Origin of the sequence: Intrasporangium sp. (assembly GCF_035280925.1) — a bacterium.
Lineage (GTDB): Bacteria > Actinomycetota > Actinomycetes > Actinomycetales > Dermatophilaceae > Intrasporangium.
Genome location: NZ_DATEEY010000064.1, coordinates 1 through 46,949, shown reverse-complemented (window position 1 = coordinate 46,949; position 46,949 = coordinate 1). Strand labels below are relative to the sequence as shown.

General features: G+C 70.7%; 42 protein-coding genes and 1 pseudogene. 24 read left to right on the top strand and 19 right to left on the bottom strand.

Translation table 11 applies throughout. From position 1 onward, the window contains the following. Positions 1 to 337 precede the first annotated feature (337 nt). Positions 338 to 1,513 (bottom strand): citrate synthase, encoded by a 1,176-nt coding sequence (locus VJN29_RS06850; protein WP_324142871.1) that lies wholly within the window; start codon positions 1,511 to 1,513, stop codon positions 338 to 340. Between the two features lie 133 nt (positions 1,514 to 1,646). On the opposite strand from VJN29_RS06850, the gene VJN29_RS06845 reads away from it, so the two are divergent. Further along, positions 1,647 to 2,780 (top strand): citrate/2-methylcitrate synthase, encoded by a 1,134-nt coding sequence (locus VJN29_RS06845; protein WP_324142870.1) that lies wholly within the window; start codon positions 1,647 to 1,649, stop codon positions 2,778 to 2,780. Positions 2,781 to 2,868: 88 nt separating this feature from the next. Here VJN29_RS06845 and VJN29_RS06840 read toward each other — a convergent pair whose 3' ends face one another. Further along, entirely contained in the window at positions 2,869 to 3,702 is an 834-nt protein-coding gene (locus VJN29_RS06840) for a M57 family metalloprotease (RefSeq protein ID WP_324142869.1), read from the bottom strand. A gap of 256 nt (positions 3,703 to 3,958) precedes the next feature. Between VJN29_RS06840 and VJN29_RS06835 the strand changes: the two genes are divergently transcribed. Beyond that, positions 3,959 to 4,168 (top strand): dodecin, encoded by a 210-nt coding sequence (locus VJN29_RS06835; protein ID WP_324142868.1) that lies wholly within the window; start codon positions 3,959 to 3,961, stop codon positions 4,166 to 4,168. Positions 4,169 to 4,192: 24 nt separating this feature from the next. On the opposite strand, the gene VJN29_RS06830 is transcribed toward VJN29_RS06835, so the two are convergent. From VJN29_RS06830 to VJN29_RS06815, 4 genes are all read right to left on the bottom strand, one after another. Then, entirely contained in the window at positions 4,193 to 5,437 is a 1,245-nt protein-coding gene (locus VJN29_RS06830; RefSeq protein ID WP_324142867.1) for an ABC transporter permease, read from the bottom strand. After that, complete coding sequence (locus tag VJN29_RS06825) at positions 5,434 to 6,345, bottom strand: ATP-binding cassette domain-containing protein (RefSeq protein ID WP_324142866.1); 912 nt, start codon at positions 6,343 to 6,345, stop codon at positions 5,434 to 5,436. The genes VJN29_RS06830 and VJN29_RS06825 overlap by 4 nt, the downstream gene beginning before the upstream one ends. A 50-nt stretch (positions 6,346 to 6,395) precedes the next feature. Then, complete coding sequence (locus tag VJN29_RS06820; RefSeq protein ID WP_324142865.1) at positions 6,396 to 9,857, bottom strand: TM0106 family RecB-like putative nuclease; 3,462 nt, start codon at positions 9,855 to 9,857, stop codon at positions 6,396 to 6,398. A 117-nt stretch (positions 9,858 to 9,974) separates the two neighbouring features. After that, on the bottom strand, positions 9,975 to 10,430 hold the full coding sequence (locus VJN29_RS06815) for a YbhB/YbcL family Raf kinase inhibitor-like protein (protein WP_324142864.1): 456 nt from the start codon (positions 10,428 to 10,430) through the stop codon (positions 9,975 to 9,977). Between the two features lie 120 nt (positions 10,431 to 10,550). On the opposite strand from VJN29_RS06815, the gene VJN29_RS06810 reads away from it, so the two are divergent. Beyond that, positions 10,551 to 11,678 (top strand): Xaa-Pro peptidase family protein, encoded by a 1,128-nt coding sequence (locus tag VJN29_RS06810; protein ID WP_324142863.1) that lies wholly within the window; start codon positions 10,551 to 10,553, stop codon positions 11,676 to 11,678. Between the two features lie 389 nt (positions 11,679 to 12,067). Here VJN29_RS06810 and VJN29_RS06805 read toward each other — a convergent pair whose 3' ends face one another. The 3 genes from VJN29_RS06805 to VJN29_RS06795 form a co-directional block, all read right to left on the bottom strand. Beyond that, on the bottom strand, positions 12,068 to 13,042 hold the full coding sequence (locus tag VJN29_RS06805) for a hypothetical protein (RefSeq protein ID WP_324142862.1): 975 nt from the start codon (positions 13,040 to 13,042) through the stop codon (positions 12,068 to 12,070). A gap of 152 nt (positions 13,043 to 13,194) precedes the next feature. After that, positions 13,195 to 14,601 (bottom strand): FAD-dependent oxidoreductase, encoded by a 1,407-nt coding sequence (locus tag VJN29_RS06800; RefSeq protein WP_324142861.1) that lies wholly within the window; start codon positions 14,599 to 14,601, stop codon positions 13,195 to 13,197. Between the two features lie 116 nt (positions 14,602 to 14,717). Continuing rightward, positions 14,718 to 15,599 (bottom strand): S1 family peptidase, encoded by an 882-nt coding sequence (locus tag VJN29_RS06795; RefSeq protein ID WP_324142860.1) that lies wholly within the window; start codon positions 15,597 to 15,599, stop codon positions 14,718 to 14,720. Between the two features lie 224 nt (positions 15,600 to 15,823). On the opposite strand from VJN29_RS06795, the gene fbaA reads away from it, so the two are divergent. The 13 genes from fbaA to VJN29_RS06730 all read left to right on the top strand — a co-directional run bounded on the left by fbaA (position 15,824) and on the right by VJN29_RS06730 (position 28,201). Next, positions 15,824 to 16,852 (top strand): class II fructose-bisphosphate aldolase, encoded by a 1,029-nt coding sequence (gene fbaA, locus VJN29_RS06790; protein ID WP_324142859.1) that lies wholly within the window; start codon positions 15,824 to 15,826, stop codon positions 16,850 to 16,852. A 40-nt stretch (positions 16,853 to 16,892) separates the two neighbouring features. Next, a complete protein-coding gene (locus VJN29_RS06785) occupies positions 16,893 to 17,300 on the top strand; it encodes a DUF3151 domain-containing protein (RefSeq protein ID WP_324142858.1) in 408 nt (135 codons plus the stop codon). A 90-nt stretch (positions 17,301 to 17,390) separates the two neighbouring features. Further along, positions 17,391 to 17,801 (top strand): TIGR03618 family F420-dependent PPOX class oxidoreductase, encoded by a 411-nt coding sequence (locus tag VJN29_RS06780; RefSeq protein WP_324142857.1) that lies wholly within the window; start codon positions 17,391 to 17,393, stop codon positions 17,799 to 17,801. A 144-nt stretch (positions 17,802 to 17,945) separates the two neighbouring features. Continuing rightward, the gene (locus VJN29_RS06775; protein ID WP_324142856.1) at positions 17,946 to 18,707 is read left to right on the top strand and encodes a DeoR/GlpR family DNA-binding transcription regulator; all 762 of its coding nucleotides are present in this window, start codon (positions 17,946 to 17,948) and stop codon (positions 18,705 to 18,707) included. Continuing rightward, the gene (gene pfkB, locus VJN29_RS06770) at positions 18,704 to 19,651 is read left to right on the top strand and encodes a 1-phosphofructokinase (RefSeq protein WP_324142855.1); all 948 of its coding nucleotides are present in this window, start codon (positions 18,704 to 18,706) and stop codon (positions 19,649 to 19,651) included. The genes VJN29_RS06775 and pfkB overlap by 4 nt, the downstream gene beginning before the upstream one ends. Positions 19,652 to 19,670: 19 nt before the next feature. Beyond that, positions 19,671 to 21,776, top strand: coding sequence for a fructose-specific PTS transporter subunit EIIC (locus tag VJN29_RS06765; protein ID WP_324142854.1), 2,106 nt, complete (start codon positions 19,671 to 19,673; stop codon positions 21,774 to 21,776). A 42-nt stretch (positions 21,777 to 21,818) separates the two neighbouring features. Further along, a complete protein-coding gene (locus VJN29_RS06760) occupies positions 21,819 to 22,088 on the top strand; it encodes an HPr family phosphocarrier protein (RefSeq protein WP_324142853.1) in 270 nt (89 codons plus the stop codon). Between the two features lie 5 nt (positions 22,089 to 22,093). Then, entirely contained in the window at positions 22,094 to 23,788 is a 1,695-nt protein-coding gene (gene ptsP / locus VJN29_RS06755; protein WP_324142852.1) for a phosphoenolpyruvate--protein phosphotransferase, read from the top strand. Between the two features lie 30 nt (positions 23,789 to 23,818). Further along, on the top strand, positions 23,819 to 24,706 hold the full coding sequence (ppk2, locus tag VJN29_RS06750; RefSeq protein ID WP_324142851.1) for a polyphosphate kinase 2: 888 nt from the start codon (positions 23,819 to 23,821) through the stop codon (positions 24,704 to 24,706). 147 nt (positions 24,707 to 24,853) lie between these two features. Continuing rightward, positions 24,854 to 25,075, top strand: coding sequence for a heavy-metal-associated domain-containing protein (locus VJN29_RS06745; protein ID WP_324142850.1), 222 nt, complete (start codon positions 24,854 to 24,856; stop codon positions 25,073 to 25,075). Between the two features lies 1 nt (position 25,076). Then, a complete protein-coding gene (locus VJN29_RS06740) occupies positions 25,077 to 27,053 on the top strand; it encodes a cation-translocating P-type ATPase (RefSeq protein ID WP_324142849.1) in 1,977 nt (658 codons plus the stop codon). Then, positions 27,050 to 27,742, top strand: a complete 693-nt coding sequence (locus tag VJN29_RS06735) for a Crp/Fnr family transcriptional regulator (RefSeq protein WP_324142848.1) — start codon at positions 27,050 to 27,052, stop codon at positions 27,740 to 27,742. The genes VJN29_RS06740 and VJN29_RS06735 overlap by 4 nt, the downstream gene beginning before the upstream one ends. Positions 27,743 to 27,805: 63 nt before the next feature. Beyond that, positions 27,806 to 28,201: a VOC family protein gene (locus VJN29_RS06730; RefSeq protein WP_324142847.1), complete on the top strand. Its 396-nt coding sequence runs from the start codon at positions 27,806 to 27,808 to the stop codon at positions 28,199 to 28,201. Positions 28,202 to 28,208: 7 nt separating this feature from the next. Here VJN29_RS06730 and VJN29_RS06725 read toward each other — a convergent pair whose 3' ends face one another. Beyond that, entirely contained in the window at positions 28,209 to 28,601 is a 393-nt protein-coding gene (locus tag VJN29_RS06725; protein ID WP_324142846.1) for a cupin domain-containing protein, read from the bottom strand. Positions 28,602 to 28,834: 233 nt separating this feature from the next. Between VJN29_RS06725 and VJN29_RS06720 the strand changes: the two genes are divergently transcribed. Next, positions 28,835 to 29,995, top strand: a complete 1,161-nt coding sequence (locus tag VJN29_RS06720) for a YbhN family protein (RefSeq protein WP_324142845.1) — start codon at positions 28,835 to 28,837, stop codon at positions 29,993 to 29,995. Here the strand turns inward: VJN29_RS06720 and VJN29_RS06715 are convergent. From VJN29_RS06715 to VJN29_RS06705, 3 genes are all read right to left on the bottom strand, one after another. Beyond that, positions 29,973 to 30,389: a VOC family protein gene (locus VJN29_RS06715; RefSeq protein ID WP_324142844.1), complete on the bottom strand. Its 417-nt coding sequence runs from the start codon at positions 30,387 to 30,389 to the stop codon at positions 29,973 to 29,975. The genes VJN29_RS06720 and VJN29_RS06715 overlap by 23 nt on opposite strands. A gap of 10 nt (positions 30,390 to 30,399) precedes the next feature. Then, the gene (locus VJN29_RS06710) at positions 30,400 to 30,774 is read right to left on the bottom strand and encodes a helix-turn-helix transcriptional regulator (protein WP_324142872.1); all 375 of its coding nucleotides are present in this window, start codon (positions 30,772 to 30,774) and stop codon (positions 30,400 to 30,402) included. Between the two features lie 72 nt (positions 30,775 to 30,846). Further along, positions 30,847 to 31,074, bottom strand: coding sequence for a PLDc N-terminal domain-containing protein (locus tag VJN29_RS06705; protein ID WP_324142843.1), 228 nt, complete (start codon positions 31,072 to 31,074; stop codon positions 30,847 to 30,849). Between the two features lie 90 nt (positions 31,075 to 31,164). Here VJN29_RS06705 and VJN29_RS06700 point away from each other — a divergent pair, with 90 nt between their 5' ends. Further along, positions 31,165 to 31,968: an alpha/beta hydrolase gene (locus VJN29_RS06700; protein WP_324142842.1), complete on the top strand. Its 804-nt coding sequence runs from the start codon at positions 31,165 to 31,167 to the stop codon at positions 31,966 to 31,968. On the opposite strand, the gene VJN29_RS06695 is transcribed toward VJN29_RS06700, so the two are convergent. Next, entirely contained in the window at positions 31,949 to 32,866 is a 918-nt protein-coding gene (locus VJN29_RS06695; RefSeq protein ID WP_324142841.1) for a diacylglycerol/lipid kinase family protein, read from the bottom strand. The two genes, VJN29_RS06700 and VJN29_RS06695, sit on opposite strands and share 20 nt — an antisense overlap. 368 nt (positions 32,867 to 33,234) lie before the next feature. After that, positions 33,235 to 34,752, bottom strand: coding sequence for a M28 family metallopeptidase (locus VJN29_RS06690; protein WP_324142840.1), 1,518 nt, complete (start codon positions 34,750 to 34,752; stop codon positions 33,235 to 33,237). A 326-nt stretch (positions 34,753 to 35,078) separates the two neighbouring features. On the opposite strand from VJN29_RS06690, the gene VJN29_RS06685 reads away from it, so the two are divergent. After that, the gene (locus VJN29_RS06685; RefSeq protein ID WP_324142839.1) at positions 35,079 to 36,398 is read left to right on the top strand and encodes an adenylosuccinate synthase; all 1,320 of its coding nucleotides are present in this window, start codon (positions 35,079 to 35,081) and stop codon (positions 36,396 to 36,398) included. An 89-nt stretch (positions 36,399 to 36,487) separates the two neighbouring features. Next, positions 36,488 to 38,305, top strand: a complete 1,818-nt coding sequence (gene lysS, locus VJN29_RS06680; RefSeq protein WP_324142838.1) for a lysine--tRNA ligase — start codon at positions 36,488 to 36,490, stop codon at positions 38,303 to 38,305. A 294-nt stretch (positions 38,306 to 38,599) separates the two neighbouring features. Here the strand turns inward: lysS and VJN29_RS06675 are convergent, their stop codons facing one another. Continuing rightward, a complete protein-coding gene (locus tag VJN29_RS06675; RefSeq protein WP_324142837.1) occupies positions 38,600 to 40,888 on the bottom strand; it encodes a HelD family protein in 2,289 nt (762 codons plus the stop codon). 60 nt (positions 40,889 to 40,948) lie between these two features. Between VJN29_RS06675 and VJN29_RS06670 the strand changes: the two genes are divergently transcribed. After that, positions 40,949 to 41,605: a GNAT family protein gene (locus VJN29_RS06670; protein ID WP_324142836.1), complete on the top strand. Its 657-nt coding sequence runs from the start codon at positions 40,949 to 40,951 to the stop codon at positions 41,603 to 41,605. Here VJN29_RS06670 and VJN29_RS06665 read toward each other — a convergent pair. Beyond that, complete coding sequence (locus tag VJN29_RS06665) at positions 41,585 to 41,878, bottom strand: hypothetical protein (RefSeq protein WP_324142835.1); 294 nt, start codon at positions 41,876 to 41,878, stop codon at positions 41,585 to 41,587. The two genes, VJN29_RS06670 and VJN29_RS06665, sit on opposite strands and share 21 nt — an antisense overlap. A gap of 51 nt (positions 41,879 to 41,929) precedes the next feature. On the opposite strand from VJN29_RS06665, the gene purD reads away from it, so the two are divergent. The 3 genes and pseudogenes from purD to VJN29_RS06655 all read left to right on the top strand — a co-directional run bounded on the left by purD (position 41,930) and on the right by VJN29_RS06655 (position 44,517). After that, positions 41,930 to 43,204, top strand: a complete 1,275-nt coding sequence (gene purD / locus VJN29_RS06660) for a phosphoribosylamine--glycine ligase (RefSeq protein WP_324142834.1) — start codon at positions 41,930 to 41,932, stop codon at positions 43,202 to 43,204. A gap of 217 nt (positions 43,205 to 43,421) precedes the next feature. Next, positions 43,422 to 43,541: pseudogene (locus VJN29_RS20325) on the top strand (LuxR C-terminal-related transcriptional regulator); the annotation flags it as partial. 49 nt (positions 43,542 to 43,590) lie between these two features. Beyond that, a complete protein-coding gene (locus tag VJN29_RS06655) occupies positions 43,591 to 44,517 on the top strand; it encodes a phosphoribosylaminoimidazolesuccinocarboxamide synthase (RefSeq protein ID WP_414654328.1) in 927 nt (308 codons plus the stop codon). 133 nt (positions 44,518 to 44,650) lie between these two features. On the opposite strand, the gene VJN29_RS06650 is transcribed toward VJN29_RS06655, so the two are convergent. After that, positions 44,651 to 45,643 carry a DUF559 domain-containing protein gene (locus tag VJN29_RS06650; protein ID WP_324142832.1) on the bottom strand — a complete coding sequence of 331 codons (993 nt, stop codon included), beginning with the start codon at positions 45,641 to 45,643 and terminating at the stop codon, positions 44,651 to 44,653. Positions 45,644 to 45,873: 230 nt separating this feature from the next. After that, a partial coding sequence (locus VJN29_RS06645) for an acyltransferase (RefSeq protein WP_324142831.1) occupies positions 45,874 to 46,949 on the bottom strand: 1,076 nt, incomplete at its 5' end.

Genomic DNA, 46,949 nt, shown 5'->3' with positions numbered 1-46,949 from the left:
CCGCTGCCGCCATCGCGATGCACGCGTGGGTGCGCCGCCACGTCTTCGGCCAGCTGCCGTAGCGCCCCATCGCAGCTGCAACCCCCCAGCCTCAGTCGAGTGTGCAGTAGACGCCGGCTCAGCTTCAGTCGAGTGTGCACTGGACGCCTGCTCAGCCTCAGTCGAGTGATCCTCAGTCGAGTGTGCAGTGAACGTCATTCCTGACGGGACGATTGACGGGAGGAGGTGCGGCTTCACCGTCGGCATGTGGTGGGACGCGGGTGCGGCCAGTCATTCCTCCCGGGCGGAGCAGCGGGAAGTGCACACTCGACGAAAAGAGGGGTTTGGCGCGGGTGCGTCAGCCGGTGGCCTCTCGGCCGCGCCAGCGCAGCGGCGTCTCCGCGTCCTCCTCGAGGACGTGCGCGGTGAGCCCATGGGAGCGGGCGACCTGGAAGACGACTTCGCCGGCCGCGGCCGGCAGGCCGAGCGCGCGCACGACTGCCGCGCTCGCGAGGTCGATGTTGGGCCGCTGGCCCGAGTGGGCGGCGACGACCTCGGACAGCTCCTCGACCCGGCGACGCAGCCGAGCTGTGCCGCGGCGCCGCCAGAGAGTGGCCAGGACGAGCTCGGCGCGCGGGTCGCCGTCGGGGTAGAGGAAGTGGCCGAACCCGGGCACCCCGCCGTGGCTGCGCATCGCCGCCGCCACGGCCTCGGCGCCACGCCGGTCGTCGTCGAGCAGCGCTCGCGCCGCGATGGGGGCCGCGCCGTGGAGCGGTCCGGACATCACGGCGAAGCCGGCGCAGAGGCAGTCGTGGATCCCGGCCCGCGTCGACGCCGCGACCCTGGCCGCGATCGTCGATGCCGTGAGGCCGTGGTCGAGCAGCGTCGTGAGCAGCACCCTCATCAGCTCGCCGTCGGCGCGGCTGGCCGGCGCCCGGAGCAGGGCGGCCACCAGCAGGTTCGGCACCTCCTCGCGGACCCCGAGTCCCGCCGCTGCCTCGTTGAAGGCCACCAGCGCCTGTCGGACGGAGGCGGCGACGAGCTGTCGGGTTCGGTCCGGGTCCGTGTCGACGGTGAGGGGATCCGCCGCGGCGAGGAGCTGCATGGCGACAGGCAGGCGCCGCTCGAGCGGCAGAGACGGCAGTATGCCGCTGAGCTGGGTCCCAGGGTCGCGCGGGGTCCCGCTCGGGGCGGAGGTCGAACCGAGCACGAGGGCGGCGGCCTCGTCGAAGGACAGCCCGTCGACGACCTCGGCGAGTGGGACGCCGCGATACAGGAGGTCGCCGTCGAGCTGACTGCTGACCGAGGTGGCGACGCTCCGAAAACGCAGGAGCGGCTGGGCTTCGCCCGAGGCGCGGGTCGTCGAGGCCAACGCGTCGATCTCCGCGCGGTCGAAGAGGCTCTCCTGCTGGCCCGGCCGGCGCTCGCTGTGGATCAGGCCGCGGCTGACGTAGGCGTAGAGGGTTGCCCGCTTGACGCCGAGTCGTTGCGCGGCCTCGCTCGTCGTGATCCAGCGGCTGCCGCCCTCGCTCACCGGTCTCCCTTTGATGTGGCCTCGATCAACATGGACTCGATCAACATGGACTCGATCAACATTGACGCTGTTGATCAATATCGTTCACGCTGGCACAGGCGACCGCCAGAGTCAACATCGCAAGGAGCACGACATGAGCGACACCATCACCGTCCCCCGCGGGCTCGCCGGCGTCGAGGTCACCGACACGGAGATCGGCGACGTGCTGGGCGAAGAGGGGTTCTACCACTACCGCGGCCTGTCCGCCGTCGATCTCGCGACCACGCGGAGCTTCGAGGAGGTTTGGCACCTGCTCGCGGTCGGCCACCTGCCGACCGATGCCGAGATCGAGTCCTTCCTGCGCCGAGTGGGGCCGCTGCGGGTGCTTCCCGCGGTGGTGTCCGACGTCCTTCCCGCGATCTGCGCGGCGACGTCTGAGCCCCTCCAGGTCCTTCGGACGGCCCTCTCGCTGTGGGGATCCGCGAGCGGTCAGGCGCCGCTGTATGACTCACCTGAAGACGAGCGCCTCCAGTCGGCCCTTGCGGTCGCTTCGGTCACCCCGACGATCGTCGCTGCTGCGCACCGGCTCCAGAAGGGCCTCGAGCCCCTGGACCCGGATCCAGCACTCGGTCTCGCCGAGGACTACCTGCGCATGGTGACCGGCCGGGTCCCGGAGCCGCGCGATGCCCGCGCGGTCGAGAGCTACCTCGTCTCGACGATGGACCACGGATTCAACGCCTCGACCTTCACGGCTCGCGTCGTGGCATCGACCGGGGCGGACCTCGCTGCCTGCGTCGTCGCCGCCCTCGGGTCCTTCTCCGGGCCGAAGCACGGCGGCGCACCCAGTCGCGCGCTGGAGGCCCTCGACGAGATCGGCTCGGCGGATCGCGCGGAGGGGTACGTCAGGGACCACCTGCTCCGGGGCGAGCGGATCATGGGCTTCGGTCATGCGGTCTACCGGACCCGCGACCCCCGGTCCGAGATGCTCCGCGGCATCGCCCAGCGCTACGACCATCCCCTCGTCGACCTCGCGGTGCAGGTCGAGGAGATCTTCGAACGCACCCTGGCCGAGCTCAAGCCGGGTCGCGAGCTCCACGCGAATGTCGAGTTCTACGCCGGAGTGGTGATGAAGGTGGCTGGGCTCGAGCCCGCCATGTTCACCCCGACCTTCTGTGTTGCCCGGATGGTCGGCTGGACGGCGAACATCCTCGAACAGGCCCGGGACACGAAGATCATCCGCCCGTCGGCCCGCTACGTCGGTCCCAGCCCGGCGCTGGCGGCCACGTAGGCGCGAGAGCTGGCTCAGCGGCATACGGCCGAGATGACACGAGCCCGCCCCCCGATGAAGGGGACGGGCCCGCGAAGCTGCGGGAGCGTCAGCTGCCGTAGAGGGCGCGGGCGCCGGCGACGTCGCTCGACGTCATGGACAGGTCGTCGGACGAGCCGTTGCACTGGGGGTAGTGCATGATCGAGGCCGAGTCGTAGGGCGTCAGCGGCCGCCAGTTGTTGTCCTCGAAGCAGGTGCCGGCCTCGGGCCGGGTGTGTTCGTGGCGGAAGCCGAGCGTGTGGCCGAGCTCGTGACCCATGATGTTGGCCGGTGTCCACGAGCCCGCGCTCCAGATCGAGTCGTCGACGAGGACGTTGCGGGAGCGCTTGGGCGAGCTCGGGAAGAAGGCACGGGCGATGTACTGGGTCGTCTGGACCGGCTCGACCGAGAAGACGACGTTCTTGTTGCGGGTGTTGCAGCTGCCGTCCTGACTGGGGGCGTAGACGTAGTCGATGGCCGAGGACGCGTTCTCCCAGAGGGCCGTCCCACCCTGCATCGCTGCGACGACGTCACCGTGCCGCGAGCCGAACTTGGTGCTCACGCAGTAGGTCATGTTGCCGACCTGGGCCTGGGACCACGTGTCGTCGCGGCCCTGGACGGTGTTGACGATGAGGCCGTCGTCGATGGTGTGTCTCGGTGTGGCGAGCATGTCATCGTAGAACTGGCGCAGCTCACCGGAGCTGTCCATCGCCTCGTCGCCGTTGACGACGTAGACCTGGCCGTCGTGGTACGTCGAGTCCGCGAACTGCTGGAAGGTCGGGACGGCGCCGGTGTCGTCGGCGAGGGGCACGGCGGCGGCGGAGGTGACCGTGCCGGTCACGGCGAAGGCGACCGCGACGGCCATGGTCAGGCTGGTGAGGGTCCGAGACGAGGTGACGCGCATGGTGTGGACTCCTGGGATTGGGGTCCGCCCGCCTGGTGGGGAGCGGCAGGCAGAACGCTAGGAGCGCAGCGTGCGCAACTTCGTCCGGCGTTTCCCCGGGAATGGTAAGGAACCTCCCCATTCCGGTCAGGAAACCGCAAATCCGGCGTTGGAATGCTGACAAAAGGGAAGGTCGCTGGCGTTGACCGACGCGGCCGTCGCCGCCGACGATGGAGTCCCGACGACGAGGTCGGCGACGATGTGGAGAGGAACCATCATGGCAGCGCACACGTATGGCATCAGTGAGATCGTCGGAACGTCGGAGTCATCGCTGGACGATGCCATCGCCGGGGCGATCGCCCGGGCCAACAGGACGGTGCGCGGCCTGGACTGGTTCGAGGTCGTCAACATCCGGGGCCACCTCGAGGAGGGTCGGATCGGGCACTACCAGGTGACGGTCAAGGTGGGCTTCCGCATCGAGGAGTGAACGCTCGGGGCGCGCCGGTCCCGCTCACTCCTCAGTGGCGAGGGCCTGCCGCCAGGAGAGCCGTCCGCGGGTCTGCATGAGCGACCGTCGGTAGACCTTCTCGCCGAGAATGACGGTTGCGGCGGCGAAGGCAACGGTGATCGCGAGGGCGACGACGGGCTCCCACCACAGCGCGTCGCCGCGGAGGACGCGGGTCGGCATCGAGATGACCGACGCGATCGGCACGAACGAGGCGATGCGTTCGGCCGTGCCCTCGAGGCTGAGGCTGGCGAAGTAGACCAGCATCAGCACTGTCGTCACCGGTGCCGTGGTCGCCTGCAGGTCCTCCGTCCGGGACGCGAGGGCCCCACCGACCGCGAAGATGCAGGCGAGGGCGACGAAGCCCACGGCAAAGAAGGCGATGAACCACCCGACGGCGCCGGAGAGCGCCCCGAGCATGTGGGAGTACTCGGAGAACGACACGGCGACGATACCGACGGCGGTGAAGAGCACGAGCTGTGCGAGCGCGATCGCGGAGTTGCCGATGACCTTGCCGGCGAGCAGCTGCCGCAAGGGAATTGCGGTGGCGATGATCTCGACGAGTCGGGACTGCTTCTCCTCGATGACGCTCGAGGCGATCATCTGTCCGAACATCACGGCGCTGAGGAAGAAGAGCAGCGCGAAGGCGAATCCCATCCCGTACGCGAAGCCAGTCGATCCCGCCTCGCTGTCGACCTCGCTCGCCAGGGTGGCACCCCGCATGAGGTCCTCAACGGTCGTCCCGGCCGCTGCGGCGTTGGCTGCAAGCGCCGCCCGGCTGACGGCTCCAGCCAGCGCCTGTCGCAGCTGGACGTCCGGTTCATCGATGGTCGTCAGCGTCCACTGGTCCCCGCTCCGGTGGAGATACGCGTCGGCTCCTTCGTCGGCCAGCGTCTGTCGCGCCACGGCGTCGTCGCTCACGGTCACCGCCTCGACCCGGACCTTGTCGTCGACCTCGGTGGCCAGGCCGTCGGCAGCCGTGACGACCGAAGCGGCCTGAGAGCTCGCGACGAGAACCCGGTGCGTCGTCGTGGAGTTGCCCTGCATGATCGACCACAGTGCGAAACCCGCGATGAGGACGATCGTCAGCAGAGTGGAGACGACGAAGGCGCGGTTGGTCAGTCGCACGACGATCTCGCGGGTTGCGACGAGCCGCCAGGCCGAGCGGGTCGGCTCAGGGGAGGGTGTCGTATGCCGCTGGGCCGCCTCGCGGGTCGGGGTGGCCGTGCGCTGGCGCTGGGAGGTCGTCATGCTGTCACCTCGCGGTAGATCTCGGCCAGTGTCGGCCGTTCGATGGCGAACTCCACGACCCCGCCTCGCTCCGCGGCAAGGGCGAGGAGCCGGCGTTCCGAGCCGGGCTCGACCACCTCGACGAGTGCTGTCGTCCCGTCCACCTCGACGGTGTCGATGCCGGGCACGCCGCGGACCCACCCGGCGTCGCCGGTGAGGACGAGTCGGTGCCGGAGCGCCTCCTGGCCCTGGAGCTCGTGGGGCGTGCCTGCTGCGACGACCTTGCCCTGGCTGAGGATGACGAGACGTTCGCAGAGGCGCTCGACGAGCTCGAGCTGGTGCGACGAGAAGAGGACGGGGACGCCCCGCGCGGTGTGCTCCCGCAGCAGCTCGGCCATGGTGTCGACGGCCCTGGGGTCGAGGCCGCTGAAGGGCTCGTCGAGGATGAGGGCCTGGGGGCGCCCCATGAGCGCTGCGATGATCTGGACGCGTTGTTGGTTGCCGAGCGAGAGCTTCTCGACGTGGTCCCTGGCGCGGTCGGCGAGGCCGAGTCGCTCGAGGTGCTCGGTGATCGATGTCCTCGCCTCGGCTGTCGACAACCCCTTGAGCCGGCCGAGGTAGACGAGCTGGTCGAGGACCGGCTGCTTGGGGTAGAGGCCGCGCTCCTCGGGCATGTAGCCGAAGCCGCGTCGGTCCTCCTGCGTGATCGGCCGCCCGCGCCACCGGACCTCGCCGGCGGTCATGGACAGCACGCCCATGATCATCCGCATCGTCGTCGTCTTGCCGGCGCCGTTGCCTCCGATGAAGCCCGTCAACGTGCCCGTTTGCACCACGAAGTCGATGTCATCGACGGCGACGATGTCGCCGAAGGTCCTGGTCAGGTGGCGGACGCCGAGGTCCCCACCGTCTCGTCCCCCAAACTCAGCCATGCATCCACCCTAGGAGCCGCCTGTGGCACCACCGGCAACGGTGTGTCGAATCAGACCGGATCTGGTGCGTCACGGTGGCAGTCCACGAGCGCGAGGAAGCCACCCAGCTCGAGCAGGCCGGGCACGGTGTGGGGCAGGTAGTGCGTGATCTCGGGGGAGTACACGAGGACCGCCCGCCACTTGGCCCGCGATACGGCGACGTTGAGCCGGTTGCGGTTGAGCAGGAACCCCATGCCGCGGGCCGCCTCCTTGGGCGAGGAGGCAGCCAGCGACACGATCGTGACGGGCGCCTGCTGCCCCTGGAACTTGTCGACCGTCCCGACGCGGACCTCCGTTCGGCCGCGGACCGCGAGCGTCTGGCGGATGAGGGCGACCTGGGCGTTGTAGGGCGCGACGACGAGGATGTCGCGCTCACCCAGTGGGCGGGTGACCTCGTCCTCGCTCCACGAGGCACCGAGGAGCGAGTCGACCTGGTCGGCGACCACGACTGCTTCCTCGACGGAGGACGTCCGGTTGCCGCCGTGGGCCACCTCGATGCAGGTGATGCCGGGCTCGACGCCGGAGAGGGCGCGCGCCGGGGCACTCGAGGCCAGCCGGCCCTCGTACGAGAGGTTGGAGACCGGAGCACACACCTGCTCACACATCCGGTACGAGGTGGCGAGGAAGTAGCCGAACTCCTCCGGCAGGGTCCGGTGCTCGCCCATGAGCCATCCGAGCGCCGACTCGTTGACCGGCTCCGGGTGTTGGCCCTGGGAGACCTGGGGGAGCTGCTGGGGGTCGCCGAGCATCAGCAGATTGCGTCCGGCAGTGCTCACGGCGACGGTGTTGGCGAGCGAGAACTGGCCGGCCTCGTCGACCACGACGAGGTCGAAGGCGTCCGCGAGGGTTTCCGCGGAGAAGGTCCACGCCGTGCCGCCAAGGACACAGCCGCGTCCCTCGGCCCGGTGGCCGGCGACCCAGCGGGCGCGCTCGGGGCCGCTGTCGCGGACCTCGACCCATGGCTGCCGATGCGACCTCCGCTTGCTCTTGCCGACGAGAGCGGGCTCGAGGCCGTGGTCGACGATGCCGTCGAGGAGGTGCTCGACGACCGCATGCGACTGGGCGACGACCGCGACGCGCCAGCCATGGTGCTGCACGAGGTCACGGATGACCTGCGCAGCGGTCCACGACTTGCCGCTCCCGGGCGGACCCTGGATGGCGAGGTAGGAGCGGTCGAGGGACAGCGCAGCCCGCGTGACGACCGCGACGGCGTCCCCGCCGGCCTCGAGCGGCGGGAGTGCCAGCCCACCCACGAGGCGAGGCGGCCGGCAGGTGAGCAGGTCCCATGCCGAGTCCACCGGCTCGTCGTCCCCAGCCAGTGCCGCGCCGGCGTAGCGGTGGAGCGCCTGCTCGACGGTCTTGGTCGGGACCGAGGTCGGCGTCAGCGCTACGGGAAGGTCGTCGCAGTCCTCACCCGGCCGGCAGGTCTCCTCGACCTCGAGGACGTCGGGGTCGTCGGGATCCGGGAGGGAGACCTTGAGCTCTTTGGTCTGCCAGGCGTACTGGTCGTGCTCCTGCATTCCCGGCGGCGTCGGAAGGGCGTAGGCGGCGTAGAACGCCGGTGCCAAGGAGCTGCCCGGACCCCAGGTGCCGGTGAGCCGGATCCTCCGTCGCGGGTTCGTCTGGCGCCCCCTCGTGGCCCAGTCGCTGATCACCTCAGCGCGCGTCACGACGAACACGTCGCGGTCCTCGCCCCACTCGGTGAGATCTCGGTTGAGCCGGCTGAAGTGGTCCCACCAGAAGGGCAGGTCCTCGCGCCGGTGGTAGCCGATGGCAGCGGAGAGCAGCCGCCAGGCGTGGGCGCAACACCGGTCATGCACGGTCTCCGCCCGTTCCGAGAGCTCGTGGGTCAGGCGCGCTCGCTCGAACGCGAGCGGCGACTCGGGCTGCTCGGTGCCGTCGCCCTCGGGCCCGACAGGTGCCCCGACGGGCACCTCGGCGGCGTCGAGCAGCCAGTCGCGCAGCCGCTGCGTCGACAGGCAGTCGTAGGCGTTGTACTCCTGCAGCTCCTTGAGGCGGGTCGCCGCGGACTCCACGTCACCGATCTCGCGGTCCAGCCGGTAGAGGTGGTACTCCGCGATGGAGACGTCACCCTTCTGCACGTCGCCCTCGCGGAGCTCGTCGCCCATGTAGAGCGGCTCGAGCCTCTTGATCGAGTAGGAGGGCTGGGAGACGACGACCGCGCGCCGCACCACGGAGTAGAGGTCGACGAAGACCTTGCTGCGGAGCAGGTCGTCGAGCTCCGCCTCGAGCATCCCGTAGCGGCCGGCCAGCCGCTTCAGCGCCGTCGTCTCGTAGGGGGCGTAATGGTAGATGTGCAGGTCCGGCCACTGCGTGCGTCGGTCGGCCACGATCCGCATGAACTCCGCGAACGCCTCCCGCTCCTGCGCGTAGTCGTGGGCCCAGAGCGGCAGGAACCGCTCCTGCCCCGCATCGTCGGTCGCGAGCCGCAGACCCCAGAGGTACTCCAGCCCGGCGACCGCGGGGTCGTCCTCGCTGTAGAGCGGGTCGCCCTCGAAGTCGAAGAAGATGTCCCCCGGTGAGGGCGCGGGCAGCGTGACCGGCGGCTCCCCGGCTGCCCGCTCCGCCCGCGTGAAGCGGACCTCGCCGGACTCGAGCTGCCCGACCTGCGCGACTGCCTGCGTGCGCAGGGTGGTGAAGGCCGACGCGCTCAGGGCGGCCGGGCACTCCGTCGCTGCGGCGAGGTCCTGAAGGGTCCGGATCCCGGCCTCGCGCAGCTTGCGCCGCTGGTCCCGGCGCAGACCGGCCACGAGAAGCAGGTCGTGATGGGCAGCGATCGCATCCACGCACTCCGGGCAGTAGCCGCAGATGGAGTGCGAGTCGTCACCCCACGCGAGCGCCACTCCGGCTGACATGCGCTCGGCGATCATGGCGCGCAACCGGTCCCGTCGCGCGCGGAAGACCGGCATCACGTCGTGCAGCGGCACCACCTCGCGCCGCCCGTCCCCGAGCAACAGGGCCCCCTGCGGCGCGACCGGCAGGCCGGCCCTCGCCAGCTGGTCGGCGTAGGACGCGACCTGCAGCATCGCCTTGGGCTTGGCGCTCCGGGCGAGCTTGGCATCGGCGACGACCCAGCCCGAGGCCGAGGGCTCGACGAAGTCGGCGTAGCCGAAGAACTCCCCGTCGAAGAACCCCGGCTGGTAGACGACACCGCCCTGCGAGAACCTGCCGATGCTCGCGGCGTGCAGGTCCCGGAGCCGCTCGTCGGTGTGGGCGCCGGTGAGTCGATCAACCATCGCCACCTCGCCCTCGGCGACGTAGCGGCGGAGCAGGCGCTGCTCGTGCTCGTCACCGAGCGTCGCGATGCGCTCCTGCAGGGGGTCCTCCGGCTCGGCCACCGCCCTGACCCGGCCGAGCTTCACGTCGAGGCGCCGTGCGACGCGGTACTCGCACTCCGTCGACGCGGCCAGGTCGGACGCCGACCACACCACCCGCTCTCCCAGCAGGAACACAGCGACCCTCCCGATCGACCCAGCTTCTCCTGAGCCATTGATAGCACCGGGCACTGACGGTCCGATCGACGCCCGGCCACGCGCCGCCGGACCGAGGTGTCGGAAGGAGGGTGACCGTCAGCGGGAGTACGTGCCCTCGAGGGTGCCGGACGCGACGGCGAACCCGCGGATCGCCGCCAGCGCCCGCTCGAGCGGCGCGCCATCGGGGACGCCGGTCGCCCGCGACAGGGCGTGCACGGTGAACCGGTACCGATGTGTCCCGCTCGGTGGGCAGGGCGGGTACCAGCCCGTGCGCCCACCCGAGTTCACTGCCTGCGGCGTCCCCGCCGGGAGTCGCCCGTCCGGGAGCTCCCGCGTGTCAACGGGCAGGTCGAGCACGACCCAGTGGGTGAAGGTGCCGCTCGGGGCGTCGGGGTCGTCCACGACGAGCGCGAGCGCGCCAGCGTCATCCGGCACGTCGCTCCACGCGAGGGACGGGACCCGGCCCGCGCCATCGCAGGTGTGGTCGCGCGGGATCGCCTCCCCGTCGGCAAACGCGCTGCTCGTCACGGTGATCGGGGTCGGCACGGTCACGAGTACCTCCTGGTCGCCTGTGGGCGCGCCGCATCCGGTCGCTGCCGCGGCCAGCGCCACGACCACCAGCATCCGCCTCCGGCCGACCACCAGTCCACCCTCCCACCTAGGGTCAGGAACATGGGTGTCACCTCCTCGACGATCGACGTCCCGACGGCACGTGACCGGCTGCACCGGCTCAGGGCCCTGACCGAGGCAGCGGGTGTGTCGGCCGTCGTGGTGTCGCCGGGCTCGGACCTGCGTTACCTCATCGGGATCGGTGGCGCCTCCCACGAGCGCCTCACCGCCCTCGTCGTGCCCACGGACCCGGGGCTGCCACCCCACTTCGTCGTCCCGAAGCTCGAGTACGCCGGTCTCGGCCACGTCCCCTTCGCCGAGCTCTGTATCGAGGTTCGTCCGTGGGTCGACGGCGAGAACGCCCACACGCTCGCCCTGGCCGGCCTCCGCCCCGGACCACTGGCGTTCTCCGACACGACGCCGGCGCTCCACCTGTTCCAGCTGCGCGACGCGGGGGCCGTCGACCAGCGCCCGGCCTGGCCGATCGTCAGAGAGCTCCGGATGCGCAAGACGCCGGCCGAGCTCGCCGAGCTGCGGGCTGCCGGGGCGGCCATCGACCGGGTCCACGCGCGGGTGGCGGAGTGGCTCCGTCCTGGTCGGACCGAGCGCGAGGTCGCTGGCGACATCGCCGCCGCGATCGTCGACGAGGGCCATGCCACAGCTGAGTTCGTCATCGTCGGCTCGGGTCCCAACGGGTCGAGTCCGCACCACGCGGTCTCCGACCGGGTGGTCGAGCGCGGAGACGTCATCGTGGTGGACATCGGCGGCCCGCTTCCCTCGGGCTACTGCTCGGACAGCACGAGGACGTATGCCGCTGGGCCGGCTTCCCGGGCCGACGTGCCCTCCGCGTACGCCGCCTTGCTCGCCTCGCAACAGGCCGCGGTCGATGCGGTGCGCCCCGGGGTGAGCTGTCAGGAGGTCGACCGCGCGGCTCGCCGCGTCCTCGTCGAGGCTGGGCTGGGTGACCACTTCATCCATCGGACCGGGCACGGCATCGGACTGGACGTTCACGAAGAGCCCTACATCGTCGAGGGCAACGAGCTCCCCCTCGAGGTGGGGATGACGTTCAGCATCGAGCCGTGCATCGTCTTCCCCGGCCGCTGGGGGGCGCGCATCGAGGACATCGTCGCGGTGACCGACGCCGGCGTCGAGCGCCTCAACCACCGCCCCCGCGACCTCACCGTCCTCTGACCTCTCGTCGAGTGTGCAGTGCGCGCCGCGCCCGTTCCCGTCGAGTGTGCCGTCAGCGTCGCGCCCCGTCCCGTCGAGTGTGCAGTGCGCGTCGCGCCCGTTCCCGTCGAGTGTGCAGTGCGCGCGCCGCCCCCGTCCCGTCGAGTGTGCCGTCAGCGTCGCGGCCTGACTGAGACGTAGCACCCTCGACGAAATGGGCGGCAGGACCGCGTCCGACCGTCGGCTGGGAGCCAGCTCAGCGGCATACGGCATCGTCGTGCCACGGGCACCTCCCACTACTCACGCGCGGCGCACGTGGCGGCGGGAGCTGCACACTCGACGAAAAGGGCGGCAGTACGCGCCGTCCGAGACCGACGCAAAGGGCACACTCGACGGGTTCGTGAGCACTCTCAGAGTGATTGGTCCGTGCTGCCCGGTGTGGTTCCCGGCGCGGTTCCCGCTCCTCCGGTGGTGCCGGCGGGGGCTGTCGTGGCGAGCGCGGCCTCGAGCTCGCCGGCGATCTCGTCCAGGTCGATGGCCAGGGTCTCGTCGGTGCCGGACGACGCAGCGGCATCGAGGCGTGCATGGGCGTCGCGCACCGCGTCGCGCAGGATGCGCGATCGCTCAAGGGTCACGTCGTCGGGAGCCGACGCGATGAGGGCCGTGAGCCGGTCCTCGGCCGCGACAATCCTGGCGGACGACACCTCGAGCCCTCCGGCCGCAAGTTGCCGCGCACCGAACTGGCGGAGCTGAGGTATGAGCTCCCTTGCGAGCCAAGCGACTTCGGCTCTCACCCTCGCGAACTCGTCCAGCCAACGGTCCATCCGGCGTCGGCGGAGCAGCACGGGAACGGCGATCGCGAGGGCAATGACCATCGCCGCGAGCAGCCACCAGACCCACGCGGGAACGCCCTGGGACTCTGCGGCCACGCTCTCCGAGGCGACCGTCGTGCTCGGCGCCGAGGGCAGGGCGACGGCGGTGGTCTCGGACGTTGTGGGTGACGAGGTATCCGACGCCGGACTCGTGGTCTCCGCCGGGGTGGGGGTCGATGGGGTGGGTGTTGCGGTCGGCTCAGTCGGGCTCGAGGTCTGTGTCGGCTCCGTGGGTGTCGACGTCGGTGGAGTGGTCGTGGTCTGGGGTAGCGATGTGGGCTCAGCAGTCCCGGACGTGGTCCTCGTGGGCAGGGTCTGGGTCGGAAGGCTCACCGTCGGCAGCGTCACGGTGGTTCGCGTCGCCGTGGGTGCTGTCGCGGTCGGGGACACGTCTGCCGTTCGCGACGGACTGAGGGTGGGCAGGTTCCCCCCGCCGTCGGAGGTGCACGCGGCCAGCAGGAAGGCGCCGCCGACGGTCAGGGCGGCGAGCCTCGCCGACAACTCCAGCTTCATCAGACGATCCTTCCTGGGCCGAGCTGTGAACGTTCGGCTGGCTACGGCGTGACGGACCCCGCAGACCACATGGTGCCCTGTCCCGTGTCGCCCCGACCCGGTTTTCCTCCGGGACGCGCCGGAGCAGCTCGGCTTCGTGTGATCCTGGAGGGTCAGGAGTCGAAGCCGACGCCGAGTCGGTCGAGAGCCTTGAGCCACAGCCCGCGGCGGCCGGTGCGGTCCTCGGCTGCGAGGGCCGCCCGCGTGGCGCGCACGGCGGCGTAGCGAATCGGCTCCGGCGGGAAGGGAATCGGCTTGTCCCGGACCATGCGCAGCCGCGTCGCCTCGGTGTCACGACCGTCGACCAGATCGAGCGCCACGCGGGCCCCGAAGCGCGTTGACCCGACACCCAGGCCGGTGTAGCCGATCGCATAGGCCAGACGGCCGCCGAGAGCAGTCCCGAAGACGGGGGTGAATCGCGACGTGGTGTCGATCACCCCGGCCCACCGGTGGGTGAAGCGCAGCCCCTCGAGCTGCGGGAAGATGCCGAAGAAGTGCTGGGCCAGCAGCCGGTGCGACCCCTCCGCCTGCTCCAGCGCCGGGTCGATGCGCCCGGGGAAGTGGTAGTTGGCGTCGTAGCCGCCGAAGAGGATCCGGTCGTCGAGCGTCCTTCGGTAGTAGTGGAACTGGTTGCCCGCATCGGTGAGCCCCTCCCTACCCTGCCACCCGATCGAGTCGAGCTGCCCATGGCTCAGCGGCTCGGACATGAGCACGTGGTCGTAGACCGGTAGCACCCACGCCCGGAACCGGCGAAGCACCCCGGGCGCAGCCCCGGTCCCGACGACGACCCGGCCTGCCACCAGGCTGCCCCACTCGGTCGCCACCCGGACGCCGGCCCCGTCGACATCGAACCCCGTGACGCGCGTGTCCTCGTGCAGCCGTACGCCCAACCCTTCCGCGGCCGCAGCCAGTCCCCACACCAGACGGGCCGGGTCGACCAGTCCGACCTCCGGGTCGAGGAACCCGGCCCGGTAGAGCGGCGAGTCGACCCTGGAGCGAGCCCCGGCAGCATCGAACAGCTCGACCGCCTTGCCATGGTCGAGGTGCAGGTCGTGGGCATCCCGGACCGCAGTCACCTGGTGCTCGGTCAGCGCAAGGGTCAGCTCGCCGGGCAGGTGGAAGTCGGCGTCGATGCCGTGCCTCACGAGCGCCGCCTGCCATCCGGCGAAGTTCTCCGATGCCAGGCGCTCGAGGGTCGTGATCTCGTCCGGCCACTGGGCCACGCCCTGCGCCAACCCATGAGTCAGCGAGGGCGACACGAACCCACCGTTCCGACCGCTCGCTCCCACCCCCAGCCGGCCGGCCTCGAGCAGCACCACGTCGCGGGACGGGTCGTCCTCCTTCGCCTGGATCGCGGCCCAGAGGCCGGTGAAGCCGCCGCCGACGATGACGAGGTCGGCGCCGCCTCCGTGTCCCGTGAGGGCGGGGCGAGGGGTTGGGCGCAGCTCTGGGCGATCCGTCCAGAAGACGTCCGGGCGGGCATCGGCGAGGCTGGTGGCGAGGGCAGAGGAGAAAGCCATGGTGCACCGGATTCGACCATGGTTGGGTGTCGCTGTGAAGGGCACTTCGATCCAGAGCGAACCGCTACGGGTCTTCCACGAGTCCTCCCGTCTCGAGTGCCTCGTCCGTCAAGACATCAGTAGACGTTCACCCCGTAGACGTTCACGGCCTCGCGGACGGGCTGGAAGTAGGTCGTTCCTCCCGTCCTGCAGTCGCCGCTGCCGCCGGACGTGAGCCCCAAGGCCCTCGTGCCGTCATAGAGCGGCCCGCCCGAGTCCCCGGGCTCGGCGCAGACGTTGGTCCTGATGAGCCCGGACACCGTGCCGCCGCCCTGGTAGCGGACCGTGGCGTTGAGCCCGGTGACCGAGCCGGAGTGGACGCCGGTCGTCGAGCCGTCCCGGGTCACCCGCTCGCCGACGTAGGCGTCCGCGACGGAGAACCCGCCGGGGTGCGACAGCGAGAGGTTGCTGTAGCGCACCAGCGCGTAGTCGTTTCCGGGGAAGCTCGAGCCCACCGTCGGGCCGATGAGCGTCGTGCGGCTGGCGCTGGTGTACCAGTTCTTCTCGGACTTTCCGCAGTGGCCGGCGGTGAGGAAGTAGTAGGTGCTGCCCTGGACGACGTTGAAGCCCAGCGAGCACCGGTACCGCGAGCCGTAGATCGCGTCGCCGGCCGACACGAGGGGACGCAGCACGCCGGGCGTCCGCTCGAACCGGATGGCACCGGCGTCGGAGCCGGCCGCGCGCTTGATCGTGGCGACCTCGCCGGCCGACACGGTGCTGTCGGTGGTCACGACGACGCGCTTCGCCGCGGAGTCGACGTGCCAGCTGATGCCGTCGACGCCGGACCTCTCGACCGCGTTGCTCAGCGCGGCCAGCCCATCGGCACCGGAGCCGGCGGGTGCGGCGGGAGCGACCGCAGGAACCGACAGGGCCAGGGCGCCGCCGGCGCCGAGCGCGATGGCGAGCAGCCGGCCCGCTCGCCGTGCGGGACGCTTGGGCTGTTTCGATCCAGTGCTCACGGGTCCTCCTCGAGTGGTGGTCGAGTGCTGCGGAGGGGCAGGCGCCGGCCTCCTCCACCACTGTGAACCAGGTCACACGCCACCGCATCCCGAAACGGCGGCAGCCGGCCAAACGGACCCCACGCCCGACCTCACCTGGGCACCCATGCCGGCTCAGCGGCATACGTGGCAGGATTCTTGACGGGCCGACAAAGGTGCCCCCAACCCCCAGCGCAGGAGAAGCAATGCCCATCGCCACCCCTGAGGTGTACGCCGACATGCTCGACCGCGCGAAGGCCGGGTCCTTCGCGTACCCCGCGATCAACGTCTCGTCCTCCCAGACCCTCAACGCCGCCCTCAAGGGCTTCGCCGACGCGGGGTCGGACGGCATCATCCAGGTCTCGACCGGCGGCGCCGAGTACCTCTCCGGACCGTCGGTCAAGAACATGGTCAGCGGCTCCCTCGGCTTTGCCGCCTTCGCCGAGGAGGTCGCGAAGAACTACCCGGTCAACATCGCGCTGCACACCGACCACTGCCCGAAGGACAAGCTGGACGGCTTCGTCCGCCCACTCCTCGCCGCGTCGGCCGAGCGCGTCAAGGCGGGCGGCAACCCGTGGTTCCAGTCGCACATGTGGGACGGCTCGGCCGTCCCGATCGACGAGAACCTCGAGATCGCGCGTGACCTGCTTGCCCTCGCCAAGGCCGCCAACGTCGTCCTCGAGATCGAGGTCGGCGTCGTCGGCGGCGAGGAGGACGGCGTCGTCGGCGCGATGGACGACAAGCTCTACTCGACCCCCGAGGACGCCATCGCGACGATCAGGGCCCTCGGCGCCGGGGAGAACGGCCGCTACCTGACGGCCCTGACCTTCGGCAACGTCCACGGCGTCTACAAGCCGGGCAACGTCAAGCTCCGCCCCGAGATCCTCCTGCAGGCGCAGCAGGCCGCCGCCAAGGAGCTCGGCCTCGCCGACGACGCGCACCCGTTCGACCTCGTCTTCCACGGCGGGTCGGGGTCGCTGCCCGAGGAGATCTCGGCAGCGGTCGACTACGGCGTCGTCAAGATGAACGTCGACACCGACACGCAGTACGCCTACACCCGTCCCGTCGCGAACTGGATGCTGTCCAACTACGCCGGCGTCCTCAAGGTCGACGGCGACGTCGGCAACAAGAAGCAGTACGACCCCCGCTCGTGGGGCAAGGAGGCCGAGGCCGGCATGGCCGCCCGTGTCGTGGAGGCGTGTGAGGCGCTCCGCTCGGCCGGGCAGCACGCATGACCGGCACACCATTCCGTATGCCGCTGGGCTGGGTGGTCTCGTGAGCGCGGACAACCTGTTGGGAGTTCCGGAGACCCGGCTGCCCGAGGACCCGGCGACCGCGCGCTTGGCGGCGGGGGAGGACCCCGCCTCCGTCGCCGCGGCCATCCCGACGTCGTCGGCCGCGTGGGCGACCCTCGCCGAGCTGGCGCTCGCTGCCGGCCGTGATGTCGAGGCCTACGCCTATGCCCGGACCGGCTACCACCGGGCGCTCGACCAGCTGCGCAAGTCCGGGTGGCGGGGCCAGGGCCCGGTCCCGTGGTCCCACGAGCCGAACCGGGGCTTCCTCCGCTCCCTCGCCGCGCTCGCCCGAGCCGCCCGGGCGATCGGCGAGACCGACGAGGAGCGGCGCTGCGTCCAGTTCCTCCGGGACTCCTCGACCGAGGGAGCCCGCGCGCTCGGTGTGTAGCCGGCGACAGCCGGGGGTCGGCGTCTCGAGGCGGAGCTGGGCGTGCTTTGGCCTAGGGTCGAGAGGGTCGTCAAGGGAGAGGAACCTGTCATGCCCAAGCCGCCGCTGCCCGCACCTGTCGAGGAGCTGCTCGCCCAGCCGAACCACGCGACGATCAGCTCGCTGCGACCGGACGGGCACCCGGTCTCGGTGCCGACCTGGTACCTCTACGAGAATGGCCGGATCCTCGTCAACATGGACGGCGGCCGCAAGCGCATCGAGTACCTGCGCAACGACCCCAGGGTCAGCCTCAGCGCGATGGACCCGCAGGACTGGATCACCCACGTCAGCGTCCAGGGCCGCGTCGCCGAGTGGGTCGATGACGAGGACCTCGCCGACATCGACCGGATCGCCCGGCACTACACGGGCCAGCCGTACGGGGTCCGCAATCGCCAGCGCGTCAGCGCGTGGATCGAGATCGACCGGTGGCACGCCTGGGGGCGGCTGAAGAACCTGGGCTGACGAGCCGTGCAGGGGCAGACCTGCGCCACGCCCACAATCCCACAAGAACGGGTGCCCGTTTATCTTTACTTCAGTCCGTATGTGTGGTCTCCTTGAGTGAACAGCCGGCGTCGTCGAGCGCCGCCACGAGGACCAAGGAGTCCGATGTACGCAGCGGAGCGGCAGCAACGGATCATTGCCGAGGCGCGACGCGCGGGCCGGGTCGAGGTGACCGCTCTCGCGGACGACCTCGGCGTGGCGACGGAGACGATCCGCCGCGACCTGACGGCCCTGGAGCGGCGTGGTTCTCTGCGCCGGGTGCATGGAGGCGCGATCCCCGTCGAGCGGCTCGAGGTCGAGCCGTCGCTCGCGACCCGTTCCGGACGCCTCACGGAGGTCAAGCGCCGCATCGCCGCCCGCGCCCTCGACCAGCTGCCCTCGGGCGGCAGCATCATCCTCGACTCGGGCACGACAACCGGAGCGGTCGCCGAGCTGCTCCCGCCGGACCTCGACCTCACCGTCCTGACGAACAGCCTCTCGGCCGCGTCCGTGCTCGCGACCCATCCGGGCGTGTCCCTGTACCTGCTCGGGGGACGCGTGCGAGGCCAGACCGGAGCTGCCGTCGGGGACTGGACGGTCCGAGCGCTCACCGATGTCGTCGTCGACGTCGCCTTCATGGGTACCAATGGATTCTCGGTCGCCCGGGGCCTGACGACCCCTGACCAGTCCGAGGCGCTCGTCAAGCGCGCCATGGTGGCATCCGCCCGCACCGCGATCGTCCTCTCCGACTCGAGCAAGGCGGGCGACGACCACCTGCACCGGTTCGCCCCGCTCGACGACATCGACATCCTCATCACCGACACGGACCTCGACGACGACGTGGCCGCGGAGATCCGCGCCGCGGGCCCCGAGGTGGTGACGGCATGATCACGACGCTGACGCCCAACCCCAGCATCGACCGTGCCGTCTTCGTCGATGCCCTCGACCGCGGCGAGGTGCATCGGGCCGCGGGAAGCCGCGTCGACCCGGGCGGCAAGGGCGTCAACGTGTCGCGGGCCCTGGCGGCCCAGGGCGCAGCCACCACTGCGGTCCTGCCCGTCGGCGGACCGGAGGGACGGCTGCTCGAGGAGCTGCTCGACGAGGCCGGCGTCGACCACGTCGGCGTCCCGGTCGCGGGCATGGTCCGGATGAACATCAGCATCCTGGAGCCCGACGGGACCACGACGAAGCTCAACGAGCCCGGCCCGGATCTCACGACCGCCGAGGTCGACGCACTGTTGGCGGCGACGCTCGGGCGCTCGGCCGACGCCGACTGGGTCGTCGCCTGCGGCAGCCTCTCCCCGGGCGCCCCCGCCGACCTCTATGCCGCCCTCGTGAGCCGAGTTCGTGGGCGCGGCGGGCGCGTGGCGATCGACTCGTCCGGCGCTCCGATGGCCGCTGCGGTCGCCGCACGACCCCACCTGATCAAGCCGAACCACGAGGAGCTCGCCGAGCTCGTCGGGCACTCACTGCCGACCCTCGACGACGTCCACCGGGCGGCCAAGGACCTCATCTCGGCCGGCATCGAGGTCGTCGCGGTCAGCCTCGGTGCTGACGGCGCGCTCCTCGTCACCGACGCGGAGGTCATCCATGCTCGGGCCACGATCCCGGCCCCCCTGTCCACCGTGGGCGCCGGCGACTGCATGCTCGCCGGCCTGCTCCACGGCCTGTCGAGCGGCCGCACCAACGGAGAGGCCCTGTCGACCGGAGTCCTCTGGGGCGCAGCCGCCGTCACCCTCCCCGGCAGCCGCGTGCCGTCCCCCGCGGACCTCCGGGGCATCCCCGTGGAGCTCAGCCACACCCCCGACCTGACCCGATCCCTGGCTCACTGAAGTGCCGAAAGGAACCACCATGTCCCTCATCACCGCAGACCAGGTCGTCCTCGACCTCACCGGCGCCGACCGCCACGCGGCGACCAGGACGCTCGCAGAGCGCCTCGTCGCCACGGGCCGCTGCACCGACCTCGACACCTTCCTCGCCGACGTGCGCACGCGGGAGGAGACGATGGCGACCGGGCTGCCCGGAGGCATCGGCATCCCCCATGCCCGCAGCGCCGCGATCACGGAGCCCTCACTCGTGTTCGGCCGCGCCACCGATGGGATCGACTGGGGCGCCAAGGACGGCCCGGCCAATCTCGTCTTCCTCATCGCCGCGCCTGAGGGCGGCGGCGAGGCCCACATGCAGATGCTGCCGAAGCTCGCCCGGGCGCTGATGAAGAAGGACTTCAAGGCGGCGCTCGCCGCGGCAACGTCCGAGGCAGAGGTCGCGCGCATCGTGAACGACGAGGTCCAGCTCGACGCGCCGCCCGCGAGCCGGCCACAGGCGAAGGAGGCGTATGCCGCTGAGCCGGCTGAGCGGCATACGGCACCTGCTGCTCCTCCCGTCGTCTCGACCGCCACCGCCACCGCCACGGCCACGCGACGTGGCCTGCGTCTCATTGGTGTCACGTCGTGCCCGACGGGAATCGCCCACACCTACATGGCCGCCGAGGGCCTCGAGAACGCCGCCAAGGCGGCCGGGCACACCATCATCGTGGAGACCCAGGGATCGGCCGGCTCGAAGCCGATCCCCGCCGCGGACATCGCCGCCGCCGACGCCGTGATCTTCGCGCACGACCTGCCTGTCAAGGACGCTGGCCGCTTCGCCGGCAAGCCGATCGTGGACGTGGGCGTCAAGAAGGGCATCTCCGACGGTCCGGCCCTGGTCACCCGGGCCGAAGAGCTCGTCGCCGCGTGGGACGCCGACCCGAGCAAGGCGCAGGCAGCGGCTGGGGCCGCTGGTGCCAGCTCGTCCGGCGGACTCGTCTCGAAGGTCGAGGAGGGAGCGAGCACCGCGACCCAGGTGCGCCAGTGGCTCATGACCGGCGTGTCCTACATGATCCCGTTCGTCGCGGCGGGCGGCATCCTCATTGCCCTGTCGTTCATGCTCGCCCAGGTTGCGCTCGGGGAGCAGGGCGCGATCGAGATCGTCAAGTACGGCCTCACCGCCGAGGGCGACTACAACATCACGCAGAGCTTCAACCCGCTCAGCCTCACGTCCTGGGCCGCACTCCTCTTCGTCATCGGGGGCGCCTCGTTCGGGTTCCTCGTGCCGATCCTGTCCGGGTTCATCGCTTTCGCGATCGCCGATCGTCCGGGTCTCGTCCCGGGCATCGTCGGCGGCTCGGTGGCGGCCACCATGGGCGCCGGGTTCCTCGGTGGTCTCGTGACGGGCCTGGTCGGCGGCCTCGTCGCCCGATGGGTCTCCAGCTGGAACGTCGCCAAGGGGGTGCGCGGTGTCATGCCGGTCGTCGTCATCCCGCTCGTGTCCTCGTTCATCACGGTCGGGCTGTTCATCACGGTCCTCGGCCGGCCGATCACGGCGCTCACCGACGGGCTCAACAGCTGGCTGACCGGAATGTCGGGCGCGAGCGCGATCATCCTCGGCATCATCCTCGGCGCGATGATGGGCTTCGACCTCGGTGGCCCGGTGAACAAGGTCGCCTACGCCTTCGCCACGGGTGGTCTGGCCGCAGCCGGGACGGTGACCGACGCGCCGCAGCTGAAGATCATGGCCGCCGTCATGGCCGCCGGCATGGTGGCCCCGCTCGCGATGGCCCTCGCGACCACCGTGCGACCGCAGCTCTTCTCCGAGCCGGAGCGCGAGAACGGCAAGGCGGCCTGGCTGCTGGGCTTCTCGTTCATCTCCGAAGGGGCGATCCCGTTCGCCGCCGCCGACCCGGTCCGCATCATCGCCAGCTCGGTCGTGGGCTCCGCCGTCACCGGTGCCCTCGTCATGTTGTTCGGGGCGACGCTGCGTGCGCCGCACGGCGGCATCTGGGTCGTGCCGCTCATCGGCAGCTTCCTGCTCTTCCTCGCCGCCCTCGCGGCGGGCGTCCTCGTCATGGCGGCGACCGTCATCGCCCTCAAGTCCCGCGACCACAATCTCGCAGCCGTCGACGCCAGCGCCACCGTCTGACCCACTTCCGACCCTGCCCGCCAGAACTCAAGGAGCACTCCCATGGCAACGCGCACCGTCACCATCGCCTCGTCCGTCGGGCTGCACGCCCGCCCCGCAGCCCTCTTCGTCGAGGCGGCAAGCAACACCGGCCTCGACGTCGAGATCGCCCGCCCGGGAGAGGACTCGGTCGATGCCACCAGCATCCTCGGCGTCATGGCCCTCGGTGCCACGTTCGGCGAGGAGGTCGTTCTGACCGCCGACGGCGACGGCGCCGAGGCGGCCCTCGACTCCTTGGTCGCGCTGCTGTCGCGCGACCTCGACGCGGAGTAGCCGACATGTCTGCGTCCGAGACGAGGCCCGAGACCAAGCACGGCATCGGTGTCAGCCCGGGAACGGCTCACGGACCGGTGGTGCAGGTCGCGCCACCAGTCCGCCCGCCGGCCGACGAGCCCGCACCGGTCGACGCGGAGGCCGCCTTGGCCGACGTCAAGGCCGCGTTCGAGACGGTCGCCCAGTCCCTCGAGACCAGGGCCGCCACGGCCGACGACACGGCCCAACAGATTCTCAAGGCGACGGCGCTCATCGCCCGTGACAAGGGGCTGGCCAAGGCCGCCGGCAAGCTGATCCACGCCGGCCGGGGTCCGGCTCACGCCATCGACGGCGCCGTCGAGGAGTACGCGGCGCAGTTCGAGGCTCTCGGCGGCCTCTTCGCCGAGCGCGTGACCGACCTGCGCGACGTCGGGTCCCGGGCCGTTGCAGCGGTCCTCGGGGTTCCGCCGCCCGGCGTCCCGCGGATCACGGTGCCGAGCGTCGTTGTCGCCGAGGACCTCGCTCCCGCCGAGACCGCAACGCTCGACCGGGCTCTCGTCGTGGGCCTCATCACCGAGGCCGGCGGACGGACCAGCCACACGGCCATCCTTGCCGCGCAGATGGGGATCCCGGCCGTGGTCCAGCTGCCGGGGGCGACGCAGATCCCGGCCGGCGTCCACGTCGCGCTCGATGGCGACGCAGGCGAGGTGACGATCAACCCCGACCCTGCGCTGGTCGAGGCCCAGTGGGTCAGGGGAGAGCGTCGCAAGGAGGCGCTCGCGACGCACTCCGGACCGGGGCTGACGCGCGACGGCAAGCAGGTCGCCCTGCTCGCCAACATCGGCGGCGTTGCAGACGCCGTGGGGGCCGCGGCGCTCGACCTCGAGGGAGTGGGGCTCTTCCGGACCGAGTTCGTTTTCCTCTCTGCGTCGAAGGCGCCCACGGTCGCGGAACAGACAGAGATCTACCGTCAGGTCTTCGCGCCATTCGGCTCGCGCCGGGTCGTCGTGCGGACGCTCGACGCCGGGGCGGACAAGCCGCTCGCCTTCGCCGACCTCGGGCCTGAGGAGAACCCCGCGCTCGGCCGCAGGGGACTGCGCCTGACGGCCGAGCGTCCCGAGCTGCTCGATGCGCAGCTCGAGGCCCTCGCCATCGCGGCTCGCGAGACGGGCGCCGACGTGCGAGTCATGGCGCCCATGGTGGCCACCGCCGAGGAGGCCGCGTGGTTCACGCGTCGGGTCCGCGAGAACGGCCTGCCCACGGCGGGCGTCATGATCGAGGTGCCCGGGGCCGCGCTGCGTGCAAGGGACGTGCTCGCTGAGGTGGACTTCGGCAGCCTCGGCACGAACGACCTCGCGCAGTACACGATGGCGGCGGACCGGATGCAGGGGGCGCTGTCCGAGCTGCTCGACCCGTGGCAGCCGGCCGTCCTCGACGTCATCGCCGCCGCCTGTGCGGGTGCCGACCTGGCTGGTCGGCCGATCGGGGTGTGCGGAGAGTCGGCCGGTGACCCGCTGCTCGCACTGGTCCTCGTCGGGCTCGGTGCATCCAGCCTGTCGATGGCGCCGAGCAAGGTCCCCGTCGTGCGGTTCGCGCTGTCCGTCCACTCGCTGGCCGAGTGCCAGCACCTGGCCGTCGCGGCTCGAGAGGCACGCACCGCACAGGAGGCCCTCCAGTACGTGCGGGAACGAGCGAACGGCGAGCTCACCGAGCTGCTCTGAACCCGGTCGGGCCGGCACTAGCCTGAAAGCATGACGCCCAAGGACGCGGCCGCACCCGACGAAGTGTCCGAGGCCACGAGGTTCCGGACGACGAAGATCCCCAACCGGGTCTACAACGCGGAGCTCTACCGGCTCCAGGGTGAGCTGGGCAAGCTGCAGACGTGGATCAAGGAGACGGGAGCCCGCGTCGTCGTGGTCTTCGAGGGCCGCGATGCCGCAGGCAAGGGCGGCACCATCAAGCGGATCACCGAGTACCTGTCGCCGCGTGCCGTCCGGATCGCCGCCCTGCCCGCGCCCACCGAGCGCGAGAGGACCCAGTGGTACTTCCAGCGCTACATCGAGCACCTGCCGGCGGCCGGCGAGATGGTGCTGTTCGACCGCTCCTGGTACAACCGCGCCGGCGTCGAGAAGGTCATGGGCTTCTGCACCCCGGAGCAGCACCAGCGCTTCCTGCGCGAGTGCCCGATCTTCGAGCAGATGCTCGTCGACGACGGCATCCAGCTGCGCAAGTACTGGTTCTCGGTGTCGGACGAGGTCCAGCTCGAACGGTTCCGGAAGCGACTGCACGACCCGCTCCGCCAGTGGAAGCTCTCGCCGATCGATCTCGAGTCGATCACCCGGTGGGAGGACTTCTCGCGGGCCAAGGACGAGATGATGGTGCACACCGACACGCACTCCGCGCCGTGGCACCACGTGGCCTCCGACTCGAAGAAGCAGGCCCGGCTCAACATGATCCAACACCTGCTCTCGTCGCTCCCATACGACAGCGAGCTCGCGAGGCGTCCCGAGGTCGAGCTGCCCAAGCGGCTGCCGAGCACGGGATACCAGCGCCCGCCCATCGCGGTCTCGAAGTATGTCCCCGACTGGGCCTCGACGCTGGTGGCGGACCTGTCCGACCACTCCTCCCGGACCGACTGAACAGCTTTTGGGCCAGATGTTGTTCACTCGATTGCGAGGATCGGAGGCTTGATCTGGGTCAAGGCGCGCCCGGCTCGTTCGCGATGAACTGAGGGTGCCCGGGAATCCTCCGGGAACCCGCACCACGCGACACCAAGGAGCACCCCCATGCGCACCGCCCGCCTCACCACCGAGCCGTTCACCTGCCCCAGCTGCGTCACGAAGATCGAGGGCGCCCTCGGGCGCACCCCCGGGGTCGAGGACGTGTCTGTCCTGTTCAACTCCAACAAGGTCAAGGTCACCTTCGACGAGGACACCGTCTCGGCCACGGAGCTCGCCGAGGTCGTCACGGGTCTCGGCTACCCGGTCCTGGCCACCAAGGTGGCCTGACATGGCCCTGACCATCACCCAGCGGACGAGGAGCCGCATCGCGCTCGTCTCGGGCGTGCTCCTCGTCCTCGCGTTGGCGGCGGCGCAGCTCGCCGCCCCGGTCGGGACGGTCTGGCGAGACGTGGCCCTCGTCGTGGCCAGCGTCCTGGCCGGCTTCCCCATCGCGGTCCGTGCGTGGGCCGCCTTGCGTGTCAAGGCCTTCAGCATCGACCTGCTCGTCACGATCGCGGTCATCGGTGCGCTCGTCATCGGTGAGTACGTCGAGTCCGCCGTCGTCTCGTTCCTCTTCCTCTTCGGTGCCTGGCTCGAGGTGCGCAGTCTCGAGCGCACCCGTGCGTCGCTGCGCGAGCTCGTCGACCTCGCCCCGACGCGTGCCACCGTCGTCCGCGACGGCGAGCGCGTCACGGTCGACGCCGACGACGTCCAGGTCGGGGAGACGGTCATCGTCACGAGCGGCGAGCGGATCGCCGTCGACGGCATCGTCGCGTCCGGCACGGCGTCGGTGACGGAGGCGTCCATCACCGGTGAGTCCGTGCCGGTGCGCAAGGAGGCGGGGGACCGCGTCTTCGCCGGCACCGTGGCCGAGGCCGGCTACCTCGAGGTCGAGGCCGACCACGTCGGCGACGACACGACCTTCGCCCGGATCATCGAGCTGGTCGAGGAGGCCCAGGAGTCGCGCACCCGTCGTCAGCGCTTCCTCGAGCGCTTCGCCCAGTTCTACACGCCGGCCGTCGTCATCGTCGCGGTCATCGTCCTCGCGTGGACCCGCGACCTCGCCTTCGCGCTGACCTTCCTCGTGATCGCCTGCCCCGGTGCCCTCGTCATCTCCGTCCCGGTTGCGGCGGTCGCTGGCCTGGGCAACATCGCCAGGCACGGAGTCCTCGTCAAGGACGGCGAGGCGCTCGAGGACCTTGCCTCGGCCGACACCCTCGTGCTCGACAAGACGGGCACGCTGACCGTGGGCCGGCCGGTCGTCACCTCCGTCCACACCATCGGCGACCTTCCGGAGCAGGAGCTGCTCGGCCTCACGGCCTCGCTGGAGTCGACGTCGGAGCACCACCTCGGGCGCGCCATCGTCGGCGAGGCAACATCACGTCGTATGCCGGTGAGCTCGGATCTCTCGGACGTGGAGGTGGTCCCGGGGCTGGGCCTGCAGGCACGCGTCGACGGCCATGTCGTCATGGCGGGACGTGCCGGGCTGCTCACCGAGCGCGGGGTCGCCACCAAGCCGCACGCGGTGGAGCAGGCGACGCAGCTCGAGCAGCAGGGCGCCACGGTCGTCCATGTCGCCGTGGACGGACGCCATGCCGGCCTCATCGGCATCGCGGACGAGGTGCGCGACGAGGCAGCGAGCGCGATCGCCGGGCTGCGGGAGGGCGGCATACGGCACATCGCGATGCTCACCGGGGACAACGAGCACGCTGCTCGCCTGGTGGCCAGACGGCTCGGCATCGACGAGGTGCACGCCGGGCTCCTGCCCGCCGACAAGGCACGCATCGTCGGTGACCTCAAGGCCCAGGGCCGACGCGTCGTCATGGTCGGTGACGGAGTCAACGACGCACCCGCGCTGGCAACCGCAGATGTTGGGGTGGCCATGGGTGGCGCCGGGACCGACGTGTCCATGGAGACCGCCGACGTCGTCATCATGACCGACCGGCTCGACCAGCTCGCCCACGCCCGGAGGGTGGCCCGCGCCACGTTGCGGGTCATGAAGCAGAACACCGCCCTGGCGCTGGGCACCGTGTTCCTGCTCGTCGCCGCGGTGCTGCTCCAGCTCATCCAGCTGGCCGGTGGCATGCTGGTGCACGAGATCAGCGTCCTGCTCGTCATCCTCAACGCCCTGCGGTTGGTCCGGCTCGCCGGGCCGCGCTCGAGGGGCGAGGCTGACGCGCGGATCCACGCAGGGGCTGACGTGCCGGTTGCAGCGGATGCTGGCACGCCGGCCGACCGCACCGAGGAGAAGGAGCCCGCACTGTGAGTCACCGGCCCGGGACGTCGTGCGTGGCGATCGTGCCGCTCTTCAAGGGGCTGTCGCCCGAGGAGCAGGACGAGGTCGCCACGCACGCCAGGCCGATCCGCCGCCGGAGGGGCGAGGCGATCCATCGTCCCGGGGACGACGTCTCGCACCTGCTCGTCGTCCACAAGGGTCGGGTCAAGATCAGCCACCTCGCCCCGAACGGCCACGAGCAGCTCCTCCGCGTCCTCGAGCCGGGTGACTTCATCGGCGAGACGGCCTTCGTGACCGGGTCCCGGCCGGACGACTGGGCCACGGCCCTCAGCGACGTCGAGCTGTGCAGCTTCGACCACTCCGACCTGGGCGGCCTCGTGACGCAGTACCCCGACATCGCGGTGCGGATGCTGCACGCGGTGACCAGCCGGCTCGACGCTGCCGAGCGGCTCATCGCCGACCTGACCTCCGCCGATGTGGAGGCACGGCTCGCCGGCTACCTCATGGGCCTGCCCGCGAACCACGAGGACGGGCGGCTCGTCGTGCGCCTACCGCTGGCCAAGAAGGACATCGCCTCCCTGCTCGGCACGACGCCCGAGACGCTGAGCCGGAAGCTGGCCGCCTTCACGGACGCCGGGCTCATCACCGTCCGGGGCAGCGACGTCGTCATCACGGACCCTGCGGGGCTGGAGTCCACTGCGGAGGCCGCGGTTTCCTGACCGCCCGTGTGGGAGCAGACTGGGCTGATCGTTGTCGCGCAGGCCAGCACCTGAGGAGGGCCCATGTCCCGCGTGGTTCACTTCGAGATCCAGGCCGACGACGTCGAGCGCGCCAAGGCCTTCTATGGCGCCGTCTTCGACTGGTCCTTCGAGGACTACGGCCAGGTCACCGGCTCGCCCTACTGGGGTGTCGTCACCGGCCCCGACGACCAACCGGGGATCAACGGGGGGCTGCTGCAGCGGCCTGCTGCGACGCCTGGTGCGGGCCAGGGCACCAACGCCTTCGTGTGCACGATGCAGGTCGACGACTACGACGCGACGGAGCGGCGGATCCTCGACGCAGGCGGTCAGGTGGCCCTGCCCAAGGCGGCGCTGACGGGGATGGCCTGGCAGGGCTACTACCTCGACCCGGAGGGGAACACCTTCGGCATCCACCAGCCCGACCCTGAGGCGAAGTAGCGCTCGATCAGGCCGGCGCCGGACCGTCGACGTTGATCGTCGGAGTGCCATGGCCGCAGCGGACGATGACGGCGTGGGACGAGTCGTCGCCCGGGTTCGACTCACGGTGGATCGCGCCGGCGGGCACCCGGACGAAGTCCCCGGGACCTGCCTCGATGACGGCCTGTCCGCCGGGGCCCGACTCGAGCCGCATCCGACCCGACACGACGTAGATCGTCGTGTCGTGGTCGCCGTGGTGGTGCCAGCCGCTGATGGCGCCGGCCTCGGTGTCGACGGTGCCGGACCACATGCCCTGCGAGTGGATCGCCACCTGCCGGGCCATGCCCGGCGTGGGGTCGCCCGGCCGGAGCTCGTCGGCGCCGACGCGGTCGCACGGGAGGGCGGGGTCGTGCTCGGTCATGAGATCACCTCCGCTCGTCCATCAGCGTACGCAGGTTCGCCGGGACCGGAAGTGCAGGGGAAACCCTGACGAGGACCGGGGTCGACCCCAATGTCGCGCGGCCGCGGTTGGGCGGAGGGTGGAGATGTGGCCGCGGGAACCAGCTTACGTACCAACACGTGCGAGGCAGGTATCAGGCGGTCTCACCAGCAGCTCCTGAAGGCCGAAGCCGATCTCGAAAGAGTGCCCTCCGCATGACCACCCAGACCCTGTCGCCAGACGTGCGCCCCAACCTGCGCCCTGACATGCCCTGTGACGTGCCCCGTCCTGTGCAGCCGCAGCGCCCCGTGACATCACGCTCGGCCCTCCCCGTCCGCCGCGCGCTACAGGTCGGCGTCTCCCTGGCGGTCCTCGCGGCGCTGCTCGTCCTTGTCCTTCCCTCGGTCACCGGCGCCTCCTGGGAGTCGGCGACCCAGGCCCTTGCCTCGGTCTCGTGGTGGCAGCTCGCCGGGCTCACCGCGCTCTGGCTCGTCGGGCTCTGGGCCTACTCCTTCGTCCTCGCGGCCTCGCTGCCCGGACTCAGCAAGGGCCAGGGTTTCGTCCTCAACCTCGTCGGCAGCGGGGTCTCGAACCTGGCGCCCCTCGGCGGCGCCGTCGGTGTCGGCGTCACCTGGACCATGGCCAGGCAGTACGGCTTCACGCACCGCGCCATCGGCCTCTACACGGCCGTCACCGGCATCTGGAACATCCTCGCCCGGCTCGCCCTCCCGCTCGCCGGACTCGTGGGGCTGCTCGTCGTCGGGGCCCATGTCAGCGGCCCCGTGCTCGTGGCGGCCGGCGCCGGGGCAGCAGTCTGCGCCCTCCTCGTCGCCGTCGTCGTCGCGGCACTCGCGAACGACCGCTTCGCCGCGCGCCTCATCGCCGTCGTCGTCCGGTCCACTGGCTCGATCGCCCGGCTCGCCGGCCGGCCCGAGCCTGGGGGACTGGAGGCCTCGCTGGCGAGCCAGCGGGTCAGCGCCGTCGAGCTGCTCAAGCGCGGACGCGGCGGGCTCGTCGTCGGCATGCTCGCCTACCTCGTCCTCCAGGGCATCCTCATGTGGGCCTGCCTCGCGGCGGTCGGCAGCGATCTCGGCTGGGCCGAGGTGACCGCGGCCTACGCGTGTGGCCGGATGCTGACGACGGTCGTCCTCACGCCCGGTGGCACCGGTTTCGCCGAGACCGGGACCGCCGCCGTGCTCATCGCGCTCGGCGGCCACCCGGTCGTGTCGGTTGCAGGCGTGCTGCTCTTCAGCTTCTTCACGTTCGTCTGCGAGATCCCCGGAGGGGCCCTGGCCTACCTGTGGCACCTACGCGCCCGCGGCTGGCGGCGGCAGCCCCTGTCCCACAGGACGGTCAGCGAGTGCGCTGCTGGTTGAACCGGAGCATGTTGCCGGCCGGGTCCCGGAAGGCGCAGTCACGGACTCCGTAGGGCTGGTCGATCGGCTCCTGGAGGACCTCGCCACCAGCCGCGCGGATGCGCTCGAAGGTGGCGTCGACGTCGTCGGTGGAGAAGATGACGGCCCGCAGCAGGCCCTTGGCCAGCAGTTCGGCCATGACCTCCCGGTCCTTCGCAGAGGCGTTCGGGTCGGCGAGGGGCGGCTCGAGGACGATGGCGACGTCGGGCTGGGACGGCGAGCCGACGGTCACCCAGCGCATCCCCTCGTAGGAGACGTCGTTGCGGACCTCGAGCCCGAGCACGTCGCGGTAGAAGGCGAGGGCCTTGTCGTGGTCGTCGACGGCGATGAAGCAGGTCGAGAGCGTGATGTTCATGCGCTTCAACCTAGGGTCGCGCAGCGGGTTTCGCTTCTCCGTTCCTGACCGGTCTGGTGTGGATCTTGGCGATGCACGGCGGGATGGCGGCGCTCGCCTCGTGGTCGCGCGCGCGGTAGGCGCTCGGGCTCTCGCCGACCAGCTCGGTGAACCGGGAGCTGAACGAGCCCAGCGAGGTACACCCGACGGCGAAGCACACGTCCGTCACCGACAGGTCACCGCGGCGCAGCAGCGCCTTGGCCCGCTCGATCCGCCGCGTCATGAGGTAGCTGTACGGGGTCTCCCCGAAGGCAGCGCGGAAGCTGCGCGAGAAGTGGCCGGGGGACATCAGCGCGACGCGCGCGAGGGCCGCCACGTCAAGAGGGCTGGCGTAGTCACGGTCCATCGCGTCACGCGCGCGGCGCAACCGGACCAGATCGTCCAAGGTCACCCGACCACCATCCCACAGGCCGGTCAGCTAGGCCGTCGTGATTGCCTTGCGCCCCTTGGCGAAGTAGGTCAGGGGTCCGACGAAGTTGACCGCGATGATCGCGGCCCACTTCACCTTGCTGCCGTCGATCTCGCTCGCATCGCGCGTCGCGAGGTCCACCCACGCCGTCGCGGCCAGCGCGAGCTGGACCGATCCGGCCACGAGGACCACCGCCTGCTCCGCCGTCGTCAGGTCCGACCACTTCTTCCTGGCCATCCGCACTCCCTCCAGAACAGGTCCCCCGCACCCATCTTGCCCTGCCATATCCGGTCGCGCGTCAGCGCCGTGACGTGAAACGTTGGGACGGTGAAGATCTCGAATGGATCAGCCGAGCTCGCCACCGAGGTCGTGGGGGAGGGGCCCGATCTGCTCCTGCTCCATGCCGGTGTCGCAGATCGCCGGGCTTGGCGGCCGCTCGTGGAGCGGCTCGCACCGACGAACCGGTGCATCTCGTTCGACGCCCGAGGCCACGGCCAGACCACCTACCAACCCGAGCCCTTCTCGAGGGTGGGTGACGCCCTGGCCGTGCTCGAGGCCCTCGGCTCGGGCAGCGCGGTCGTCATCGGGAACTCGATGGGGGGACGGACGGCGCTCGACCTCGCCCTCGACCACCCGGAGCGGGCGAAGGCACTGGTCCTCATCGCACCCGCCATCAGCGGCGCTCCGCAGGGCGAGGACTCACTCGAGGTCCAGGCCATCGACGACCAGCTCGAGTCGGCCGAGGAGGCTGGCGACCTCGACCTGCTCAACCGGCTCGAGGCGCGGTTCTGGCTCGACGGCATCAATGGCGGTGTGGAGGGACGCGTCGGTGGGGAGTGCCGTGAGCTGTTTCTCGACATGAACCGACGGGCGCTGGCCGCGGAGCCGACGGGCGACGAGGACCGCAGCACGAACGCCTGGGAGCGCCTTGAGCAGGTCGCGGTGCCGACCTTCGTCGTCGTGGGTGACCTCGACTACGACGTGTCCACGGCCAACGCCCTGACGGCGGCACAGCGCATCCCCGGTGCCCAGGTCCTGCGGCTGCACGATGCCGCCCACCTGCCGGTTCTCGAGGCGAACGAGGCCTGCCTTCGGGCGGTCACCGAGTTCGTCACCGCCCACCGTTCGTAGGGACGTGCACCCGGAGCACCCGGCTCTCGATCATGGCCTCCAGCCACACGACGCCGGAGTGCTCGTCGCCGTCGACGTGGATCGTCAGGGGCGCCTCGGTGTCGACGCGGACCGATGTCGCTGTCCGGTAGCCGAGCCCGGCCACGTCCCGTGGCCAGTGCAGCAGGCCCTTCAGGGCGATCGGCACCCATCCCACGACGCGAGCCGGGGCGACGGCAGCGAGGTGGAGCAGTCCGTCATCGACCCGGGCGCCGGGCAGGACCTCGATGCCGAGCGGGATCCGACCGACGTTGCCGGCGAGCAGGCACCAGAGCTTGCGCTGCTCGGGTGGTCCTCCGTCGCGGCTGATCGTCATGGGCAGCAGGGATGCCCCGAGCGTCGCGAGCGCGGGAATGAAGTACGCGACCCACTGGGTGTGCTTCTTCAAGGCTGGCCTGACGAGCTCCACGGTTCGAGCGTCATGACCGATGCCTGCCAGGACGACGAAGGCTCCCTCGCGGACCTGGCCATCTCGTCGTCCCCATCGCGCCCGGCCCAGGTCCGCCTCGTGCGGCTCCCCGTCGAGTGCGACGTCGAGGGAGCGCTCGACGGACCCGAGCGGAAGGCGGAGGTTCCGGGCGTACAGGTTGGCGGTCCCGCGTGGCACGATGCCCATCGCCACCCCGGTCCCCGCGAGGGCGCTGGCTGCCTCACGGACGGTGCCGTCGCCGCCGGAGACGACAACAAGGTCGCTGCCGTCCCTCACCGCCGCAGCGGCCTGACCCGCGCCGGGGTCCTCGATCGTCGTCGCACGGATCCTCGGTGCGGGCCAGCCGCGGGACCGGCAGGCGGCCTCGACCGCGGCGTCGACGCGACCGGCCGGGTCCCGGACCGGGTTCGCAACGACGGCAACGCGCACTCATCGAGTGTGCCCGACTGGCGAGGCACCGTCCTGGCCAGCCCGGCACGGAGTCCACACTCGACGCCAGCCCGGCGCGAACCTTCCCGCCGTCCCCCTCGACTGTGCACCTCGCGCCACCGTGAAGGGAGCAACAACGGGACCGGCCGCGGTCACGACGGGTGCCCACGCAAGAGGCGCATGGCCTCGTCCCGTCACTCGTCCCCGACTGGAGTGGCACCAGCGGCAGGAAGTGCACACTCGACGAGAACCAGCCCGGCGCGGAGTGCACACTCGACGCGACCGAGCCCAGCGGCATACGGCCCCCTCTTCTTGGGGACGGCGGAAGGGGCCGAGGGCGAGCCTCGACCCCTTCCACTGTTCGACGATCACATGGTGGATGGCATGTGATCCGCGTCCGGGGCGGGCGCTTTGAAGTTGCCCTTCCCCTTCTCGCCGTTGATGAGACTCGTGTCCATCGCGTAGCTGAGCACGGCGTACGCCACTGCGTCCGAGTTCGCCTCGAGCGCCGCGAGGTTGACGTTGTCGAAGGTGTCGCAGGCCTGGTGGTAGCACGGGTCGTACGCCACGCCTGCCGTGCCGCCGTAGAGCTGTGCTTCCGCTGCGGTCTTGATCCCCTCGGCGCCGGTGAACAGTCCACCGGACGGGATGCCGATTGCGATGAACGGCCCGTAGTCAGAGCGTCCAGTGAAGTCGGTTCCCTGGTAGGGCAGGCCGCGCATCTCGAAGAACTCCTCGAAGGTCTGCTCGATCTGGGCCGAGCCCTCCGGTCCGGGGCCGGATCCGACGTCGTCCGAGTCGTCGCCGTCGTAGATCCCGAAGATGTGGTTCGGCGAGCCGATCATGTCGAAGTTGAGGTAGAGCGCGATCTTGTCCCGCTCCGCTTGGGGCAGGTTGTTGACGTAGAACGTGGATCCGACGAGGTTCGCCTCCTCAGCGCCCCACCACGCGAGGCGGATGGTGTTCTGCGGCTTCACCTTGGCCAGCTGCTGGCCGACCTCGAGCAGAGCCGCGGAGCCGCTGCCGTTGTCGTTGATGCCGGGTCCGGCGTTGACCGAGTCGAGGTGTGCGCCGGCCATGACGACGTTGTTCGGGTTCTTCCCGGGAAGTTCGGCAAGGACGTTCTCCGTCGTCGCGATCCCGCGGAACGTCGAGGTGGACACCCGGACGACCAGACCTGGGATCTTGGCAGCGAGCTGCGTACCGACCTCCAGCGAGGTCTGCACTACGGGGATGTCGAGGGTGAAGGAATTGCCCAAGGTTCCGCTGAGCTGCCCCGGAACGTTGTTGTAGATGATGACCCCGACCGCTCCCGCGTTGTAGGCATTCGTGGCCTTGAGGCCGAAGGTGCAGGAGAAGGTGTCGGTCGAGCCGCCGCGCTGGATGAGGGCGATGTTGCCTGCCGGGAAGCCCGCGAAGTCCGACTCGAAGCAGCCGGTGGCGACGCTCGGTGCGCTGACGGAGGCCGTCACGTCACCACTGCCGGAGTAGGTCATCACGGTTGCAGGAATGGTGCCGGGATTCGGCGCCACCTCTTCGACCACCGCCGGCTCGAGGCTGACGAAGGTCTGGAACTGGAACGCCTGACGGGTCACCTTCCACCCGGCCGCCTTCATGGTGTCGTCCACGTAGTCCACCGACAGGTCATAGCCGGGTGAACCGGACACGCGGGTGTTGCCGTTGGCAGTGGCGATCCTCTGGAACTCAGCCTGGTGCTCACGGACGCCCTCGACCGTCACGCACTCGAGGAGGTTGCTCATGCTGTTGTTGGTCCGGGGCTCGCAGGCCGGTGACGCCGCCGAGGCGGACATGGCGGCGACGGTGCCGCCGGTGGCGACGAGTGCGGCCGCCGCGAGGGCGGCAGCGGTGCGTTGCAAACGACTCATGTGGGTGCTCTCTCTCGATCGGGACCGCCGGGCGGTGGCGCCGACGGCATGCGACAGGTCTGTTGGGTGGTCAGGCATGAGAGTGCGAGACGTGGGTCAATCGGCGACTCGGATCCGCGCGGAGGGATGGGCGGCGCCGCGCCGCGCCGTCTGGAGGCTCGCTGACATCGTCGTCCGCATTCCCTTCGCCCCGAGGGGTCTGGTCGTTGGCCCAACCTAGCGACGGAGCGCGGGCCTGGGAAGGGCGCCGGGATCGGCGTCCGGGCGGGACATCCCGAACCGCTAGCCTTGCCGGTGGCTCAGCAGGCAAAGGGAAGGCGGGACTGATGCCGGCAATCGTGCTCGTCGGAGCGCAGTGGGGCGACGAGGGCAAGGGCAAGGCCACCGACCTGCTCGGCAGCACCGTCGACTACGTCGTCAAGTTCAACGGCGGCAACAACGCCGGCCACACCGTCGTCATCGAGCAGGACGGCAAGCGCGAGAAGTACGCGCTCCACCTGCTGCCGTCCGGCATCCTGTCCCCCAACTGCACGCCGGTGATCGGCAACGGCGTCGTCATCGACCTCGCGGTGCTCTTCGAGGAGATCGACGGCCTCGAGGCGCGCGGCGTCGACACGAGCAAGCTGCGGGTCAGCGCCAACGCGCACCTCATCCCGCCCTACAACCGGACGCTCGACAAGGTCGCCGAGCGCTTCCTCGGCAGCCGGCGGATCGGCACGACCGGCCGCGGTATCGGCCCCACCTACGCCGACAAGATGAGCCGCATCGGCATCCGCGTCCAGGACCTCTACGACGAGCACATCCTGCGACAGAAGGTCGAGGGCGCCCTCGCGTTCAAGAACCAGGTCCTCGTCAAGATCTACAACACGCGTGCGGCCGACGTCGACGAGGTGGTGACCGAGCTGTTGTCGTATGCCGCTCGGCTCGCTCCCATGGTCAGCGACGTCTCGCTCGAGCTGGGCCAGGCGCTCGACCGCGGCGACACCGTGCTGTTCGAGGCGGGCCAGGCGACGCTGCTCGACGTCGACCACGGCACGTATCCCTATGTCACGTCGAGCAATGCGATCTCGGCCGGGGCGTGCACCGGATCCGGGGTGCCGCCGACCCGGATCGACTCGGTCATCGCGATCCTCAAGGCGTACACGACCAGGGTCGGGGAGGGGCCGTTCCCCACGGAGCTGCACGACGACCACGGCGAGTTCCTCCGGAAGACCGGGGACGAGTACGGGACGACGACCGGGCGACCGCGGCGCTGCGGTTGGCTCGACGTCGTCGTGGGGCGCTACGCGACCCGCGTCAACGGGGTCACCGACTTCGTCATCACCAAGCTCGACGTGCTCACCGGCCTGGACAAGGTGCCCGTCTGCGTGGCCTACGACGTCGACGGGGTGCGGCACGACGAGATGCCGGTCAACCAGAGCGACTTCCACCACGCGAGGCCGATCTACGAGGAGCTGCCCGGGTGGTGGGAGGACATCTCCCGGTGCCGCACCTTCGACCAGCTGCCCGAGAACGCCCGGCGCTATGTGCTGCGCGTCGAGGAGCTCATCGGTGCCCGCGTTTCTGCCATCGGCGTCGGTCCCGGCCGTGACGAGATCATCGGGCGCCACCCGCTCAACCCCAGGCCCCCGCAACACACCGAATAGGTCACGACACCCCGTGGTCGGATCCCGGTTGGTCGTGACCTGCTCGGTGTGTTGCGGAGCAGAGCCGAATGGATGCAGAAGGAAGTCCCATGACTGAGCAGGTTGTCGCCGAGGACTGGGTCACTCGTCTGGCCGACGAGGTGATCTCGGAAGCAGAGCGGCGGGGGCTCCGAGGCCCGATCGTGTGCGCGTCGGGGATCAGCCCCTCGGGTCCGATCCACCTCGGCAACTTCCGCGAGCTCATCACGCCGCACCTCGTGGCGGACGAGATCAAGCGTCGGGGGATCCCGTGCGAGCACATCCTCTCCTGGGACGACTTCGACCGGTTCCGGCGGGTGCCAAAGGCTCTCGATGGCGTCGACGAGTCGTGGGAGGAGCACGTCGGCAAGCCGCTGTCCTCGGTACCGGCGCCGCACGGGTCGCCCCACCCGAACTGGGCGGACCACTTCAAGGCGCCCCTCCTCGAGGCGATGGAGGCGACGGGGATCGAGGTCCGGCAGATCAGCCAGACGGAGCAGTACCGCGCCGGCGCCTACCGCGAGCAGATCCTGCTCGCCATGCGTGAGCGAGCGGCGATCGACACGGTGCTCGCGCAGTACCGGACGCTGGAGGCCGTGGCCGACGCGCAGCAACGGGCGACGGGCAAGCGCAGGCGCCATGACTCCACCGGGAGGAGGCAGGCCACACTGACCGAGGAACAGGCCGCCGCGGCGACGGAGGCGGAGCGAGGCTCCGGCGCGGCGACGGAGGACGACGGCAGCGAGGGCACCGCCGGCTACTTCCCCTACAAGCCCTTCTGCTCCGTGTGCGGCACCGACTTCACGACGGTCACCGGGTGGTCCGGCGACTCCGGAGACGGCTCCCACCTGCTGACCTACGTGTGCACCAGGTGCGGCCACAGCGAGCAGGTCGACCTGGACACCTTCACCAACGGCAAGCTCGTCTGGAAGGTCGACTGGCCCATGCGGTGGGGCCACGAGCACGTGCTCTTCGAGCCGTCCGGCGTCGACCACCAGAGCCCGGGTTCGAGCTTCGTCGTCGGCAAGGACCTCGCGCCGCTGTTCGGCTGGGAGCGGCCGATCGGCCCGATGTACGCCTTCGTCGGCATCGCCGGGATGGCGAAGATGAGCTCCTCGAAGGGCGGCGTCCCGATCCCCAACGACGCGCTCGACGTCATGGAGCCCCAGGTCCTGCGCTGGCTCTACGCCCGGCGCCGGCCCAACCAGAGCTTCGACGTGGCCTTCGGCCCGGAGCTGCAGCGGCTCTACGACGAGTGGGACGCGCTGGTGCGCAAGGTCGCTGCCGGTCCGGAGGGCGGTGCCCAGCCGGGTGACCTCGCAGCGCATCTGCGCGCGACGTCAGTGGCCACGGCGACCGGTGTGCGCGAGCTGCCGACGACGCCGCGGCCCATGCCCTTCCGGACCATCGCCTCGGTGATCGACGTGACGCAGGGCGATGAGGCCCAGGCGGTGCGGATCCTGTCCCAGCTCGAGCCCGACAACCCGGTGCTCTCGATCGACGACCTTCGTCCCCGTCTCGACTGCGCCGAGCGCTGGATGCTCGGCTACGTGCCGGCCGAGGACCGCACCATCGTCCGGTCCGAGCCCGATGCCGAGCTGCTGGCCGGCCTCGACGACGAGCAGCGTGAGTCGCTGCGGCTCCTCGCGCAAGGCCTCGACGAGCACTGGTCGCTCGACGGCCTGACCCACCTCGTCTATGCCGTGCCCAAGATCCAGCGGGGCCTCGACCCGTCGGCCAAGGTGAAGGATCCCGAGCTGTCCCGGGCGCAGCGGGCGTTCTTCGTCCTCGTCTACCGGCTCCTCGTCTCCAAGGACACCGGCCCACGGCTGCCCACCCTGCTCCTGGCTGTCGGCGCCGACCGCACCAAGCACCTCCTCGGCCGCTGACACCCGAACTGCCCAGCCGACGCGGGGCATGCGAACGCCCCGGTCACGTCGTTGTGATCCGGGGCTTCGACTTTGGGTGGTGGTGATGCTGGGCGGGGGGCGAGATGCAGGGGGGTGCATCACGTCCCCCGCCCGGTGCGAGTCACGGGAACCGAGACTGCGCCGGACGTCGATGGGGCCTCGGGGGGAGAGACCGGCGGGGAGGGTGGGTGGTTCGCACGCCGTCGACGTCCCCCTAATCATCCCTCCCGCCACGGGTGAAGTCGACGGATCTCGCATTCCTTGAACAAGTCTTTACCTTGCCCGAATCGGACCTCCGGACAGCACGGTCATCCGGTGCGCTGCCCGCGTCAACGCGACGTAGAGCACCCGAATGCCGCCGGGGGACTCCCGGGCGATCTCGCGCGGGTCGACGACGACGACGGCGTCGTACTCGAGGCCCTTGGTCGACATCGGGTCGACGACCTGGACCCGCCCGTCAGGCGAGCCGGCGAGCGGAGCCAGCTCAGCGGCATACCGGTGCGGAGTGACGACGGCGATCGCGCCGGCCACCTGCTCGAGCAGTGCATCGACGGCACCCCGGACGGAGCTCCGTGCGTCCCGGCCGAGGGAACCCTCGACCACGTCGTGTCCCGTATCGCGAACCGCCTCGGGGATGTCCGCGTCCGGCACCTCACGACGGATGATGGCGGCGGCGTAGTCGAAGATCTCCCGCGCGTTGCGGTAGTTCGTGGCCATGTGGAAGGTGCGGCGCTGCTGCGTGCCGAAGGCCTCGTCGCGCGCGGCCCGGGCCTCCTCCGCGTCGGTCCACGAGGCCTGCGCGGCGTCCCCGACAACCGTCCACGACGCGTGGCGCCCGCGGCGGCCGATCATCCGCCACTGCATGGGGGACAGGTCCTGGGCCTCGTCGACGAGGATGTGCGCGTACTCGTCCGGCTTCCCGATCCGGCCCGCGAGCAGTCGCCCGCGCGGGTCCTCCGCGACGACCTCGGCGCGGGTCTCGCGGATGGCCGAGACGGGCTGCACCTCGGTGACGCCGTACTGGCTGAGGTCGTCGAGCTCCTCGATCTCGTAGAACCCGCGCTCCTCCCGGGGTGCGTCCTGGACCGGGCCCACCTTGGCGGACAGGTCGTCGATGAGGGCGACGTCGGCGACCGACCAGGTCCCGACCCCGAGGGCTGTGGCGAAGGACGCGGCGAGCAGGTCGACGGCATGGTCATCGAGGACGCCTCGGCCATGGCGACGCAGGAGGTCGGGGTCGGCGAGCCAGGTCAGCACCTCGCGGGGGTCGACCTGCGGCCACCAGACCGCCATGAACGCCTCGACGTCCAAGTGGTCCTCCCACCTGTCGAGGAACTCGGCCTTGGCGTCGCGGTCGCCGGTGATGCCGAGCGACGACCAGGCGGCCTCGCCCAGGGCCGCCCGTGCAGCCGCGGTCGCGAGGTTGCGCTGGTGCTGCCTCAACACCTGCGACCGCACGCGGTCGAGGGTCGGGGCCTCGAGGCGGACGGCACGTCCGGCGACGAACGCCCGGAACTCGGTCGGCGCTTCCGGCACGCGGCCGCGGGCCGCCTTGCCGAGGACGGTCCGGATGCGCGTGGAGCCCTTGATGCGGGCCACCTCGGGCGGGTCGAGACGCTCGGTGTCCACCGCGTCGACGACCTCTCCGACCGCGCGCAGGGTCACGGACTCCTCGCCGAGCGAGGGCAGCACCCGCTCGATGTACGCGGTGTAGGCACCGGACGGTCCGATGACGAGAATGCCGCCCGACTCGAAGCGTCGCCGCTCCGAGTAGAGCAGGTACGCGGCTCGGTGCAGGGCGACGACCGTCTTGCCCGTGCCCGGCCCACCCGAGATCTCGGTGACGCCGCGCGCGGTGGCGCGGATCGCCTCGTCCTGATGGGCCTGGATCGTCGCGACGATGTCGCGCATCCGCCCGCTCCGGGACCGCGTGAGCGCGGCCATGAGGGCGCCGTCGCCCACGACGACGATGTCGTCCGGCACCTCGGGCACCATGAGGTCGTCCTCGACGCCGATGACGGTGGACCCTCGGCTGCGCAGGACCCGACGTCGCAGCACGCCCATGGGCTCGACGGGCGTGGCTCGGTAGAACGGTGAGGCCGCCGGGGCGCGCCAGTCGATGACGAGCGGCTCGTAGTCGTCGTCGCGCACCCCGAGTCGGCCGATGTAGCGCACCTCGCGGTCCTCCGGACGCGAGGTCGCCCCGTTGCCGCCTTGCCGGAGCATGCCGTGGTCGATGTCGAGCCGCCCGAAGACGAGACCCTCGTGCTCCGTGTCCAGCATGCTGCGCCGCTTGGCCGCGTGGTACATCAGCGCGTCCCGCTCGAAGAGACCGGCTCCCTCGGCGTCACCGACCTCGACCGTGCGGCCGAACTGGCCGCGGGCCAGGCCTTCGGCCTGGACGACGTCCGCGCGACGGCCGGCCTTCTCGAGCTCGGCCATGACCCGGTCGACATGGTCCTGCTCGACCGCGATCTGCTCCGCCACCACGTCCGGCACGGCGGTCAGGGGGTCCGGAGGGGCGGCGGGTCGAGTCTGGGAGGACGAGGAGCTCACAGCCATCCAATGGTTCGACGGTGCGCCCGGAATGGACGCGGGAACCATCAAGTCTAGTGTCATGGCATGGCGCGACCTGACTGCATTCCACCAACCGGTGATCCGCTGGTCGGTCGCGTCGTGCGGCTCGACGTCACGCGCCCGGAGGACGTGGAGGGCCTCTTCCCGGTGTACTCGGACCCCGTCGTCTACACGCAGGGCTATGCGATGGCGCTGCCGCCCGCCTCGCCGGCAGAGCTGCAACCCCTCGTGAAGAACGCGATCGGCGCCAGACAACCCGATGGCACCGGGCGCACGGCCTACACCATCCGCCTCGTCGAGGACTCGGTCCTCGGGGCGGCCGGCACCATCGTCGGCACGAGCTCGCTCGGCGACGTGGACGTGCAGCGTGAGCACGTCCACCTCGGCTGGACGATGTACGGCTCACGCTGGTGGGGCTCGGCGGTCAACCCGGAGTCCAAGCTCCTCCTGCTCGCCCATGCCTTCGAGACCTGCGGCTTCGGACGCGTCAAGCTGCAGACCGACGTCATCAACGCCCGGTCCCGCGCCGCGATCCGGGGGCTCGGCGCCACCTTCGAGGGCATCACCCGGCGGGACCTCCGTCGTGCGGACGGGACCTGGCGCGACTCGGCGGTCTACTCGATCCTCGTCGACGACTGGCCTGCGATCCGCGCCGCCCTTCAGGCCCGATTGTCCCGAAGCTCAGCGCAGGCCGGCGTGTGAGCTCCACAGGGCCCCGGCCCGGTGGGCTGCCTCGACGACGAGAGCCGAGAGCTCCGGCCTGTCCGGCACCCTGAACGAGACGTAGTTGCCGCGCCCGCCAGCGACCGGCCGCCCGTAGGCCTTCGCGGCGAGGTGGCCGTCGGGCAGGAGTCGCACGTTGAGGGTGGTGAGCACGAACTCCTCGCCGCGTCGCGTGTCCGTCCAGCGCAGGGGCTCCGGGATGGTGACGTTGATCGCGAGCGCGCTGACCTCGACCGATGTGTCACCGCTCATGGAGGCAATGCTGTCACCGGGCCGTCCCGACGAGCCAATAGGCTGGCCGCCGTGAAGGTCCTCGTCCTCGGCTCCGGCGCCCGTGAGCACGCACTCGTCAAGGCGATCGCCGCCGACCCCGAGGTGGATGCGGTCATCGCAGCGCCCGGCAACCCCGGCATCGACGCGACCGCGCTCTGCGTCCCCGTGGACATCCTCGACGGCGAGGCCGTCGCCTCGCTCGCCCGAGAGCACGACGTGGACCTCGTGGTCGTCGGGCCGGAGGCGCCGCTCGTGGCGGGAGTTGCTGACGTATGCCGCTCAGCCGGGTTCCCGGTCTTCGGACCTTCCGCGGGGGCTGCGTTGCTCGAGGGCAGCAAGTCGTTCGCCAAGGAGATCATGGCCGCCGCCGAGGTGCCCACGGCCCTCGCGCACATCTGCACGACGCTCGAGGAGGTCGCATCCGCGCTCGACGCCTTCGGGCCGCCGTACGTCGTCAAGGACGACGGCCTGGCCGCCGGCAAGGGTGTCGTCGTCACCGACTCCCGCGAAGAGGCCCTCCGGCACGGCGAGCGGTCCCTCGCCAAGGCCGGCGGGCGGGTCGTCGTCGAGGAGTACCTCGAGGGGCCCGAGCTGTCGGTGTTCTGCATCTCCGATGGGACACACGTCGTGGCCCTGGAGCCGGCCCAGGACTACAAGCGGGTCGGTGACGGCGACGTCGGGCCGAACACCGGCGGCATGGGCGCCTACTCGCCGCTCGACTGGGCCCCACCCGGCTTGGCGGAGGACGTCGTCGCACGCGTGGCCCAGCCGACGATCGACGAGATGCATCGGCGCGGGACGCCCTTCGTCGGCGTCCTCTACATCGGGTTGGCCCTGACCAGGCGTGGACCCAGGGTGATCGAGTTCAACGTCCGCTTCGGGGACCCGGACGGGCACGCGAGCTTCGTCCGGCTCGAGTCGCCCTTCGCGCAGCTGCTCCTCGCCGCCGCCACGGGCGAGCTCGAGGGCTTCGGCCGCCTTCGCTGGGCAGACGACTACGCCGTCGTCGTCGTCATCGCCTCCGAGGGCTACCCCGCGGCGCCGCGAACCGGTGACCCGATCACGGGGCTCGACGCAGCGGGCGAGGTGCCCGGAGTCGTGGTGCTGCACGCCGGTACCCGGCGTGACGACTCCGGCGCGCTCGTCTCAGCCGGGGGGCGGGTCCTCAACGTCGTCGCGGTGGGCAGCGACCTCGGGAAGGCAAGGTCAGCGGCATACGACGCGGTCTCGGTGGTGGAGCTCCCCGGTTCTCACCATCGCAGGGACATCGCGCTCCGGGCAGAGCTCGGCGAGATCACGGTCTGACCGGGGACCGGCGCAGCGCCCGCGGCGCGGCGGCGGCGCGCCCTTGGTGGGTGCACCACGGCTGCGGCCACCGCTCGGTGGGCGTCGTGCCACTCGGCGAGCCGCCCGCCCCGACTCACCTCGCGCAGGCGGGCCTCTGTCCGGGCCCGGTCCTGCTCATCGGTGACGATGATGAGCTGGTCGTGCGTGCGGAGCCTGGTGCCCGGTCGCGGACGAGCTCGTCATCAGCCTCAAGACCGTCGAGCGGCACCGAGCCAACGTGCTCGGCAAGCTCGGGATGCGAGACCGCGTCGAGCTCACTCGTTATGCCATCCGGGCCGGCCTCGTCGAGCCGTGACCACCTGAGACCGACTGTGACCGGACCCTGCTGCTGACGCGGTGGGAGGATGTGCGGCGTGACGACGAGCGACGCGCCCTCGGACCTGCCTCTGGACCTGCCGGGCTACCAGCACGTCTACTCCGGCAAGGTCCGTGACCTCTACGCGCCGGTCGACTCGCAGGGCGAGGTGGATCCCGACCGACTGCTCCTCGTCGCCTCGAACAGGCTGTCCGCCTACGACTGGATGATGGCGCCGGAGATCCCCGACAAGGGTGCGGTGCTGACGAGGCTGTCGCTGTGGTGGTTCGACCAGCTCTCCGACCTCGTCCCCAACCACGTCGTCTCCACGGACGTGCCGGCGGTGGTGGCAGGCCGCGCCCTGCTCGTCCGCAGGCTCGAGATGCTCAGGGTCGAGGCCATCGCGCGCGCCTACCTGACCGGGGGTGGCCTCGAGGAGTACCGGGCCAAGGGCTCGGTCTCCGGGGCGCGACTGCCGGAGGGGCTCGTCGACGGCTCGCGCCTACCGGAACCGGTCTTCACACCGACGACCAAGGCCCCCGTCGGGGAGCATGACCTGCCCATGACACCGGCCCAGGTCGAGGCCGAGCTCGGAGTCGAGGTGGCGGCGGAGATGTCGCGTCTGACCAGGGCCATCCTCGTCCGGGGGAACGAGATCGCCTCGCAGCGAGGGATCCTCATCGCCGACACAAAGGTCGAGTTCGGCCTGCGCCCAGACGGATCCGGCGGCCTGGTCCTGGCCGACGAGGTCCTGACGCCCGACTCCTCGCGATTCTGGCCCGCCGACCAGTGGGAGCCCGGACACCCGCAGCCGTCCTACGACAAGCAGTTCGTCCGTGACTGGCTGACCTCGCCCGAGTCGGGCTGGGACCGCAGCAGCGGCGAGCCCCCACCGGAGCTGCCGCCCCACGTGGTCGAGCAGACCCGGGCGAAGTACATCGAGGCCTACGAGCGAGTCACCGGCGCGCCCTTCTGAGCGGAGTCGCCGGCACCCCTCAGACAATTGGTCCCGAGTCCGATGGTCGGTGGCCTGGCGCCCGAAACTGCACCACAATCGGTCCACGGCCCGATTGTCGGAGCGAGGCCGGTCAGCGGTCAGCCGAGCCCGATCAGGCCGGCTCGGCGACGTCCCCCATCCGTCCGGGGAAGTGCAACCGCCACTCGTCAGACAGCCGCGGCACCGCCATTCCCTTGTCCCGCATCGCCGAGATGATGCGCTGCAGCGTCTGCCCGGGAGTGTTGTAGATGTCCTTGGACCTGACGATGACGATGCGCCAGTTATCGCCGTCCATCCATTCGCGACGGTCGATGTCGCCGTCCCACTGCCGATCCGACTCGGCGTGCTGCCGACCGTCGTACTCGATGACGAGCCGGAACCGTGGATAGCTGAGGTCGAACCGGTATCGCACCGAGCCGTCCGGCCACAGGATCTTGTGGTTGATGGTCGGCTCCGGCAGGCCGGCGAGGACCATGAGCATGCGGACGCGGGACTCCATCGGTGAGTCGACGTCACGTCGGACGAGACTCGCGGCCCGACGCAACAGCCGCTGTCCGCGACCCCGAAAGGTCTTCGCCGCGGCGACGAGCTCTTCGGGCGTGACGCGTGCGGCCTTGACGAGCGAGTCACCCAGCACCACGAGGTCGACGAGGCCGAGTTCGCCCCCGAGGTCGAGGAAGCTCTGCCTCGGCGACGTCAGCCGGAGCCCATTGAGCCTGCTGCACTCCTGCCCGCCGACCTTCACCCGGTGCGCATGGATGCCGAGAACCTTGCGTCTCGACCCGTCGATGGACAGATGGACGTGCCCATCGTCCGGGACGACGCCTCCCCAGATACGTGCCGCGGTGTGGTGGGATGCGGCAGCGTTCTCGGCGCACAGGAGCAACGCCCCAAAGGCCTTCATCCACTCGGTGATCGTGGTGTCACGGTGGACGTACACGCCGTGGAACAGCTTCCGGTACCTGCGGTTCCGGAGCTCCCACTCCGTGACCCCGGGGGGCAGGTGGAGAGAGCGCTTCACACGCCCCGTGGACTCGTCGCGGTTCCTGGTGACCGTCACGCGGAACGGCATGGTCGGGGGCAGCGGCAGCGGACGCGAGGGCATGGGATGAACGATGGCCAACCCCAAAGGTCCGGTGCCGCGGTCATCCACAGCCTCCGAAGCGTCCGGACAGTCTCCGACTATCGGACCGAGGCCCGACTGTCGCGGCCACTCCGCCGCATCCGACGCCGACTGTCGGACCGGGGCCCGACAGTCGGTGCCTTCCCCGGGCCCCGACGCCGACAATCGGACTGCGGCCCGATTGTCGGCGGTCCGAGTGGGAACCCGACGCGTCACACGATGCGTGACACGCCAGGCAGCCTGGTCAGGAACCAGCCGAGGGCGAACGAGATGCCCACCCCGAGCGCCGAGACCGTGAGGTACGCCGCCTCCGGTGGCCAGGGCAGCAGCCGGACCCCGAGCACGAGCGCCACCAGGCCGCCCTGGTGGACGAGGAAGGCGCCGAACGCCGAGCGCCTGAGCACCCAACCGAACCGACCTGGCTGCTCGTCGAAGCGTCGCCAGAACAGGTCCACGAGCCAGAGCGGGACCGTGACGAGAATGACGCCCTCGACCACCGAGAGCACGCCTGACTGCCAGGTTCCGTGACCGAGGAAGAGGGCCAGGTCCATCCCCGACACCCCAGCGAGCCCCATGATGGCGACGCTGGCAGACATGCCGACCCAGGCGATCCACCTCATGCGGCGGCCCAGCCCAGCCCCGAGCGGAAGCCATCCGCGTTCGGCAGCGAGCACGCCGAGGGCGAATCCGACCACCCATCCCGGTGCCTGGGCCAGGGCCAGGCGCCAGAGCTCCTCGCCGAGTGGCGTCTCGGTCCTGATGAGGAAGGACATCCCGGCGATGGCGAGCGCAAGAACAGCCAGCTGGGACGGGCGCAAGGGACGCGGCACGGGCTCCGGGCGAGGACGCCACGTGCGCAGGCCGGCGTAGGCGACCGAGAAGAGGAAGAGGACGCCGAGGAACCAGGTGGGCCCGGGAGCCGGAGGCCACCAGATCTCCGGGACGAACGCCCAGAAGCCGTCGGTCCAGCCGGCGTTGTCGGGGTCCACGTACTCGATCGGCGGACTGAGGAGGACGACGAACGCCAGCATCGGGACGAGCAGCCGCACCACCCGGTCGAGGATGAAACGCCGCGCGCCCTTCCGCTCGAGGGACCGCGGCGTGAAGTAGCCGGCGATGAGGAAGAACAAGGACATCCCGAACAGTGCCCCCAGGGCGGCGACCACGGTGAGCAGCGTCAGGAGTGGCTCGCGGACCGGGGTCTCCCGGAACACCCAGTTGCCGACGCCGGTCCAGGCCATCGTCGTGTGGGCGACAATGACCCCCGCGACGAGCACGACCTTGAGGT

Bases quoted from the DNA above. Each gene is read 5' to 3' on its own strand.
- VJN29_RS06830 (WP_324142867.1), bottom strand. From the start codon at position 5,437: ATGACGACCTCCCAGCGCCAGCGCACGGCCACCCCGACCCGCGAGGCG.
- VJN29_RS06760 (WP_324142853.1), top strand. From the start codon at position 21,819: ATGGCAACGCGCACCGTCACCATCGCCTCGTCCGTCGGGCTGCACGCC.
- VJN29_RS06650 (WP_324142832.1), bottom strand. From the start codon at position 45,643: ATGCCCTCGCGTCCGCTGCCGCTGCCCCCGACCATGCCGTTCCGCGTG.
- VJN29_RS06730 (WP_324142847.1), top strand. From the start codon at position 27,806: ATGTCCCGCGTGGTTCACTTCGAGATCCAGGCCGACGACGTCGAGCGC.
- VJN29_RS06670 (WP_324142836.1), top strand. From the start codon at position 40,949: ATGGCGCGACCTGACTGCATTCCACCAACCGGTGATCCGCTGGTCGGT.
- ptsP (WP_324142852.1), top strand. From the start codon at position 22,094: ATGTCTGCGTCCGAGACGAGGCCCGAGACCAAGCACGGCATCGGTGTC.
- ppk2 (WP_324142851.1), top strand. From the start codon at position 23,819: ATGACGCCCAAGGACGCGGCCGCACCCGACGAAGTGTCCGAGGCCACG.
- fbaA (WP_324142859.1), top strand. From the start codon at position 15,824: ATGCCCATCGCCACCCCTGAGGTGTACGCCGACATGCTCGACCGCGCG.
- VJN29_RS06665 (WP_324142835.1), bottom strand. From the start codon at position 41,878: ATGAGCGGTGACACATCGGTCGAGGTCAGCGCGCTCGCGATCAACGTC.
- VJN29_RS06725 (WP_324142846.1), bottom strand. From the start codon at position 28,601: ATGACCGAGCACGACCCCGCCCTCCCGTGCGACCGCGTCGGCGCCGAC.
- VJN29_RS06845 (WP_324142870.1), top strand. From the start codon at position 1,647: ATGAGCGACACCATCACCGTCCCCCGCGGGCTCGCCGGCGTCGAGGTC.
- VJN29_RS06825 (WP_324142866.1), bottom strand. From the start codon at position 6,345: ATGGCTGAGTTTGGGGGACGAGACGGTGGGGACCTCGGCGTCCGCCAC.
- VJN29_RS06805 (WP_324142862.1), bottom strand. From the start codon at position 13,042: ATGAAGCTGGAGTTGTCGGCGAGGCTCGCCGCCCTGACCGTCGGCGGC.
- VJN29_RS06690 (WP_324142840.1), bottom strand. From the start codon at position 34,752: ATGAGTCGTTTGCAACGCACCGCTGCCGCCCTCGCGGCGGCCGCACTC.
- VJN29_RS06810 (WP_324142863.1), top strand. From the start codon at position 10,551: ATGGGTGTCACCTCCTCGACGATCGACGTCCCGACGGCACGTGACCGG.
- VJN29_RS06765 (WP_324142854.1), top strand. From the start codon at position 19,671: ATGTCCCTCATCACCGCAGACCAGGTCGTCCTCGACCTCACCGGCGCC.
- VJN29_RS06715 (WP_324142844.1), bottom strand. From the start codon at position 30,389: ATGAACATCACGCTCTCGACCTGCTTCATCGCCGTCGACGACCACGAC.
- VJN29_RS06675 (WP_324142837.1), bottom strand. From the start codon at position 40,888: ATGGCTGTGAGCTCCTCGTCCTCCCAGACTCGACCCGCCGCCCCTCCG.
- VJN29_RS06840 (WP_324142869.1), bottom strand. From the start codon at position 3,702: ATGCGCGTCACCTCGTCTCGGACCCTCACCAGCCTGACCATGGCCGTC.
- VJN29_RS06745 (WP_324142850.1), top strand. From the start codon at position 24,854: ATGCGCACCGCCCGCCTCACCACCGAGCCGTTCACCTGCCCCAGCTGC.
- VJN29_RS06835 (WP_324142868.1), top strand. From the start codon at position 3,959: ATGGCAGCGCACACGTATGGCATCAGTGAGATCGTCGGAACGTCGGAG.
- VJN29_RS06710 (WP_324142872.1), bottom strand. From the start codon at position 30,774: ATGGACCGTGACTACGCCAGCCCTCTTGACGTGGCGGCCCTCGCGCGC.
- VJN29_RS06655 (WP_414654328.1), top strand. From the start codon at position 43,591: ATGTGCGGCGTGACGACGAGCGACGCGCCCTCGGACCTGCCTCTGGAC.
- VJN29_RS06705 (WP_324142843.1), bottom strand. From the start codon at position 31,074: ATGGCCAGGAAGAAGTGGTCGGACCTGACGACGGCGGAGCAGGCGGTG.
- VJN29_RS06685 (WP_324142839.1), top strand. From the start codon at position 35,079: ATGCCGGCAATCGTGCTCGTCGGAGCGCAGTGGGGCGACGAGGGCAAG.
- VJN29_RS06720 (WP_324142845.1), top strand. From the start codon at position 28,835: ATGACCACCCAGACCCTGTCGCCAGACGTGCGCCCCAACCTGCGCCCT.
- lysS (WP_324142838.1), top strand. From the start codon at position 36,488: ATGACTGAGCAGGTTGTCGCCGAGGACTGGGTCACTCGTCTGGCCGAC.
- VJN29_RS06780 (WP_324142857.1), top strand. From the start codon at position 17,391: ATGCCCAAGCCGCCGCTGCCCGCACCTGTCGAGGAGCTGCTCGCCCAG.
- VJN29_RS06800 (WP_324142861.1), bottom strand. From the start codon at position 14,601: ATGGCTTTCTCCTCTGCCCTCGCCACCAGCCTCGCCGATGCCCGCCCG.
- VJN29_RS06775 (WP_324142856.1), top strand. From the start codon at position 17,946: ATGTACGCAGCGGAGCGGCAGCAACGGATCATTGCCGAGGCGCGACGC.
- pfkB (WP_324142855.1), top strand. From the start codon at position 18,704: ATGATCACGACGCTGACGCCCAACCCCAGCATCGACCGTGCCGTCTTC.
- VJN29_RS06740 (WP_324142849.1), top strand. From the start codon at position 25,077: ATGGCCCTGACCATCACCCAGCGGACGAGGAGCCGCATCGCGCTCGTC.